The organism is Collinsella aerofaciens, assembly GCF_001405375.1.
Classification (GTDB): Bacteria; Actinomycetota; Coriobacteriia; order Coriobacteriales; family Coriobacteriaceae; genus Collinsella; species Collinsella aerofaciens_F.
Genome location: NZ_CYYP01000003.1, coordinates 1 through 44,794, shown reverse-complemented (window position 1 = coordinate 44,794; position 44,794 = coordinate 1). Strand labels below are relative to the sequence as shown.

Sequence of the window (44,794 nt, the reverse complement as noted above, 5' to 3'; positions counted from 1 at the left end):
TTCGTCCCACTTAAAGACGCCGGCGTTGTCGAGCACGTGGCCAAACACCACGCCGACCTCCTCGTGCAGGATATCGATGGCGTTGTCGGCCGTAAGCTCGTCGGCGCGGCGGGCAAAGACGTCCTCGGCCCACGCGGCATGGCTGCGACAAAGGTCATCGCTCTCGAGCGCACCGGCAAGATCGTAGCTGGCATCGACCTTGGCTGCCAGCAGATGCTCACGGACGGCGCCAAGCTCGGGAACCAGGCGCGGCGGCAGAATGGCCAGGCCCATGACCTCGATCAGGCCGATGTTCTCCTTCTTAATGTGGTGGTACTCGGCATGCGGGTGGAACACGCCCAGCGGATGCTCGTCAGTCGTGATATTGCAGCGAAGCGCCAGGTAGGCCTCGTAAATCTCGCCGCCGGCATTGCCGCGGGAGTCGACGCGGCGGATGACGGGCGTCACGGTGTTGTGGGCCACGCCATCGGCTGTGTACGCGATGACGCCCACAGACTCATCGGTCCACTCGCGCCAGGCGAGGATAATCTTCTCGGCAGCGTCGAGCAGCTGAGCGCGGTCATGCGAGCGCAGGCGCAGCACCGAGAGCGGCCACTGCAGCACGGTACCGCTGACCTGGTCAAAACCGGGCACGCTAAACTGCGAGACCTCGGCGGCATGCATCATGGGGAACTCGTGAGCGCCGCCCTGGAAGTGGTCGTGCGACAGAATCGAGCCGCCCACGATGGGCAGGTCGGCGTTGGAGCCAATAAAGTAGTGCGGGAACAGGTCGACAAAGTCGAGCAGGCAGGTCAGACCCTTGCGGTCCACGTGCATCGGGCGATGCTCGGAGCTCATGGCAATGCAGTGCTCGTTAAAATACGCATACGGGCTGTACTGGAAGCCCCAGCGCTCGCCATCAAGCTGAATGGGAATAACGCGTAGGTTCTGACGGGCGGGATGAGCGCCGCCGTCGGCTGCGGCGGAGCGTCCGGGATACCCCTCGTTTTCGATGCAGAGCTGGCAGGCGGGATACTTCTCGCCCGTGTTCTTGGCTGCACCGGCCGCGGCAATATTGCGCGGGTCCTTCTCGGGCTTGGACAGGTTGATGGTGATCTCCAGGTCACCCCAGTTGGTGGAAGTGCTCCATTTAATGTTGCGCGCGATGGCGGCACGGCGCACGTAACCGGCGTCACAGCACAGGCCGTAGAACCAGTCGGTCGCAGCGCGGGGCTCGTTGACGCCCATGCGGCCGTTGAATTCCTCGTTTACAACCGAAGGCCTCGGCATCAGCACGCCCATGATGCGCATGGCGATGCGGTCGCGGCCCGATGCCGTGTCCTCGGCGGCACCGTTGACAACGGCGGCCTCGGAAAGCGCGGCAAGCGTGCCTTCAAGATCAAAGTCGGGGAGTGTATCGGGGTGCAAGAGCGATAGTTTCTCAACCTGGAGCGCCCAGGCCATGTCGAGCGCCGGGCCCGTAGCACCGATGCACTCGAGAATGGTGTTATACGCCCAGATGCGATCGTCCTGGCCGATCATCGATCGGTGGATAGCGTACTCGATCAGGTTCTGCGCGGCCTCGCGCACGTCAGTCATTACAGCCATGCCGCGTAAGCCCCCTTGTCAGAAATTGCGTAGTGGCGGGCAGAGCCCTCGCCCAGCCAGCCGTTCATCTTGGTGATAAAGGTGTCGACCAGGTCGAGCGGCACGAAGGCCTGGATGGTGCCACCAAAGCCGCCACCGTGGATACGGACGGCGCCACGGCCGTCGAGCACGTGCTCGGCCAGTGCCAGGGCATACATGGAAGGCTGCTCGGAGCCCAGCTTGGCAACAACATTCTGCAGGTACATGGCGGAGCTGGCGCCGGACTCGCGCGTCAGGACCAGGAACCGGTCGATGTCGCCGGCGTTCAGGGCAGCCCAGCGCTTGTCGACCAGGCCGTTTTCGTACCAGTAGTGAACGGCGCGCAGGCAGGCGCGGTCGCCCAGCTTGGCGCGCAGCTCGGGGAGCTTGGCGTCAAAGTCCGCCACGTTTACCTCGCACAGGCGTGCCTTGCCAAACTCGGCAGCGACGTCCTGCATCTCGCGCGGAACGGCGGCGTAGTCGTCGGTGGCGGCCACGTGGTCGGCACCGACCTTAACGAGCACGAGCGCATAGCCGTGATCCTCAAAGTTGAGCTCGAGCTTCTGGGTTTTAGGCTGAGCCTGGTCCTCAAAGTCCATGTAGGCGAGGCCGCCCAGGCACACAGCGGCCTGGTCCATCAGACCGCAGGGCTTGCCGTAATAGTTGTTCTCGGTGCGCTGGCTCATCTGGGCGAGCGCGACGGGCTCGATGGCGGGTGCTCCCCAGAGCGTCTCCACGGCGCGACCGTATGCCGCTTCGACAGCAGCGGAGCTGGAAAGGCCGCCGCCCGAGGGGACGGAGCAGGTGAAGGCGAAGTCGAAGCCCTGGGGCTCAACGCCCAGAGCAGCGATTTCGTGGGCCATGCCGCGGACGAGGCTCGCGGACGTGCCCTTCTCGGACTCCTGAACGTCTAGCGTGTCGAGCGCGATTTCAAACGTGGGATAGCCCTCGTCGGCTACGCGAACCTTGTTGGTGTCGGTCGCCACGGCAATGCCGTCGACGGCGACATCGAGCGAGCCGGCGATAACGTGGCCGCCCTCGTGGTCGGTGTGGTTGCCACTGATTTCGGAACGGCCGGGCGCGTGCACGTAGAGCACCTGGCGGTCGCCGATGGGGCCAAACTCCTCCTCAAACAGCTTGGTGAGCATGGCGAGTGTCTTTTCGTCGGGGGTGGTCATGGGAGTCCTTTCCTTGGCGCGCACGGATGAGTTTTGCGTCGTTATGAGTACGTTAACAACTTGAAGCGGCATGAACCAAGTGTTCTCGACACCGCACGTTACGGGCTATGTTAACGTACTCATAACACATCGCTTGTCACTTTTTGAGAATCTGGTAATCGGTCGATATTCGGCCGTGAACGGTAGTGCCGTATGGACTTATAAAGCAGAAGAGATGCAGATAGAAAAAGTAGAGTACGTTAACATGCGTCCGACGATAGCGGGCCTCGGCGCGGGACGTGTTTCTGCCCGGGCCGACATTCACGCTATTCAGATCTCGCAAGAGCGAAGGTGATTTTGTGGCAAGGCGCCCGTCCAACGATACAGGCACGCGTCCGGTCTCCATGGCCGACGTCGCCCGCGCTGCTGGCGTTTCGCAGCAGACGGTTTCGCGCGTCGCCAACGGCTTGCCCAACGTGAACGAGCAGACGCGCCAGCGCGTGCAGGCCGCCATGCAAGAGCTCGGCTTTCGTCCGAGTTATGCCGGTCGCTCGCTGCGCGACGGTCGTTACCATTCGGTCGGCCTGTGCGTCAACGATGTCACCAAGTTTGGCAACCTCTCAATGATCGACGGCATCGCCAGCGCTGCTCGCGAGCATAATTGCGCCATCACGCTGGTCGAGATGTCCAAGACCGAGGAGTTTTCGCTTGCCGAGGCAACGCGTCGCATGGCCGCACTGCCCGTGGACGGCATCATTATCGGCATGAGTCGCATGGCGCCTGATTTTGAGACGTTTGATCCACTGCCGGGCATTGGTACGGTCATCGTTACCATGTACGCGCATCCGCGGGTGACCACGGTCGATTCCGACCATTACGGCTGCTCGCTATTGCTTATGGATCACCTGTTTGAGCTGGGGCACGAGCAAATTCGCTATATTGGCGGCCCGTCGTTCTCGGTTGACGAACAATTTCGTCGCGCCGGTTGGCAGGATGCACTCGAGCGTAAACACATCGAGCCGGCAGAGCCGCTCGAGGGAGACTGGTCTGCCAACAGCGGTTACGAGGCCGGTAGGTATCTGGCCGAACACGACCGCACCATGACGGCGATTTACGCGGCAAACGATCAGATGGCAAATGGCGCAATTGCAGCGCTGCGCGATAGCGGCTTGCGCGTGCCCGAGGACGTAAGCGTGGTGGGCGTCGATGACTCGCTCGACGACTTTGTCGCGCATAACGAGCTCACGACTGTGCGATTCGATCTGCATCAGCGCGGACGCGAGGTATTCGAGCATGCGGTTCCCGAGGCAGGTACGGCGGGCAAAACCGTTGCTATTCGTATTCCCGGCCAGCTCATCGTTCGACATACCACGGCAGCTCATCGCGTATAGTTTTTGCAGGTCAACGGCGGTATATTCCGCCTAAATAACAATCGGTAAGGTTGCCGGCAGATAGCTGTGGCTCTAAAGACGAGTGCTATGATAGACGGGTTCTTTTGTCTATCTAGGAGGCTTTGCCTGATGGAGATCACCAAGGATATCCGCTACATCGGTGTCGACGATCACGACATTGACCTGTTCGAGGGCCAGTACGACGTGTCCGAGAACGGCATGGCATACAACAGCTATGTTATCTTGGGCGAAAAGATCGCCGTCGCCGATTCGGTCGACGGCGGTTTTGTTGACGAGTGGCTCGGCAACCTCGAGGCCGTGCTTGATGGCCGTACGCCCGACTACCTGATCGTCCATCACATGGAGCCCGATCACTCCGCCGGCATCGCCGCCTTTATGGAGCGCTATCCCCAGGCACAGATTGTGGCCAGCATGGGCGCCTTCCGCATGATGGTCAACTACTTTGGCACCGACTACCCCGAGCGCAAGATGGTCGTCAAAGAGGGCGACGTGCTCGACCTGGGTGGCCACAGCCTGACCTTTGTCGGCGCCCCCAACGTTCACTGGCCCGAGGTGATCTTCTCCTACGAGTCCACCGACAAGGTGCTCTTTAGTGCCGACGGCTTTGGCAAGTTTGGCGCCAACGACATCGAGGACCCGGAAGGCTGGGCTTGCGAAGCGCGCCGCTACTACTTTGGCATCGTCGGTAAGTTCGGCAAATTCGTGCAGACCGTGCTCAAGAAGGCCGCCGATCTGGATATCCAGATCATCTGTCCGCTCCATGGTCCTGTTCTTACCGAGAATCTGGGCTATTACCTCGACACCTACAATACCTGGTCGAGCTATCAGCCCGAGGACGAGGGCATCACGATTGCCTATGCGAGTGTGTACGGCCATCTGAAGGCCGCCGTTGAGGAGCTTGCATCTGCGCTCGAGGCCCGCGGCCAGAAGGTTTCCGTCTTTGACTTGGCTCGCGACGACATGGCCGAGGCCGTTGAGGATGCGTTCCGCTATGACCGTCTGGTGCTCGCTTCCATCACCTATCAGGGCGAGATCTTCCCGTGCATGAGCACCTTCATCCATACGCTCGCCGAGCACGCCTACCAGAACCGTACCGTGGCGCTCGTCGAGGCCGGTTCCTGGGCGCCCGCTGCCGCCAAGGTTATGACCAAGGAGCTCGAGGGCATGAAGGACATCACCCTGGCGCAGAACAAGGTGACAGTGCTGGGCTCGCTCAACGACGCCTCGCGCGCTCAGATCGAGGCCCTTGCTGACGAGCTGTCCAAGTAGCGACACGTTCACTTTTGACGCTCAACCATCACAACCACCACAAAGGGGACAGGCACCTTTGTGGTGGTTTTTGTTTAAGCGCCGGCGATGACGAGGGCTGGACGTGAGCTGTCAGTGGCCTCGTCGATCGAGGTGGCGACGGCATGGTCGGGGTCACGGTCCATCACGATGGAGTCGACATCGGCAAGCTCGGCAAAGCGGTACATGCCGCGTCCGTTAACCTTGCTGGCGTCCATGAGGGCGACGCTTTGATGGGCCGCGGTGATCATAGCCGTTTTGGTCTCGGCCATCTGGGGAAAGTCGGTCGTAAAGCCGCAGCTGGGGACAAAGGCGCCGGGGCACATGACGGCCAGATCGGCATGGACCATTTGGAGCGCCTGCATAGTGAGCGGTCCGTACAAATAACGATGGCCTTTGCGCAGCGCCCCGCCCAGCATGACGACATCGACTGAGGGCATGCTCTCGTCGATGTAATCGGCAATGGTAATGTCGGCCGTGATGACGGTGATACCGTCGCGCTGATCGAGGAGCCGGACGAACTCGAGCGCCGTGGTGCCCGAGTCGACGAGCAGCGTGTCGCCGTCATTGACGAGCTCGATGGCGCTTTGCGCGATGGCCTGCTTGGCGGCGACGTTGACATTGATGCGGCGATCCTGCGTGGAGACGGTCAGACGTTTGTGGAGTGATACGGCACCGCCGTGCGTGCGGCGCAGCTTGCCTGCTTCGGCGAGCGCGTCCAGGTCGGCGCGGGCGGTGACGGAGGACACGCCAAAGGTCTGGGCGATCTCTGCTACCTGCACCGAGGCATTATGATCGAGCATTTCCAAAATGGCGGTACGGCGTTCGTCGGCAAAGGCACGGTTGGTGGCTTGGGCCATGTTTGCTCCATTCTCGGCTAAATTTGCAGGAATTGTGTTGACTCTATTTTCGTTCATTTTCTTTTTGGGTAAGAAAACACCTTTCGATTACTTATCTTTTCTATAAAAGAAAGATGCTGAACGCCCAAAATTCAATATCGAACATGTCCACTCGGCTCAAATTCCTTCCGTTTACTTTTCAAAAACGACTGTATTGACCTGCATGGGCTCAATATCTCGCGCGTGTAAAGCCGCTGAATTTCATACAATGAGCGCAGCAAAACGCAAGGTAAAACGCCTTGTGAACAACTACGCCCGATGTCCAGATGCGGGCGAGGGAGAGGAGCAAACGCTCATGGCACTTGTTACCACCGAAAAGATGCTCAAGGACGCTCAGGCCGGTCATTACGCCGTTGGCGCGTTCAACGTCGAGAACCTCGAGTTCGTTATGGCCGTTCTGGCCGCTGCCGAGGAGACCAAGTCCCCCGTCATCATGCAGACCACCCCGGGCACCATCAAGACCGCTGGTCTGGACTACTTCTACGGCATGGTCAAGGCTGCCGCCGAGCGCGCTTCCGTGCCCGTCGCTCTGCACCTCGATCACGGCGATGGCTATGACCGCTGCATGCAGGCTTTCCGCACCGGCTATACCTCTGTCATGATCGACGGTTCGCACGAGTCCTTCGAGGACAACATCGCCCTGACCAAGTCCGTCGCCGATGCTGGCCGCGCCATGGGCGTGCCTGTCGAGGCTGAGCTTGGTAAGGTTGGCGGCAAGGAGGACGACGGTCCCGCAGTTGAGGGCGAGAGCCCCTACACCGATCCGGCCGAGGCCAAGGAGTTCGTCGAGCGCACCGGCTGCACCTCCCTCGCTATTGGCGTTGGCACCAGCCACGGTGTGTACACGAGCGATCCGCACATCGAGCAGTCCGTGGTCAAGGCCATCCGCGACGCCGTCGACGTGCCGCTGGTTCTGCACGGCACTTCCGGTGTGCCCGATGAGCAGGTTGCCGAGGCCGTGAAGAACGGCATCTGCAAGGTTAACTACGCCACCGAGCTGCGTCAGGCCTACACCAAGGGCTTCATGGCCTACATGGCCGAGAACCCCGCCTGCTTCGATCCCAAGAAGCCGGCCAAGGAGGGTATGCGCGAGATCACCGAGCTGGTTAAGATCCGCATGACCAACCTCAACTCTGTGGGCAAAGCAGAGTAACAGCAAGGGTACTCCGACTCGCTACATATCCCGGGGAGGGACGAGGGCTTAGTTCCCCAATCGTCCTCGGGCATGCAAAAAGCCTCGCTGCGCACTTCGTGCGGCGAGGCTTTTTGCCCCCTGCGGAAAGATTGGGGGACTAAGCCCTCGTCCCTCCCAAGTTGACCTACTCGAGGTCGTCGCCCTTGTGGCGTTAGGGCGGAAATGGGTGGGGCGTTAGGGCTTCTTTGCTGATGGGGGATTAGTATGCCCGGGCTTGGTTGGGGAATGCCTGGTCTAGTGAGGCTTGGAGTTTTTCGAAGGATGTCTGCAGGTTGAGGTGTTGGTCTGCAGAGCGTTTGGTTTTTGTGGTGGGGGAGTCGAGGAGGCCGTTTCTCTGTGTCGGGGGGAAGGAGAAAAGGTTTGCATGATTTAGGGATGGCTGCTGTGCTGCGTCGTTGGAAGAATGCATGCTTATGCGGCCTCCTCGATATCCACCAAAAGGTTGCGCACGGGGTGTGCTGCTAGGTCCCGTGCGTTGGCAGTATTATGCCGCGGCTTCTGCAAAGAAGCGCTAAAGAAAGGCTTAACCTGGTTTGGTGTTACGATGAAACTGCAGGTCAGAGGTATCGAATAACACTTTTGAAAGGTTTTGAGCTTAAGGGCTTTCTAAGGATTGTGGCGCGGACGTGCGGAGCGTGTGAATGTTTGCTGTTAGCGCTGCGGCTCTGCGGCGCGCACCTGCTCGATGACCTTTTCCATGGTGGCGTCGATGCGGTCTTTTTTGAGTTCGCATTCCCAGATGGTTATGGGTGTCCAGCCCATTTGAGTGAGCGCTGCCACCGCGGCGCGATCGCGCTCGACGTTGCGACGGAATTTTGCTTCCCAAAACTCAACATTGCGTTTGGGCTGACTGGGGTTGCACTTGGGGCAGCGGTGCCAAAAGCAACCGTTGACGAAGATGGCGATTTTGCGCCCGGGGAAGGCGATATCGGGTTTGCCGGGAACCTTCCATTCCAAACGATAGCCCGTAAGGCCCGCGGCCCGTAGGCGCTGGCGAACGAGCAGCTCGGGCTTGGTGTTCGCACGCTTGTTGCCCTTCATGGACTTTTTGATGGCGGCGCGACGGCGCACCAGTTCGCGCTCGTCAGCGGAAAGGTCCGAGGTATCGATGCCGTCGAGCAGACCTGGTTTGGGACGCTTTTTGCTGCGGCGCTTAGGTGCGCGCTTGGGCCTGGAAGCGGGCTCGTCGTTCGTGGTGGCCTCGGCGTCGTTGGCAGTGCCGTTGGCCTCAAGCCGATCTTCCTTCAACTCAATCAGAGCATCGATAAGCCCTTTGTCGGCGGGCATCCACTCAACCGTGGCAAGCGAGGTGCGCGGAATCCAGCGGATATCGAGCTGGCGGTCGTGCTTCTGGGGTTCATCGGATTCATCGGCGAGCGAGCAGTAGTAACACTCCATCGAGAGATGGAAATCGGGGTAGTCATACTCAACGGTGTAAAAATCGCGCAGGTTGGTGACTTTTACCTGCAGCTCTTCCATAAGCTCGCGTCGCACGGCGTCTTCGGGTGTCTCGCCGCGCATGAGCTTGCCACCGGGGAACTCCCAAAGTCCCTGCATGTCGCCATAGCCGCGCTGCACGGCAAGCAGCTCGTCAGATCCTTCCTTGCGAATGATCCCAGCGGCAACATGAACAGTCTTCAACAGGAGTCCTCTCTCAACAACGACACATGACAGGGTGGCTGTCCGTACCTTACACAACGGTAAGGCAAGCGTAAGCCATATCGATGGTAGCCGACTCGTCTTCTTGCGACTATAGATGCCGTAGACTAATCGCAAGAAAGGACTCGGTATGCAAACCACGCACATGGCGACCCCGGTACTGGAGGTCGCGCATCTCGAAAAGGTATATGGAGCGCTGGGCAACGTGACCCGTGCACTCAACGACGTCAGCTTTACCGTCAACCGCGGCGAATTCGTTGGCATCATGGGCGCCTCGGGCTCGGGCAAGTCGACGTTGCTCAACTGCGTCTCGACCATCGATAGCGCCACAAGTGGCACGATCCGCATCAACGGGCAGGACGTAACACGCATGAAGCAGGCCAAGCTCTCGCAGTTCCGCCGCGAGGAGCTCGGCTTTATCTTCCAGGACTCCAACCTGCTCGATACGCTCACGGCACGCGAGAACATCGCCCTGCCGCTCACCATCGCCCGCACAAACTCGGCAGAGATCTCGACCCGCGTGCAGGATGTGGCAGCGCGCCTGTCCATCAGTCACGTGCTCGACAAGTATCCCTACCAGATGTCCGGCGGTCAGCAGCAGCGCGTTGCCGCGGCTCGTGCGCTCGTCACCGACCCCACCATGATCATGGCCGACGAGCCCACCGGCGCCCTCGATTCCAAGAGCGCTCGCCTGCTGCTCGAGAGCCTGGAGGCCCTTAACCGCCGCCTACGCGCCACCGTGCTCATGGTCACGCACGACAGCTTTGCTGCCAGCTACACGAGCCGTGTGCTGTTTATCCGCGACGGCAAGATCTTCACCGAGCTGCGCCGCGGCGACATTGACCGCCGAGAGTTCTTCGACCGCATTATGGAGGTCGTTGCCATGATGGGCGGTGAGGGCTCCGATGCTCTGTAAACTCGCTTGGGGCAACGTCCGCCGCGCCGGCCGCGATTACCTCGTCTACCTTTTGACGCTCACCCTGGGCGTCACGGTCTTCTATGCCTTTAACACCATCTCGATGCAGGTCGACATCGCCGGAATCGATGAAAAGGGCTTGGCGCAGGTTATGGGCAGCATGCTCGGCAACCTGACGTACTTTTTGGCCGGTGTCATGGCCTTTTTGATGGTGTACGCCAATAACTTCATCATGAAACGCCGCAAGAAGGAGTTTGGCCTGTACCAGGTGCTCGGCATGGGGCGCGGGCGCGTCGCCACGATCATGGCGCTCGAGACGGTGATTGTCTCGGTCGTGGCCTTTGTCGCCGGCATTGTGCTGGGTGTGGGACTCTCCCAGCTCATGACGTTCTTTACGGCCTCGCTTTTTAAGACACAGATTGCCAATTTCCACTTCTTTTTCTCGGTGCATGCGTTCAACCTGACCCTTGCCTGCATGCTCGTAATGTTTGTGCTCACGCTGCTGCTGAACCTTCGCGCCGTGCGTCGTACCAAACTCATCGAGCTTATGGGTGCCGAGCGTCGCAACGAGAGCATCAAGACACGCAACCCCTGGATCGCGATTGCCATCTTTGCCGTGGGCGTGGTGCTTGTGGGCGTGGCCTATTACCGTCTGCTACGTGATGGGTTCCCGCTAACCGCGACGGACAGCAAGCTGCAAGAGGCCATGAGCCAGTTTGGCATTACAACCGCTATGGTTACCGTGGGTACCTTTGCGCTGTTCTGGGGACTCTCGGGCATGCTTATCAAGCTGCTGCAGAGCCTGCGCAGCGTGTATTGGCGCGGCCTCAATATGTTTACCGTGCGCCAGCTTGCGGCCAAGGTTAATACGGTGTGCTTTTCGATGGGCGTCATCGCGATGCTCCTGTTTTTGGCCATCACCTCGGTGACGTGCGGTATGTCGATTGCCAATGTGATGAACGAGAATCTGGAGCGCTATAATCCGGCCGACATGTCGCAGACGTATGTCTATTACACGCCCGATACGCTCGACTTCTACAAAGAGTCTTTCAATCCGTCTGAGGCCGATCGAATGGTGCTGGCCGATAGTACGGTCGATTTGTACTCCGCATGGCACGGCGATCGTATCGATCACGATAACGTTGCAGACGGTATTAAGGGCAAGTCGGCGGACAACAACGACGAGACCGGCAAGAAGGTCAATATCGCCGATGTTGCCGGTGAGCATGTGCAGATCGATTCGTATCTGAGTTACCCGCTTGGCGGTTCGGATCCTTCGGTGACTCCAAGTGAAATGTGCAAGGCCATGGGCGAAAAGCTTCCCAAGGCGTTCGGGGGTAGCAATGCCGATACGATGGGTCTGTTTGTGACGCCGGCGAGCCAGTACAACAAACTGCGCCAGATGATGGGCAAGAAGCCGGTGCACATCGGTCATGACCAGTATCTGCTTACGTGTGATATGGGTGGCGAGCTGGTCGACCTGTACACCAAGTATATGGCTGACGGTCATGCCCTTACCTTGGGCGGGCATACGCTCAAGCCCGCAACCGATAAGTCGGACGAGGACACGGCGGCCATCGCCAACTCGGCGATGGGCAGTAATGGGGGTACCGTCGTCGTTGCCGACGAGCTGCTGTCCCAACTTAATCTGCAGCCGTATTCCAGTAGCCTGCTCGTTAACTACAAACAGGGGATGGATTCGACCGAGGCAGACGAGAGTATTAAATACACTGTGCTCGACAATCTGCTCGTTGACGGCAAGGAACCGGGGTCGTGGGGAACCTTCATCACACGCTCCGAGATGTACACGCAAGCAGCGCAAATGAACGGTCTTATTAGCTACCTAGCCATCTACATCGGCTTTGTATTGGTTGTTGCGTGCGCGGCGATTCTATCGATCCAGCAACTCTCCAACGTGGCCGACGGCAGCCGCAGCTATCGTGTGCTGGCACAGATCGGCTGCGACGACCGCCAGATTCGCCATTCGGTGATGGCGCAACAAGCGGTGTTCTTCCTGTTCCCGCTGGCAGTGGGCCTGGCGCACTCCTTTGTGGCACTTAAGGTGATCATCGAGCTGGTGAGCATTTTCGGAAATATGAGCATCGGCGGCACCGTGGGCCTCACCTGTGCAATCTTCCTGGCAGCATACGGTGGCTACTTCCTGGTGACCTACCTCATGAGCGCCGGCATGGTACAAGCCGCCATCGCCACCCGCTACAGCGAGTAACAAGCGGGCAAAATCGTCGCAAAATCAGAGGCGTATGACCGCCGCGAAGGGACCAGGGGCCCTTTCGCGGCGGTTTTTCCAACCTGGTGTGTCTGGGATGCAAGTGAGTAGACTTTTTTGAACCTGTCGAGCACATCGCGACAAATGATCGATAAAACCGCAGGTCAGAACTGTGGCGTTTTGGGGCGTGCTCGGCCTTCTGCAAAAAACCTACTCACTTGGTTTTTCTGCTAGAAGACCGCCACGAGGGAAGGCAACTCTCCCGGGTAGTCGTTGGGGACGTCCCCAACGGCTACCCAAGGAGTGTCCCAAACCGCCGGCAGAAAAGGAGCGTCCCTAACTGCCACATCCGGAGCAAGATAACGCCGCAGGTAGAGGACGGACAGCGAGCGGGTCGCATTTGAGACAAGGTGACGTGAAACGAAAGGGCGCTGACCTTCTGGTCGCGCCCTTGAAGTTGAACGTCAGATTGTCTCAAATGCGACCCGCGCAGCGTCGAGCCGTTACGGCGTCTGGTAAAACGCCGTAACCTACACCCGTTCCGCGATCTCGCGGATGAGGTAGTCGGTCTTTTCCCAGCCCAGGCACGGGTCGGTGATCGACTTGCCAAAGACGCCGCCGTCGACCGGCTGGTTGCCGTCTTCTAGGTAGGACTCGATCATAAAGCCCTTGACCAGCTTGGAGATGGACTCGTTGCGGCGGCAGCTGTCGAGCACCTCCTTGCAAATGCGATACTGCTCCAGCGGACGCTTGCCCGAGTTGTCGTGGTTGCAGTCGATGACCGCTGCCGGATTGGCATAGCCGGCATGCTCGGTATAGCGTTCGGCCAGGCGTTCCAGGTGTTCGTAGTGGTAGTTGGGGTAGGTGCGCCCATCGAGACCGATGTAGCCACGCATAACGGCGTGTGCGAGCGGGTTGCCGTCGCACTCGACCTCCCAGTTGCGGAAGATGAAGCTCTGGTGCGCCTGGGCGGCGTAAATTGAGTTGAGCATAACGGTGGTAGAGCCGGCAGTGGGATTCTTCATGCCGACGGGTACCGAAATGCCGCTCGACACCAGGCGATGCTCCTGGTTCTCGACCGAGCGTGCGCCCACGGCAACATAGCTCAGCAGGTCGACGAGGTATTGGTAGTTGGACGGGTAGAGCATCTCATCGGCGGTAAAGAAGCCCGTTTCCTCAATAACGCGCAGGTGCATGTGGCGGATGGCCTTGACGCCCTCGAGCAGGTCGTCGGGAGCCTCGGGGTTGGGGTTGTGCAGCAGGCCCTTGTAGCCGGTGCCCTTGGTGCGCGGCTTGTTGGTGTAGACGCGCGGAATGATGATGAGCTTGTCCTTGACCTCTTCGGCGGTCTTGGCCAGTCGGTTCATATACTCGAGCACCGAATCCTCGCGGTCGGCAGAGCACGGGCCGATGATGAGCACCTTACGTGCGTCCTCGCCGGTAAAGACTTTGGCGACCTCGGCGTCAAATGCCTGCTTTTTGGCGGTAAGCTCGGCAGAAAGTGGCATTTCCTTGCGGATCTCCATGGGGATCGGCAGCCTGCGTTTGAATTCCATGGCCATAGGGGTCTCCTCAATCTATAGAAAGAGCAATAAGCGTATTGTCGAATGCTCGGCATTATCCGCTGTCGCACGCTAAAGTGCAAGCCCTTGTCACCCCGAAACCTACCAAAAAGAGACAGGTTTATTTTGGCAGGTTTTATCTGGGCAAATGTCGGCGAATGCCGGGAGGGAGCGGCGCCGCGCGGGACCCTAAGGCTGTTGTCAGTTCCCCAGGAAATACCCTGTGGGCAAAAAATGCCAAATATGAGTACGGTTGCTATCTTAGTATCATATTGCCTTCGCAAAATAATAGACATAACAGCAAAATATGTTTATTAACGCAAACACATATAAGTCCGCTATAGGGCTGTTTGATCAATTTAGGGACGCGTGTAAGCCGTGAAAACGGCATTTGGGGCTGTTTTGGCTGTTACTAAAAAGGTAACAGTACTCATATTTGCCCTTTTTTGCCCACGGGGCCTCGAAGGGGCTGCCAATCAGGTCCCAGGGGAGACGGTTTGAGGGCCGCAGAGCAAAAACGGGGGCGCAGGTTGTCCTGCGCCCCCGTTTTCTGGGCATTGCGGTTGTTTGCCGCCGGTTGTTACGCCGCCTCGTCGAACTGCGAGTTATACAGGTCGGCGTAGAAGCCACCCTGGGCGAGTAGCTCGTCGTGTGTGCCCTTCTCGACGATGTCGCCGTCGCGAATTACCAAGATTACGTCGGCGTTGCGGATCGTGGACAGGCGGTGCGCGATGACAAAGCTCGTGCGGCCCTGCATCAGCGCATCCATGGCGCGCTGAATAAGCTCCTCGGTGCGGGTGTCGACGTTGGAAGTCGCCTCGTCCAAAATCAGCGCCGGACGGTCGGCCAAAATGGCACGGGCGATGGTCACGAGCTGGCGTTGACCCTGCGACAGGTTAGTGCCCTCTTCGTTGATCATAAAGTCGTAGCCGCCGGCGAGCGTATGGATAAAGTGGTCGCAGCGTGCGGCGCGTGCGGCGGCCTCGACCTCGGCGTCGGTCGCATCGGGGCGTCCGTAGCGGATGTTTTCGCGGATGGTGCCGTTAAACAGCCAGGTGTCCTGCAACACCATGGCAAACTCGCCGCGCAGCGCCGCGCGGTCCCAGTCGCGCACGTCGACGCCCTCGACGCGCAGCGAACCGCCGTCCACGTCGTAAAAGCGCTGCAGCAGCTTAATGAGCGTGGTCTTGCCGGCGCCGGTGGGGCCGACGATGGCAATGGTTTGGCCGGGCTGCGCCTCGCAGCTAAAGTCGTGGATGATGGTCTTGTCGGGCGTATAGCCAAACTTGACGTGATCAAACTCCACATGGCCGGGGCGCTTTTCGGGAATCTGCGCGTCGGCTTTCTGCTCCTCCTCGGGCGCGGCCAGGAACTCAAAGACGCGCTCGGTGGCGGCTGCCATCGACTGCATCGTGTTGCTCACGTTGCCCAGTTGCTGCACGGGCTGCGTAAAGTTGCGAACGTACTGGATAAAGCTCTGGATGTCGCCGGGCGTGGCATTGCCGGTCAGCGCGAGCTGCGCGCCCACCACGACGACGCCCACGTAGCCCATGTTGCCCACCAAGCTCATAAGCGGCATCATCAGGCCCGACAGGAACTGCGAGCGCCAGCCACTAATAAAGAGGCGGTCGTTTTGACGGTCGAACTCCTCGATTGAGGCCTCGGCGCGGTCGAACACTTGAATGACGTTCTGGCCGGCAAAGTCCTCCTCGATGATGCCGTTGACGGTGCCCAGGACCTGCTGCTGCTCGCGGAAGTACGGCTGCGAGAAGTGAATCATCACCATCAAGATAATTGCGGCTGCCGGTAGCGTGAGCACGGTGACGCCGGTGAGCGGCAGGCTGATCGAGAGCATCATGATGAGCACGCCGATAATCTGCGTGACCGACGTGATAAGCTGCGTCACGCTCTGGTTGAGCGACTGACCCAGCGTATCGACGTCGTTGGTGATGCGGCTGAGCACATCGCCCTTGCTGTGGCCGTTGAAGTAACTCATCGGAACGACAGCGATCTTGGCGGCGATCTCCTTGCGCATGCGATAGCAGATCTTTTGCGTGACGCCGGTCATGAGCCAGCCTTGGATCAGGCTGCAGACAGAGCTCGCCAGATACAGGCAGAGCAAAAAGCCGAGCGTCTTGGCGATCCAGTCAAAGTCAACGTCGCCGGTGCCGTTGACCTTGGCGACCAGGCCTTCGAACAGCTTGGTCGTAACCTGGCCGAGCACCTTGGGTCCCACAATGTTAAAGATGACCGAGCACACGGCAAAGGCGACGGCGGCAAACACGGCAATCTTGTGCTGGCCGATATAGCCGAGCAGCTGCCTCATGGTGCCCTTAAAGTCCTTGGCCTTTTCGCCACGACGCATGCCACCCATGCGGCCCATGGGACCACGCTGGCGGGTGGGCTTGGGAATCTGAGTCTTGGTCTCGTCTGCCATTAGCGCTCGCCTCCTTCCATGACGGCTGCAATTTCTTCTTGGGTAAGCCCCAGCTCCTCGGCGGAAAGCTGCGACTGTGCGATCTCCAGGTACGCCGAGCAGCTGCGCAGCAGCTCCTCGTGCGTGCCGGTGCCCACTACGTGGCCGTCGTCGAGCACGATGATCTGGTCGGCGTGCATGATGGTCGCGATGCGCTGGGCCACGACCACGAGTGCGGCGTCGGTAACGTTTTTGGCCAGCTCCTCGCGCAGGCGCGCGTCGGTCTTGTAGTCGAGGGCACTAAACGAGTCATCGAACACCACGATCTCGGGCTTTTTGGCCAATGCGCGGGCGATGGCCAGACGCTGGCGCTGGCCGCCCGAAACATTGGAGCCGCCCTGGCTGATGGGGGAGTCGTAACCGCCCTCACGCTCGGCGATAAAGTCCTCGGCCTGTGCGATGCGCGCGGCCTGGCGCATGTCATCATCGCTCACCATGTCGCCGGCAAACTTGAGGTTGCTCTCGACGGTGCCCGAGAACAGACGCCCCTGCTGCGGGATGTAACCAATGCGGCGGCGCAGCTCGGAAAGGGTCATGTCGCGCACGTCGATGCCGTCGAGCGAAATGCTGCCGCCCGTGACGTCGTACAGGCGCGGGATGAGCTGCACAAGCGTGGACTTGCCCGAGCCCGTGGAGCCAATGATGCCGAGCATCTGACCGGCATGCGTGGTGAAGTTCACACCGCTAATGACGTCGGCGCGGGCATCGGGGTACTGGAAGCTCACGTCGCGGAAGGTGAGCTCACCGCGCGGCGAGCTGGCCGCGGGCAGTTTGGGCGAGGCAGGGTCGTTGATGCTCGTGGGGCAGGTGATGACCTCATCTACGCGCTCGGCTGCGACCTCGGCACGGGGCAGGATGACCGAAACCATGGTGAGGATCATAAACGCCATGACGATCTGCATGGTGTAGGAGATAAACGCCATCATGTTGCCGACCTGCATCACGCCGTCGGACACGCCCTGCGCGCCAAACCAGACGATAAGCACGGTGATGCAGTTCATGACGAGCATCATGAGCGGCATCATAAAGCTCATGGCTCGGTTGGTGTAGAGCTGCGTGGTCATCAGGTCGAGCGACGCCTTGTCAAAACGTTCGAGCTCATGTTCCTCGCGGTTGAACGAGCGGATGGGCATAAGGCCGTCGAGCAGCTCGCGGGCGGTAAGGTTCACGCGGTCAACAAAGCTTTGCATCTTTTTGAACTTGGGCATGGTGAGGCCCATAAGCACGCCGACGACGGCCGAGACCGCGATGATGGCAACGGCGATGGTCCACTCCAGGCCGGTATGGTTGGCCAGGACGCGCATGACGGCGACGATGCCCATGACGGGGGCCATCAGACACATGCGGATAAACAGAGTTGCGGCCATCTGGATCTGCTGAATGTCGTTGGTGCAGCGGGTGATGAGCGAGGCCTGGCTAAACTTGCCCACCTCGGCCGGCGAGAAGTGCATAACCTTGTTGAAGGTCTCGCGGCGCAGGTCGCGGGCGATGGAGCAGGCGGTGCGCGAAGCCACGGCACCGGTCAGGATGGTGGCGACGAGCGACACGAGGCACAGTCCAAACATCGTGGTCGCCATGCGGCTCAGGTAGGCGTTCTGCACGTCGGCGGGGTCGATGCCCTGTGCCTTGTACTCGTCCTGTACATAGCTCACGGCGCGCTGGGTGACGATGGAGCCTGACATGGAGCCCATTTTGTCTGCCATTTGGTTGGCGCCCTCGACGAGCTTGCTTTGGTCTACCAGACCGCCCTCGACACCCAGGCGCAGGCTCTTCATGGTGATCTTGCCGCCGTCGGCGTCGATCTGCTTTTGCATGCTCTGCGCGGCTGCGGCCTTCTGCTGCATCTCGGCGAGCTGTTCGGGTGTCATGGCAGCCATCTGCTCGGGGGTGGGCATGGCCTGGGCAGCGTTGTCGTCTTTCTCGCTGGACGAGCCCATCATGTCGCCCATGGAGTTGGCGTCGATGCCCTGGTCGAGCGAAAGGACGACGGTCTCGGGCAGACTCATGATATCGGCGAGCTTGCTGCCATCGGCACGCTCTTCCTCGGTGCCCATGTACGTTCGAATGCCGTTTTTGTCAGCCTTGCTAAACACGGCCTCCACAGCCTTGGCGTCCTTGGCGCTCATGAAGAGTTCGAGGTCGTCGAGCGATTCGGCGCGAATGGTGTCGGGCACGGGCGAGGCGATGCCGCCTTGCTGCACGCCCACGTCGACGATGTCGCTCATATAGGTAGGCAGCGCCAGATCGGCGTTGCAGCTGATTACGATAAGTACGATAGCTGTGAACAGTGCCAGGACGTGCTTTTTAAAGAGCTTGAGAATCCTCACTCGGCATCTCTCCTTTCTTGATTGCGGTCGATAATTTCGTTGGCACGTCTTAGAAGGCGCACCATCTCTTGGGTATCTGTTTCGCCGAGCTGCTCGAGGAAGGCCGCGGTGCGCTCCTCGAATTCCCGTCGTTTGATTTCGAGATCCTGGAATCCCTTGTCGGTCACCGTGACGTGTACGCGACGACGGTCGGTCTTTGAGTGCTCGCGCTCGACCCAGCCCTTGGCTTCGAGAGCGCGTAGGATATTGGCGATGCGGGCGCTCGAGACCCAGGCGCGATCGGCGAGTTCGCTCGGCGTGAGCGAACCGCCAGCGAGCATGAGGGCGCGCATGACGGCCATCTCGCCGCCGAGGGCTTTGTCCGCAAAGCGCGAAATGCGCTGATGCATGCTGCCGAACTCGGTAAGGAGCTGACGCCCAAGTTCACGGAAATCGGTATCTTCCACCGAAAACCCCTAACACTAGAAACTATTTTCGGTGAAAGATGATACCCCTGCACGCACGCCCTATGCGGTAGATTTCTAAGCATGTCCCAAAAATCTACTTGGCCGCTAGGCAATATTAAGAGTGCATTAAGACTTAAAATCATTCAATTGCTGAAGCGTTTCAAAGAACTACTATGCACGCGGTTAGGCGAGGGGTTGTCACCACCATGACGACTGGGACTCATATAATCGCCACGTGCGATGCTCCAACTTCCCGCAAGGAGACACCTTACATAAAGGGGGATGGAGTCATGGCATTTGACTTCACGGGCAAGACCGCGATTGTCACGGGCGGCACTCAGGGCATTGGCCTCGAGATCGCCAAGGGCATCGTCGCGGGCGGCGGACATGTCGCGCTCATCGCAAGGAACGCTGCTAAGGGCGAGGCCGCTGTGGCCGAGCTTGGCGAGGGCAACAAGTTCTATCAGCTCGATGTCGCCGATGCGCCCAAGGCGCGCGAGACCGTCGAGCAGATTTTTACGGACCTGCCGCAAACCAACATCCTGATCAACTGCGCTGGCGTCATCAGCACCAAGAAGTTTGACGAGATCGATGACACCGAGTGGCGTCGCACCATCGACATCAACCTCAACGGTACCTTCACTATGATGAACGCCGTGTACCCGCACTTTAAGGCGGCCCATGCCGGCACTATCGTCAACGTGAGCTCTGTTGCGGGCAAGATCGGCGGCGGCCTGCTCGGCACCGCTGCCTACGCTAGCTCCAAGGCCGGTGTTAACGGTCTAACCAAGGCAGTCGCCAAGGAAGGCGGCAAGTTCGGCGTTCGCTGCAACGCCGTGTGCCCGTCGCTCACGTTGACCGATATGACCTCGATTCTCTCTGACGAGAACTCTCAGCGCATCATCAACGGTATCCCTCTGGGCCGCGCCGCCCAGGCCAGCGAGCCTGCGCAGATGGTGCTGTTCTTCGCTTCCGACCTCGCCAGCTTCGTGAACGGCGAGATCGGTGACTGCGACGGCGGCATCGTCCTGGACGGGTAATACCCCGCGATGATTATTCGGCGACGGCTCCTGCGACTCGGGACCGTCGCCTTCTTTCTGATATAGGCGCATGCGGCTACGATTCGCATGCATCCAAAGGAGATATATATGAGTGAATCGGCTGCGGTGGAGGCGCCGGCGGCAAAGGAGCCGTTCTTTAAGATGTCCTCCATCCCGGGCGCCAATATCTTGGTGCCGCTTCTGTTGGGCTGTCTGCTCAACACGCTATTCCCCGACCTGTTCAAAACGCTCGGCAGCTTTACGCTTGGCATGACCCAGCAGGGCGCTGGCCCGCTCGTGGGCGCTTTTTTGCTCATCGTCGGTACGACGATTTCGTTTAAGAGCGCTCCTGCCGCCGCTGCCCGCGGCGCCATCATCATCGCCGTCAAGCAGATCGTGGTCGTTGCCATGTCGCTGCTCATCCTTTATGTGTTCAACGACAACTTGTTTGGCATCTCTGCCATGGTGATGCTGGCGGCTTGCACCGGCGCCAACAACGCTATGTACGCTGGGCTGATGGGTACCATGGGCAACGAGGCTGAGCGTGGCGCTGTCGCCATCACCACGCTGGTTGTCGGCCCTCCGGTCACGATGATCGTGCTCGGCGCTGCCGGCCAGGCCCCGATCGGCTGGTCGCTCGTGGGTGCCATTCTGCCGATCGTCGTCGGCATTATTCTGGGTAACCTGTTCCCCAGCTTTAAGAAGATGATGGCACCGGCACTTTCCGCCATCATCGTGCTCGTCTTCTTTGCCATGGGCTCGACCATGACCTTTGGCCAGCTCATTAATGGCGGTCTCCCCGGTATTCTGCTCGGCGTGATCTGCTCGGTGGTCTTTGCAATTCCCGTTATCGCGGTCGATAAGCTCACGGGCGGTACGGGTGTCGCAGGTGCGGCCATTTCGAGCTGCGCCGGAGCCAATGTGGCCACGCCTGCTGCCATGGCAAGCGTCAACGAGGCCTTGTACGGTGGCGCCGTGCTCGCGACGGCTACGGCACAGGTTGCCGCCTGCGCAATCGTGACGGCTATTTTGACCCCGCTGGTCACCAGCTGGTGCTACAAGCATTTTGAGGGCCAGCAGAGCAACGGCAAGGCAACGACCGACAAGGCCGCCTCAGCCGCCTAATGCCAAACGGCAATCAAAGCTAAAAACTAGCTACGCCACAGGGCGGCCACGGGGGATCCCGTGGCCGCCCTGCAGTTTCTGTAGGGTCTCTGGGACACTTTACCCTGCTAAAGCTGGCATAACAGCTAGAGTGAACGTCGTACAAAGGCAAGGAAAAATAACATACAAATCGGTGAACGGTAGCTGTCCGCGCTCGCATTTCCTGCGGGTTTGTAAAAAACGCCCTTATGATATAAAAAAAGAAACATATAACAGCCCAGATGGAGAGGGTCGCTATGTTATCCTTCTCAAACGGGTGAAATCTTGGGTTTTGGGTTGTAGTTCCAAGGTGGACAAACGTTTTTCTCTGCACCAACGTGTGGTGAAGAACGGAAGAAGCCGGTAGTGCAAGCCGAACATTCAAGAATTCAATAAGCAGCGGTGTGAGAGAGCGCCGCATAACACGTAACTAGGAGCGTGGTTACACAATGCAGGAGGCATGGGAAGGCTTCAAGGAAGGCATTTGGACGGGAGAGGTTGACGTCCGAGACTTCATCCAGAAGAACTACACCCCCTACGAGGGCGACGAGTCGTTCCTCGTCGGCCCGACCGAGCGTACCAAGGAGCTGTGGGGCGAGGTTCTCGACCTGCTGCTTAAGGAGCGCGAGCAGGGCGGTGTCCTCGATATGGACACCAAGACCGTTACGGGTATCGTGAGCCACCCCGCTGGCTACATCGATAACGCCCACCGCGAGAAGGAGACCATCGTCGGTCTCCAGACCGACAAGCCGCTCAAGCGCGCGCTGCACGTCAACGGCGGTATCCGCATCGCTTGCCAGGCTGCCAGCCAGCACGGCTATAAGGTCGACGAGAACGTTGTCGAGCGCTACACCTTCGAGCGTAAGACCCACAACGCTGGCGTCTTCGATGTTTACACCCCCGAGATGCGTGCTTGCCGCTCGGCTCACATCATCACCGGTCTGCCCGATGGCTATGGCCGCGGCCGTATCATCGGCGACTACCGTCGTGTTGCCCTGTACGGCGTCGACTACCTGATCAAGGACAAGGAGGCCCAGAAGGCTTCCACCCCGACGGTCATGACCGCCGACAACATCCGCGACCGCGAGGAGCTGCAGGAGCAGATCCGCGCCCTCGGCGAGCTCAAGATGATGGCCGAGACCTATGGTTTCGATATTTCCAACCCTGCCACCAACACGCAGGAGGCCATCCAGTGGATGTACTTCGCCTACCTTGCTGCCGTTAAGGAGCAGAACGGCGCCGCTATGTCCATCGGCCGTACCTCTACGTTCATCGACATCTACGCTGAGCGCGACCTTGCCAACGGTACCTTCACCGAGGAGCAGATCCAGGAGTTCGTGGATCACTTCATCATGAAGCTCCGCATGGTCAAGTTTGCCCGTACCCCCGAGTACCAGGCCCTGTTCACCGGCGATCCGCAGTGGGTCACCGAGTCCATCGGCGGCATGGGTGTTGACGGCCGTACGCTCGTTACCAAGATGAGCTACCGCTACCTGCACACGCTCGAGAACATGGGCACCAGCCCCGAGCCCAACATGACCGTTCTGTGGTCGACCCGTCTGCCCGAGAACTTCAAGAAGTTCTGCGCCAAGACTTCTGTCGCCAGCTCCTCGATTCAGTACGAGAACGACGACCTCATGCGTGTCTATCATGGCGACGACTACGGTATTGCCTGCTGCGTGTCCTCCATGCGCATCGGCAAGGAGATGCAGTTCTTCGGCGCCCGCGCCAACCTGGCCAAGTGCCTGCTGTACGCACTCAACGGCGGTGTTGACGAGGTCTCCAAGAAGCAGGTCGGTCCCAAGTATCGCGCCGTCGAGGGCGATACGCTCGATTACGACGACGTTGTGGCCAAGTACAACGACATGATGAAGTGGCTCGCTGGCGTGTACGTCAACTCGCTGAACATCATTCACTACATGCACGACAAGTACTGCTACGAGCGCATCCAGATGGCTCTGCACGACAAGCACGTGCACCGCTGGTTCGCTACGGGCATCGCTGGCCTTTCCGTCGTGGCTGACTCCCTGTCCGCCATCAAGTACGCCAAGGTCCACCCCGTCCGTGATGAGAACGGCATCATCGTCGACTTCGAGACCGAGGGCGAGTTCCCCAAGTACGGTAACGACGACGACCGCGTCGACCAGATCGCTCACGACGTTGTGCACCAGTTCATGGAGTACATCCGCATGAACGACACCTATCGCAACTCCGTGCCCACGACCTCGGTTCTGACCATTACCTCCAATGTCGTGTACGGTAAGAAGACCGGCTCCACGCCCGACGGCCGCAAGGCTGGCCAGCCGTTCGCCCCGGGTGCTAACCCCATGCACAAGCGCGATAGCCACGGCGCCATCGCTTCGCTGTCTTCGGTTTCCAAGCTCCCGTTCCGCGATGCTCAGGACGGCATCTCCAACACCTTCTCCATCATCCCGAGTGCGCTCGGCAAGGAGGATCAGGTGTTCTTTGGCGATATCGACCTTGATCAGCTGGGCGAGTAACTATTGTTAGTGCTATACTAACAATAACGATTACTGATTAGTGCGCCGGTTTCGGCCGGCGCCTATCGATCGAAGGAGACACATTATGAAGGTTTCTGAAGTTTCCGAGACTCAGGCCGATAACCTGGTCCACATGCTCGACGCTTACGCCGAGAAGGGTGGCCACCACCTGAACATCAACGTCTTCAACCGTGAGACGCTGCTCGACGCTCAGGCTCACCCCGAGAAGTATCCGCAGCTGACCATTCGCGTTTCCGGCTACGCCGTGAACTTCCACACGCTCACCAAGGAGCAGCAGGACGAGGTCATTGCGCGTACCTTCCACGACAAGTTCTAAAAGGACTCAACTCCCACCGGAGACCCGGTAAGGCCTACGCACTTTGCCTCTCAAACGTCCTCGCCGCTTCGCGGCTGCGGAATGTTTGCGAGACAAAGTGCTCCCGGCCTTGCCGGGTCTCCTGCGTTGTCGTCCTTTAGGGAACCACGCTAAATTAAATTGGTGTCCTCGGACATGCAAAGAGGCTCGCTGCGCACTTCGTGCGGCGAGCCTCTTTGCGTCCTGCGGAATTTTTTGGGAGATAGCCCAAACAGCCCCGGCGGGGGTCCTGTGTAGTCACCCTTTAGGCGGAACTCTCCTAATTATTTGGATGAGTCGTTTACTTACTTGTACTGTTACCGTCTTCCCGCTCTTGTTGGGGTATGCTTTGTTCGTATGTAAACGTATGACATGTTGATGGGGGAGGGTGCTATGGCTCGCGAGGGCGCTCGTTCTAAGGATTCGGCTAAGCCTGGCATCAAGGAAGTTGCAGCGGTGGCGGGGGTTTCGCCTACTACGGTATCTCGCGTGCTTAATAATCGCGGCTATATTAGCCAAGAGACCCGCGATAAGGTCCATGCCGCGATGAAGCGCATCAACTATACGCCCAACGATATCGCCCGTGCCATGCTCAACGGTCGCCTGAATCTTATCGGTATGATCGTCCCCTATGTCAGCAGTCCGTTTCATGCCCAAGTGGTTCAAGTCATTGAGCATACCCTGGCCGAAAACGGTTTTAAGATGCTGCTGTGCAATAGCGCCAATCGACCCGAGCTTGAGCGCTCTTATATCGACATGCTTCGACGCAATATGGTTGATGGCGTCATCGTCAACTCGCTTAATATCGGTGCCGAGGCGTATGCCGAGATGGGCTTGAGTCTGGTTGGTATCGACTGCGACCTTGGCGAGGCCTCTGTTCAGATTGCGAGCGACAGCTATAGCATCGGCGAACTTGCCACGCGTCGCCTGATCGATGACGGATGTTCACGCATCCTGTGCCTGCGCAGCAATAGCCGCATGCGCATGCCTGCCAATAAGCGTACCGATGCCTACCTCGATGTTGTTGAGCAGGCCGGTTTGCCCGCGCTTGTCCGTGAGGTCGAGTTCGTTAAGCCCGACGACGAAAAGAGCGCGGTCGTTGCGAAGATCCTCGATGAGAACCCCGATATTGACGGCATCTTTGCGGGAGACGACACGATGGCGGCTATCTGTCTTAACGTGATGAAGCAGCGCGGCTTGAGCGCTCCGGGCGATATTAAGGTCGTGGGCGCGGATGGTGCCCGCCGCACTATGACGTTTATGCCTGACTTAACAACCGTACGCCAAGATATCGATCGCATCGGAGAGCTCGCGGCGCAATCCATCATTGCTCTTGTTAACGGCGAAAAGCCCGAATCGAATATCAAGCTCCCCGTTGAACTCATTGAGGGTAAAACCGCGTAGTTCATCCCGTGCCAAAAGAATTCCTCAAACACCTCTGATGACCGTTCGCCGGCATATGTCAACCGTTTGCCGACGACTGGAACTGCAAAAAGACGTATTGGTATGAAAACGTTTGACATATGAAAACGATTGACATATCTTGCAGTTGTACCGAGTTAGTATCACGTGGGAAAGGAAGTCTCGGATGCACAAGGTGTATTACCAGCCTGAGGGAATTTGGGTAGGCGACATCATGCCGTACGGCGAGGACGGCACGTTCTATCTCTATCATCAGCGTGACACGCGAAACCCCGGACCTTTCGGAGAGCCGTTTGGCTGGGCACTCGCGACAACCAAGGACTTCGTCAATTACAAAGACTTTGGCGAGAGCCTTGAGCGTGGCGGCGACGAGGAAGTCGACCAGTATGTTTATGCCGGCACGGTGTTTAAGGTGGGCGACAAGTACCATGCGCTCTACACTGGTTGCAATCGCGATAAGGTCAAGGCGCGCTTGATGAAGCAGGTTCTTCTTCACGCAACGAGTGACGACGCCGTCAAGTGGGAGAAGAACATCGCTGAGACGCTGCTTCCGCCCCGGGAGGGTTACGATGACCGCAACTGGCGCGATCCCTTTGTGCTTTGGGATGAGGAGAACGAAGAGTACATGCTCATCCTCGGCACGCGTGTGGGCGAGGACAAGCGTTTGATGACCGGTCGTCTGGTCAAGTTCACCTCCAAGGACCTGGATACCTGGGAGTTCCAGGGCGACTGGTGGAATCCGGGCCTGTACACCATGTTCGAGATGCCTGATCTCTTTAAGATGGGCGACTGGTGGTATCTGGTGTTCTCCGAGTACAGTGATGGCAACAAGACCCGTTACCGCATGTCTCGCTCTATCAACGGTCCTTGGATCACTCCTGCGGACGATTCCTTCGATGGCCGCGCGTACTATGCCGCGCGTACCGCATTTGACGGCGAGCGCCGCGTTCTCTTTGGTTGGGTTCCTACGCGTGACGAGGGCGGCGACCCCAGCTCTTACCTATGGGGTGGCACCTTTATGCCCCTCGAGATCGTTCAGCGTGCCGACGGAACGCTCGGCACCAAGCTCCCCGACAGCATGCTTGGCGCCTTTGGCGAGGCTAAGGCAGTCGAGACCTTTGAGCTTTCCTGCGAGTCGGGCAAGGTCGAGCAGGTGCTCGCCGCGGATGCCGGCTCCACCTACTTGCTCGATGCCGACATTGAGCTCGGCGGTAACGCTGCCGGCTTCTCGGTCAAGTTCGCCGAGGACGCCGAGACCGGTCTTGCCTATGAGTTCCGCGCCAACCTGCGCGAGGGCAAGCTCGAGTTCACGCCGGCTCCCCAGTACCCGTGGTTCCAGGTCAACAACATGGGCCTCGAGCGTCCGTTGTTCTTTAAGGGCGAGGGCACTCACCATGTGCGTCTGGTCGTCGACGACGACATCGCGACCATCTTTGTCGATGATGTTGCGCTCAACGCTCGCTTCTGCAACAAGCAGGGCCAGGGTGTGGCGCTTACCGTCACCGACGGTGCGCTCAAGTGCGCAAACGCAACGATCGCGTCTCTGTAGCGGCAACGAACCGTTTTATGATTTAGAAAAGGAATGGAGAGGAACATGGACTACAAGGCAGTGTCCCAGCAAGTCGTCGACAACGTCGGCGGACTGGAGAACATCGAGGGCGCCACGCATTGCGTGACCCGTCTGCGTCTGGTGCTCAAGGATACGAGCAAATACAACAAGGCCGAGCTCGAGAACATCGATGGCGTCAAGGGCGTGCTGTACAACAGCGGCCAGCTCATGATCATCTTTGGTACCGGTACCGTCAACAAGGTTTACGATGAGTTTATGGCTCTGACGGGCGTCAAGGAGATTAGCGCTTCCGAGGTCAAGGGTGCCGAGGCGGACAAGAAAGGCAAGTTCTTCTCGGTCCTCAAGGTGTTCTCGGACATCTTTATCCCCATCATTCCTGCCTTCGTCGGTGCCGCTATCATCATCGGCCTTAAGTCGTTGATCGTTGCCAACGGCCTCTTTGGCATGGAGGGCAGTCTCGCCGATCACAGCGAGTTCCTCAAGAACCTCGCAAGCTTCTTTGCCATTATCGCCACCACGTTCGACTACCTGCCTGTCCTGGTTATGTACAGCGCGGTCAAGCGTTTTGGCGGTAACCCGATCCTGGGCATCCTCGTCGGTATCGTCATGGTTCACCCGAGTCTTATGAACCGTAACACGTTCGTTATGGACCCGACGGGTGCTGAGTACTGGAACTTCGGTCCGCTATCCATTCCCATGGTTGCTTTCCAGGGCGGTGTGTTCCCTGCAATCCTGACTGCCTGGTTTATGGCCAAGGTCGAAAAGATTGCCCAGAAGTACATCCCCGAGGTCGTCTCGTTTGTCTTTGTCCCGACCGTTACCCTGATTCTTGCTAACGTTGCCCTGTTCACCGTGTTCGGCCCGCTCGGCAACCTGATCGGCGACGTCCTCGCTGGCGTAATCGATGTCCTGTACAACAGAATGGGCGTCTTTGGTGCCTTTGTCTTCGCCGCGTTCCTGCAGCCGCTCGTCGTTACCGGTACGCATCAGTTCATCCAGGGTATCGAGGCCAACCTCGTTGCCACGACTGGCTTCAACTACATCCAGGCCATCTGGTCGGTTTCCATCATCGCCCAGGGCGGCGGCGCCATCGGCATGTACCTCATTCACAAGAAGCACTCCAAAGAGCGCAACATCTGCATGTCGTCCTTTATTCCGACGCTGGTCGGTATCTCCGAGCCCGCTATCTTCGCTGCAAACATGCGCTATTCGATCATTCCGTTCATCTGCGCATGCATCGGTGCAGGCTGCGGCGGTGCCTTCGTGAAGTTCTTTGAAGTGCGCGCTATCGGTCAGGGTCTGACCGGTGTGCTTGGCCTGCTCATCGTTACGCCCGAGACTCTCGTGTGGTATGTGGCTGGTAATCTTATCGCCTTTATCGTGCCGATCTTCTTGATCTTTGCCTACAACAAGGCAAAGGGCGTTCCGACCACCGATGAAGAGGGCGCTGGTGCTGGCTTCGATGTCAGCTTCTAGTTGAGCCGTTCAGCGTAATGTGCGGATAAGTCCATTTGAGGAAGGGCGCTCGGCTCGTGCGAGTCGAGCGTCCTTCCCTATAGACGAGAAAGTCAATGGCGATGTTTAATCAAAAAAATAAGGTGACACGCGCGGACTATGATCAGTGGCGTGCCGGACAGGATGAGACGGCTGGTCGCATCGCGTCCGACCCCGATAGGCTCCTGTTCCATGTGGAGCCTGAGCTTGGCTGGCTCAACGACCCCAACGGTTTGGTTCAGATTGGTGATACGTATCACATCTATCATCAATACGATCCGTTCGATGCTGCGCATGGCGGTCCAGTGCTTTGGAACCATCTGACGACAAAGGATTTTGTGACGTACGAGAATCACGGCCCTGTGCTGTTCCCCGATTCCGATTTGGATTCGAACGGAGCGTATTCTGGTTCTGCCTTTGTACGCGATGGCAAGATTCACTACTTCTATACCGGCAACGTCAAGCATTTTGACCGCGATGATTACGACTACGTGTTGACGGGCCGTGAGCAAAACCAGATTCATATGGTTGCCGAGAATCCCGACGAATTGGGCGAGAAGTGCATAGCTGTTGGACCGGTCGATTACCCCGACGATATCGGTACGCACGTGCGCGACCCCAAGATCCTTGAGCACGATGGTATCTACTACATGGTTCTGGGCGCTCGTACGAAAGACGACCGTGGCTGCGTGCTTGTCTATACCTCGCGCAATCTTGAGGACTGGAGCTATGCGACGCGCATTGAGTTGGGCGAGAAGTTTGGCTTTATGTGGGAGTGCCCCGATCTGTTTGAGCTCGATGGCGAGCTTATTCTCGTTTGCTGTCCGCAGGGTGTGCCTGCCGATGGTTGGCGTTACCGCAATCCGCATCAGTGCGTGTGGTTCCCCATCGAGGCCGATTGGGAGGCGCCGAGCTTTAAAATCGTCGGGCAGGGCATGCCCCCGATGGTCGATGCCGGTTTTGATTTCTATGCTCCGCAGTCCTTTGAGGATGCTGCAGGCCGGCGTTTGATGATCGGATGGTCGGGTTGCCCCGATGCGACGGCAGAAAACCCGACGGTGGCGCGCGGGTGGCAGTGCGCGTTGACGGTGCCGCGAGAGCTGAGCATGCGCGATGGTAAGCTCTGCCAGCAGCCGGCGCACGAGATTGAGAGGATGCGCGGCGACTGCGTTCGCGCGACAGGCGGTGAAACCGTTGAGGAGCCGGGACGCCTGTTTGATCTTGTGGTTTCCTGTGAGGGCGCCAAGATGGTCGAGCTCGAAATCCGCAAGGGTGTCTTTGTACGTTATGCGGACGGGATGCTTACCCTCGACATGGGTGACGAAGGCTATGGGCGCGACCAAAGGTCGATCGAGCTCAGCGAGCTTCGCGACCTGCGCGTGCTTTCGGACACTACGATGGTCGAGATTTTTGCCAACAGCGGCGAGGCGGCACTTACGAGCCGTACCTATTCGCCGGCGGTTTCGGCGATGGGGTTGCATGCCGAGGGTGCGGCGTCGATGGATTTCTACCGCCTCGCGCATTAACCGTGCGTGGAGCACGATTGGACTTGCCGGGCGGAATGTGTCGCAGTTGCCGCAGCGAACTACCGTTTATCGCGTATAGCGACCGTTTGCGGGATAAGTAACACTCCTTAATAAACCGTGTAGAATCTCAGATAAGCACGGAGTTTTCCAGGGAGACGCTGTCCTTTGTTATGTGCAAAGGGCGGCGTCTCTTTGGCGCTTGGGGGTCGTTCTGTAGCAGGACGGCGGGCGTGTGTCACATATTAAAAAGCCAACGTCGAGATGGGTCGTGATAATAATGGGCAAGTACATAATCGTGGTTGAATCTGGTTCGGATGTGACGCCAGAGCTCTGCGAGCGCTACGGCATCGTGCGCGTGCCTATGCATGTCACGATTGGTGACGAGACCGTCGAGGACGGCTCGATCGATCCGCTCGAGATTTACTCGCGCTGCAACGAGTTTGGCGTAATGCCCAAGACCAGTGGCTGCGCGCCTGCGGATTTTGCGCACGTATATGACCGCATCCATGCCGAGCAGCCCGATGCGACCATTCTGCATCTTGCGTACTCCGAGGTCACGACCTGCTCGCATCAATCATCGAAGATCGCCGCCAAGGGTCGCGATTACGTCTACTCCATGGACACGCGCTTTGTTTCGGTAGGCCAGTCGCTCGTTGTCGTCGAGACCGCCAAATACATCGAGGCTCACCCCGATGCCACCGTCGACGAGATCTTTGCATTTACGAACTCCGTCATGGACCGCGTGCTGTTGGGCTTTGTTCCTACCGACCTTGCCTTCCTTAAGGCGGGTGGTCGCTTGTCCAACGTCGCGTTCCTAGGCGCTCATCTGCTCAAGATTAAGCCCTGCATTGAGGTGGCGGGTGGTAAGTTCGTGGCGACCAAGAAGTTCCGCGGTTCTATGCTTAAGTGCGCCCGTGCCTTTATTGATCATATGGTAGAGAAGGGCGAGATCGACTACTCGCATATTGGCCTGGCGTATTCGGTGGGTCTTTCCGAGGAGTTGCGCGACGACATGGAAGTCTATGCACACGATCTTGGCTTTAAGGACGTTACCTGGACTCAGGTCGGCGGCGTCATCTCGAGCCACTGCGGCCCGACTGCTTTCGGCGCGGTGCTCACGCTTAGGGCATAAGGTCTGGCGTCTATCGATATCTATTGCCTCGGCGGCGGGCGGGTTGTGACAACCTTCCCGCCGCTTTTGCGTGGAGTCAAATAGGACAACCCAATTGACCGCTAAACCGTTTTGTCATCATGCGTATGGGATAGAATGTCTCTGGCATTTATGTAGCTAAAACCAAAGAGAGGCAAGGTAGCGGGAATGGCTGAGATGACGCTCGAGGGTGTGGACGCTCGTCCCGAGGACTCTGCGTTTGCCCTGGGCCGCGTACATTCGATTGAGACGATGGGAACGGTCGACGGACCCGGCATCCGCTTTGTGGTGTTTGTTCAGGGCTGCCCCATGCGCTGCGCGTATTGCCACAATCCCGATACCTGGTCGGTCAACGGCGGCACGATGGTGACCGTCGAGCACCTCATGGATGAGTTCCAGAGTAACCACGAGTTCTATCGCAGCGGCGGAATTACGGTGTCCGGCGGCGAGCCGCTCCTACAGCCTGAGTTTTTGGCCGACCTGTTCCGTGCAATGCACAACAACCCCGATGGCCGCGTGCATACCTGCTTGGACAGCTGCGGCTATGCGTTCGATCCCAACCACCCCGAGAAGTTCGATGCCGTTCTCAACGAGACCGACATGGTGCTGCTCGACATCAAGCATGCCGATCCGGCTGAGCATAAAAAGCTGACCGGCTGCGATCCTGCACGTATCCTGGCGTTTGGCGATGAGCTGGCGCGACGCAGGATCAAGGTCGTTATCCGTCACGTGGTGGTGCCGGGCATTACCGACACGGTGGAGGAGTGCGAGGCGCTCGGTCGCCTGATTGCCCCATGGCATAACGTGGTCGGTCTGGAGATGCTGCCGTATCACACCATGGGTGTCGTCAAATATGAGCAGTTGGGGATTCCCTATAAGCTTGAGGGCGTGCCCCAGATGGATACCGCTCGCATGCCCGAGCTGCGCAATGCCGTTATGACCGGCATGAAAGAGCGCCGTGCGGAGCTGAAAAACGCCATCGGCTAGCGTACCATTTTCGTTCCCCAAGGACACTCATTGGGGACAGACTTAAATGAGTGCCCCTGGGCACCTAGTTGATTGCTAAAGAGCCCCGTTCTAAAAAGACTGCTCTCTGGGTTGCGGTGAGATGCGCAACAGAATCGTGCCATTTGGATAAATGCGCTTGTGGTTTCTTTAAAGACACCTTAAACGCCGCTGAATATCTTTGGAAAGAAATGCATGCTCGGTATCATGCTGCTCGTATATAAACGGTGGCAGTCAGGAGACCACGTGCGAAACATCGCATCGCGGGACGAGTATGTGCCGCAGCATGGCAGCAGATATAAGACGAAGGGCACGTCTTCGCGTGGCCTTGCCGGCGCTCGCATCCGCGTGAGGAAGATTGCCGCCATTGGGATGCTAACGGCGGCGGTTATTATCCTCGGAATTACCGTTAAAACCTACGCCTCGGAGCGAACGGTGCGCTCAGATGCGTTAACGGTACAGCTGCAAAACGAAAAGGTTTCAAAGTCCAAAGCGTCGGCAGATCAAGCTCTGTCGACGGCAGGTCTCAAGACGAGACTTTCGAAGGCGGACTTCAACGATATCCCTTCGGGTGATACCGTTCAGACCTTCTCGTTGGTGGATAACAAGACTCCTACCTTGGAGGATGAGAGCCTTGCCTTGCTCCAGGATGCCCTGAGTCAGGCGCAGGAGCTGGGCGACGTGGGCGTAGTGTTCTGCGACCTATCGAGCGGTAGGGGCGTGACGTATAACGCCGATGTTGAGGTGTATGGAGCGAGCAGTTATAAGGCGCTGTATGCACTCTATATTTGCGAGATGTTGGTCGAATCGGGGCAGGTGTCGCTCGATGGGCCTTTAGCCACGTATGGTGATTACAGCATGGGCTGGCAGACGGTGCGCAACCTTATCGAGAATGCCGTCGTCAACTCAGACAACGATTCGTTTATCGCGTTACGCGCGGCGTTTGACCATGATGGCTATGAGGATTGGATTGCCAATCTGGGTGTTGATGACGAAACGGCACTGAATCCGATGAGTGATTTTCCGACCTACTGCCCGCGCACCTCGGCAAAGTTGTGGCGAGAGATGAGTGAGTATTTGAGCTGTGACACCGAGGCGTCGCAATGGCTGTCGGGCCTTCTGGCATCAACATCGCGCTCGTTTATTCGCGATGGCATTGCGGACGAGCAGGTTTTGGTGCGCAACAAGGCAGGCTGGATTAGCGAGGATGGTTACTACTCGACATGCGATGCGGGCCTTATCGACATCGATGGCTGTACCTATGTCATGGGTATCATGACATCGATGCCGTGGAGCGACCGCTCGAGTGAGGTTACGGCCGCGATTGCAAAGGCTCTGTTTGATACGCGAGCTGCACTGGCTTAGCGTGTTCGTTTGACGAGGTCAAACAAAATGCTGGTACCATACCGTGGTTGAGAATTTCGAATAGGTTTGGGGAATGGCATGGCTACCATTGCGATTATCGGTGCGCTCGAAAAAGAGATCATGCAGATTAAGGAAGAGCTGAGCGACGTTTGCGAGGCACGGGAGGCAGGCTTGACCGTTGTGAGCGGTGAGCTCGACGGCCTGACAGTTGTCGCCACAACGGCGGGCATGGGCACGGTGAACGCCGCCGCTGCAACACAGCACCTCATTAGCAAGTATGCTCCGCAGGCTGTTGTGTTTTCGGGCATTGCGGGCGGTTTGAACCCCAAGCTCCATATCGACGACGTGGTCATTGGCAAACGCCTACGCTATCTGGATACCGATACCGCGCTTATCGCCGAGTCCGCACCGGGGCTCGAGGAGTTTGGCTCGACGCCCGCGCTGGTCGATATTGCCGCCGACGTGCTTGCTGAGCGTGGGTTTGTTGACGCTTCGACAAATGCAGTCGCTTCGAATGAGGGCACCAAGCAGTTCCTGGTCGGCACGATTGCCACGGGTAACCGCTTTGTGACGGGCGCCACCATGCGCAACGACGCTATCGAGGCGACGCATGCCGATTGTGTCGGCATGGAGGGCGCGGCAATTGCCCATGTCGCAACCAAAAATGGTGTCGATTGCCTGGTGTTGCGCGCTATCAGCGATAATTGTGACGAGGCGTACGATGCAATTTGCGAGCGCGAGTTCGATCTGTTCGAGTACGCGCGTGTCGCAAGTGACATCACGCTCGATATCGTCCGCCGCATTGCCGCTGCGCAATAGCGCGTCTATTTGTAAGAACCTACGACCAAGGAGTGTCCATGGCCGATTCCATTAACTATCAGCTTGCCAAGTTCGTTGCCAGCTACGGCAAGGTTTCGCAGATTCCCGAGTCCACCTGCCCTGAGGTGAGCTTCGTCGGCCGCTCCAACGTGGGCAAGTCCTCCATCATGAACAAGCTCTTTGGCCGCAAGAACCTGGTCAAGGTTTCCAGTACGCCGGGCAAGACGAGCAATATCAATTTCTTCGAGGCCGACGATGTGCACTTTGTGGACCTGCCGGGCTACGGTTTCGCGCGTCGCTCCAAGGCCGAGCGCGACCGTTGGGCCGAGCTTATCGGCGACTTTTTTGACTCCGAGCGCAGCTTTAACCTGGTTGTGTCGCTGGTGGACATTCGCCACGACCCCAGTAAACTCGACCATGACATGATCGACTACCTGCAGGGCAACGAGTTCAACTTTATCGTCTGCCTCACCAAGGCCGACAAGCTCAGCCGCACCCAGCAGGCCCGCCAGGCAGCAGCCATCAAAAAGCAGCTCAACGTCCCGGCCGAAAACGTAATCATCACAAGCTCCCAGACCGGCACCGGCATCGATGAACTCAAGTGCCGCATCGCCGAGGCCTGCCTCTAGTAAGGGCTCCAGTCTAGCAAGAGCCCCTATCAATAAAAGGCCATAATTTCAGCCCGGCGCCCCTTTAAAGCGTGGGTCCCTGTAGACATCGCCAGTGACGTTACCATAGGGCCACCCAGGGGCATCCCCTTAAAAACATTCCGCACTGATATCTTCTGTATTGAAGACGTCGATGGTGCACCCGTATACCATTGACGTCGACACCATCAGATGCGGACCGCGCGGTGACCCCACATTCCGCTGGCGCCCACAGGGCTGCCCTCGTTTCCTGACATGTCCCGCGCGGGCCGCGGCGAGCCGAGACCGCCGCATGACCTAATAGGAGCATGGAGCGATACCGCGGACCCGAACAACCGCATTCTATCGCGCCCCGTCAGTGTGCCGTCTGCCCGGTCCAGGCGAGCACGGAAAGAACGGAGCGAGACATGCAAAACGAATCGACACCCGGCGCCCGCGGGCCGGTCTTCTGCGGGGTCGACACCCACGCCGACTCGCACTGGCTGTGCGTCCTGGACTGGAGGGGCCGCAAGGTCCTGTCCCGCCAGTTCCCCGCCGACGCGGCGGGCTACGAGGCGCTCGCCGGGGCGATCGCGGCGGCCGGGGAGCCGGCCTGCGTCGCGATGGAGGGGACGTCGTCCTACGGGGCGGGCCTCACCAGGCACCTCGCGTCGCTTGGGATGCCCGTGCGCGAGGCGCTCTCCCCGGCGAGGATGCAGAGGAGGCGCCCGGGGCAGGGAAAGTGCGACGAGTCGGACGCGGAGAGGGCGGCCCGCGCGGCGATGTCCGGCTCAAGGCTCGGGACCCCCAAGAGCCAGGACGGGTGGGTCGACGGGGTGCGCTGCATGCTCGCGGCGCGCTCCGGGGTGTTAGCGCTACTGTAAAAACAACCAATTTCGCCATCGCACTTTAGCCGATTCCGCCAACGCAATTTCCCCGATCACGCCAACGCATTTTCACCATTTCCACCAACGCCGGGGCTTACGCTTCGACCGACAAGCGAACGATGCTTTCGGGAGGAGCGGCCGTGGCGGAGAAGAACCTGATCGGAGAGTTGGACATGTACAGGGAAGCGGGCATAAAGCCCAACTTCAGCGACATAGCGAAGCGCTACGGCAAGGACAGGCACACCGTGGCGGCGTACTGGAGGGCCGAGGGCGGCCGGCCCCGCGACGGGCGCGCCGACAGGGCGGGCTCCTTCGACGCGCACATCGAGGAGGTGGCCGCCAAGGCGCAGCTGCCGGGGGTCACCAAGAAGGGCATCCACGAGTGGCTGCTGCACAGGTATCCCGGCGAGAACCTGGCCGGCTACAACGCCTTCACCCAGTTCATGCGCAAGAACGGTATCGCCGTCGGGGCCTCCGTCGGCCCGGAACCGCACCCGCGCTTCGAGACGCCGCCCGGGCTGCAGCTGCAGTTCGACTGGAAGGAGTCGGTCAGGATGGCGAACCGCGACGGCGAGCTGTTCGAGTTCAACGTGTTCGCGGCGACGCTGGGCCATTCCCGCAGGCACATATTCATCCGGTCGGGGACCAGGACGACCGACGACCTGGTCAGGTGCATGTACGCCACGATCGCGAGGCTCGGCGGCGTGCCCCGCGAGTGGGTCACGGACAACATGTCCGCCCTGGTGACGGTCAAGGGCGGCAGGCGCCTCAAGGTCCAGCGCGCATACGAGTTCGCCAAGGCCGCCGGCTTCGAGCTGAAGCTGTGCCGCCCGCGCAGCCCCCAGACCAAGGGCAAGGTCGAGTCGTCGAACCGCTTCCTGTCGCGGCTCGCGGCCTACCAGGGCGACTTCGACGGCTGGGACGACATCGACGAGATCATCGCGCGGATCGAGGACGCCAGCAACTCCGAGCCCAACGAGACCACGGGGCTGCCGCCCTCCGCGCTGTTCATGGAGGAGAAGGACGCGCTGCTGCCCGTCGGCAACCTCCGCGCCCTCGAGGAGGCGATGGGCGACGTGGTGCGCGTGGCCAGGGTGCCGGCCACGATGCTGGTCAGCGCGCACGGCGAGCCCATGTCGGTGCCCAGGCGCTGCATCGGCAGGCCCGCCCGCATCGTCTGCATGCCCGGCGGCGCGATGGACTGCTACGTCGGCGGCGAGCTGGTGGCGACGCACGTGGCGGGCGGGCCGGCCTACGACCCGGCGCACTACGCCGAGGCCATGGCCGGGAAGCGCTGGTTCGGCGACGCCGCCGGCGACATCGAGGCGGCCGCCGCCGCCAACCTCGGGCTGCTCGACTCGATAGGGGGCTCGCTGTGAGCGCCGCGGTGCAGGCCAGCCCGCTCAACCGCCTGGCGGCCAATCTCGAGGAGCTGGGGCTCGAGGGCATGGCGTCGTCGGTGCCCGAGTACGTCAGGCTCGTCGCCGACGGGAGGAAGAGCCTGGTCGACGCCATGCTCGAGCTCACCGACGCCCAGATAGCCCTCAAGCGGCGCGCCGACGACGAGCGCCGCACGAGGATGGCCAACTTCCCCTACATAAAGACGCTGGCCGACTTCGACTGGGGTTTCCAGCCGAGCGTGCCCCGCGGGCTGGTCGAGCAGCTGGCCACGCTCGAGTTCGTCGACCGCGGCGACAACGTCGTGCTCGTCGGCAGCCCGGGCGTCGGCAAGACCCACCTGTCGATAGCCATAGGCCACGAGGCGGTGATGGCCCGCAAGCAGGTGTACTTCGCCGACTGCTCGAGGCTGGTCGAGGACCTCAAGCACGCCTCGGCGAAGGAGGCGCTGGCGCGCAGGATGCGGTTCTACGAGCACTGCAGCCTGCTGATAATAGACGAGCTGGGCTACCTCGATATCGGGAAGGAGGGCGCCGACCTGCTGTTCCAGCTGGTGAACAGGCGCTACGCGCTCAAGCGGTCGACGATCGTCACGACCAACGTGCCGGTCGGCAGGTGGGGCGACGTGTTCGGCAGCAACGTCACGGCCTCGGCGGTCGCCGACAGGCTGTGCCACCACTGCGCGATGATCAAGATAACGGGCCGGTCGTACCGCCTGAAGGACGTGTCCATCGGCGGTGAGGACGGGAAGGAGGAGGGCGCCTAGGCGCCGAAAGCGGCACATCCGCGTTGGCGAATCCGGCGTATCCGCGTTGGCGCGATTGGCGAAAATGCGTTGGTGGAAATGGTGAAAATTATATTGACGCTAACACCAGGACGGGTGGGTCGACGGGGTGCGCTGCATGCTCGCGGCGCGCTCCGGGGCGGTGAAGGCGCGGACCTCGGCGATCAACACCGCGAGGTCGCTGCTCACCACCGCCCCGGAGGGGCTCAGGTCGAGGTTCCGCGGGATGGCGGGGCCGAGGCTGATGGAGGAGCTCCCCTCCGTGCGCGCCGAGGGCGCGCTGGGCGCCGCGCTCGGCGCGCTGGCGGACCTGTGGGCGGCGGCGCGCGACGCGGCGCTCGACATGGAGCGCGCGATCGAGGCGTCCCTGGAGGAGAACTGCCCCGCGCTGCTGGCGATGTACGGGTGCGGGCCCGTGAGCGCGGCCAAGCTCGCGGTCGCGGCCGGGGACAACCCGGGCAGGCTGCGCTCCGAGGCGTCGTTCGCGGCGATATGCGGGGCCTGCCCAATCCCCGCCTCGAGCGGCAAGACCGTGAGGCACAGGCTCAACAGGGGCGGCGACCGGCAGGCGAACAGCGCTCTGCACGAGATCGCGAGGCAGAGGGTCATGCGCGACCCCGAGACCGCCGAGTACGCCGAGAGGGCCAGGGCGCGGGGGAAGAGCGACAGGGAGGTCATGAGGTGCCTCAAGCGCTACGTGGCCAGGGAGGCGTACCGGGCGCTGATGCGCCCGCACGAGGTCAGGAGGCCCGAGGACGCCTCGGGGCTCGTGGCGGCCAGGCGCGCGGCGAGGGTCAGCCAGGTGAGGGCGGCGTCCATATTGGGAACCAGCGAGAAGTACATCTCGATGCTGGAGAGGGGCCAAAGGGAGCTCAAGCCCATAAGGAGGGCCTACGAGGCATGGGTCGAGGCCGGACTTCCGCTCGATTGGGACAGGCAAGCCTTCGAGGCCGAGCGCAAAATGGATTCTAAAAAACACCTTGCCAAATAGGAGCGTCAGACCAGGAAACCCCCTTATCCGCAGCTCCGAAGGAGCAGGATAAGGGGGCCTCAAGTGCGAGGACGTTTTTAAGGGGATGCCCCTGGGCGGCCCGGACAGACCGATCGGCGATGTCTACAGGTACTCGATTTGAGCGCCCTCGGTGTCGCACGTGAGGATATGCGTGTCACACTTGGGGAACTGCTCACGCAGCTTGACCTGCAGGAACTTTGCCACGATGGTGTCGTCGGTCACAGCCATGAGGGTCGAGCCCGAGCCGCTAATCCAGATGGTTTTAGCGCCGCCGTTAAGGCAGGTGTCGCGCACGGCGTTGTAGTCGGGGATGAGGCGGCGGCGATAGGGCTCCTGGATGCGGTCGTCGTTGGCGGCGGCAATCAGGTCGAGGTCACCAGTCTCCAGGCCGCGCGTCATGCCGGCGATGCGGCCCATTTGCCATACGGCGGTGGAGAGTGGAATCTCCTGTGGCACAACCTTGCGGGCCTCGCTCGTATGCACCTCGTAGGGCGGAATCACGGTAATAAAACGCAAGCGATCGCTCACCTCGTAGCGCAGGCACTGGGGGAGCGAATCAGTCGGCGTAAAGGAGCAGACGGCGCCGCCCAGGATGGCGGGGGCGACGTTATCGGGATGGCCCTCGACCTCGGTGGCGATGCGGACGAGTTCGGCGCGGTCGACGGTGTGGCCTGTCAGCGCGGCGGCAGCCATGATGCCGGCGACGACGCAGGTGGAGCTGGAACCCAGGCCGCGGGCGACGGGGACGTCGGTCTGAATGTCGATAGCGACGGGGAAGGCCGGCTCGCCCCATGCGGCCAGCGCATCGACAAAGCTCACATAGACCAGGTTATTCTCGTTTTGGAACTCCTTGGGGCAGCCCGTGATGGTGAGCTTGTCGGCGCGCTCGAAGGTGAAGTGCGAGTAGAGGCCGACGGCCATGCCGAGGGTGTCGTAGCCGATGCCTAGGTTGGCGCTTGTTGCTGGGACGGTGATTTTGATCATGTGGGTCCTCCTGGCGTGCCTGGCTGTTTAGTTCGCTGCTCGGACAGTCCTGCGCAAGACGGAAAGCACATTAAGTGCTTTCCTTTGCGTGCGGAACTCACGACGAACTAAACAGCCAGGCACGCTGTGCGCGTTCGTCATCATCCCGAGGGTTATCTGATGAAAGAAGGTGCGCCGGCTTTCGCCGGCGCTTAATAAGGGATCTAGTTGGTGCTCATTCGTTTTGCTGCGGACTCGACGTAGCTGGCCATTTCGTCGACGTCACAGACGTCTTCGAAGCGGACAGGTTTGGACTCGAGCTCGGCGAGCTGGGTCGGGGCGACCGTGTTGGTGGCCTGCTCGAGCACGCGCATAGCCTCAAAATCGTCCTCGGGAACGTTGAGGCCCAGGGCATCGCAGCAGGCGCGCGGGAACTTGTAGGGGCTGGCGGTCGAAAGCAGCACGCGGGCCTTGGCGCCCTCGGTGGGGGCGACCTGCTCAAAGACGTGATAGCCGCAAGCGGTGTGCGGGTCGATCACGTAGCCGTTGGCATCCCAGCAGCTCTTGATGGCGGCGCGAACCTCGTCCTCGCTGGCCCAGCCGCAGCCAAATACGCTCTGGATCTTGGCCAGCAGCTCGGCAGGCACCTCGTAGCGACCAGTCTGTGCCAGCTGCTCCATAAGGCCGGCAACGAGTTCGCAGTCGCCATCGGACAGGAAGTAGAGCATGCGCTCCAGGTTGGAGCTGATGAGGATGTCCATCGATGGCGAGATGGTCGTGAAGAACGGGCGGTTGCGGTCGTAGACGCCGGTGGTCAGGAAGTCAGCAAGAACGTTGTTCTTGTCGCTCGCGACGATGAGCTTGGCGACGGGTAGGCCCATGCGCTTGGCGTAGTAGCCGGCCAGGATGTCGCCAAAGTTGCCGGTCGGCACACAGAACTCTACGGCGTCGCCGGCCTCGATGGCGCCGGCGCGCAGCAGCTGCGCATAGGCGGCAAAGTAGTAGACGACCTGCGGTACCAGACGGCCGACATTGATGGAGTTGGCGCTAGAAAGTACTGTGCCGGCGGCCTCAAGACGCTCGGCAAGCTCCTTATCGGCAAAGATGCGCTTGACGGCACTCTGGGCGTCGTCGAAGTTGCCGCGGATGCCACAGACAGCGACGTTGTCGCCTTCCTGCGTGGACATCTGCAGGTTCTGCACGCGGCTGACCTTGCCCTCGGGATAAAAGACGGTAATGCCCGTGCCCGGAGCATCGGCAAAACCAGCGAGTGCGGCCTTGCCCGTGTCGCCAGACGTGGCGGTGACGATCATGATGCGCTCGGCGCCGCCGTCCTTGGCAGAGGTGCGGGCCATCAGACGGGGGAGCATCTGCAGGGCGACGTCCTTGAAGGCGCTCGTGGGGCCGCCAAAGAGCTCCATCACATAGGTCTGAGGGGCGTCGGCGCCCGGTGCGGCGTCGAGTTTGACGAGCGGCGTAACCTCTTCACTCGCGAACGTGCCGCGGTATGCCTCGTCGACACACGCCGAAATTTCTTCGGCCGCGTAATCATTCAGTAACATTCCCAACACATCTTGAGCGATTTCAAAGTACGATTTATCTGCAAGCGAGCTGATATCGACCTGCTGGGTGCCAAGCTCGTCCGAGACAAACAAACCCCCGTCGGGAGCGATGCCGGTGCGGATTGCCACCTTACTTGAGCACGATAAAGTGCGTCCTCGTGTACTATGATAAGTTCCCATATAACACTGCTCCTCGGATGCCTTGGTCCCAATCGGTGAAACCATGGTATCAGAGCGCGCAAAATAGGTTCGCAGAGGCTTTTTAGAAAGGTAACCTCCAGCCCATGATTAAGATTGCCAAGTTTGGCGGCTCGTCGGTCGCCGACGCCGAACACTTCAAGAAGATCAAGGCCATTGTCGACGCCGACCCTGCCCGCCGTTTTGTGGTGGTTTCTGCCTGCGGTCGCCGCTTTAAGGGCGACACCAAGGTGACCGATCTGCTCTACTTGGTCAACGCGCACGTCAAGTACCACGTGTCGTGCGAGGAGCTGCTCGAGGACATCGGCCAGCGCTACTTTGATATCGCTGACGAGCTAGGGCTCACCTATCCCATCCGCGAAGAGTTCGCGGCCTTTGCCGAGCGCGCCCGCTCCGGTGGCTACTCCACCGAGGAACTCGTGAGCCGCGGCGAGTACTTTACCGCCCGTCTGATGGCCGAGTACCTGGGTCTGCCGTTCCTGGACGCTGCGACGGTTGTGGCGTTCCATCATGACGGTACGCTCAGCATGAATCGCACCTCCGAGCTGGTGCAGGAGTACGGTCAGCAGGGCGGCTTTGTTATGCCCGGTTTCTACGGCGCGACGCGCGAGGGCCAGATTAAGCTGCTCGATCGTGGCGGCGGCGATATTTCCGGCTCGATCCTGGCCAAGTGCCTGGGCGCCGATCTGTACGAGAACTGGACCGACGTCTCGGGCTTCTATTCTGCCGATCCGCGTATTGTTCCCGAGGCTCAGCCCATTGCGCGCGTTACCTACGAGGAGCTGCGCGAGCTTTCGTACATGGGCGCAAGTGTCCTGCACGAGGAGGCCGTGTTCCCCGTGCGCGAGGCAGGCATTCCGCTGGTCATCAAGAACACCAATGCGCCACAGGACCCCGGCACCATCATTAGCGAGACGGCTGATGAGGGCGAGGCAGAGCCCATCATTACCGGCGTGACCGGCAAGCGCGGTTTTGTCGCCATCAACGTGGCCCGCGACCGCACCAAGCCCCGCGTTGGCTTTATGCGCCGTGCGCTTTCGGTCTTCGAGCGCTATGACGTTTCCGTCGAGCACATGCCCACCGGCGTCGACCGCTTTGGCGCCGTGGTGCAGGAGCAGGACGTGCACGATTCGCTGTACTCGCTCGTGGGAGACATTCAGCAGGAGGTCGAGCCGCTCGAGATCGAGGTTGTCGAGGGCCTGGCGCTTATCGCTACCGTTGGCCGCAACCTGCGCGGCCGCGCCGGCATCTCCGGCCACCTGTTTGGCATGCTCGGCCAGGCTGGCGTGAGCGTGCGTATGATTTCGCAGAGCTGCGACGAGATCAACATCATCATCGGTGTCGAGGAGAAAGACTTCGATCTGGCGATTCAGACCATCTACCGTGCTTTCTCCGACGAGAACGGTATCGTGAAGGTCTCCGACCTGGAGCCCGCCGAGCCGCTCGAGCCCGCCCTGGCCGCACTCCACAAGTAGTTTCCATCCCGGTAGATTTTTGGGATGTCCCAAAAATCTACCGTTGGGCGTTTCGTTTCGGTTTCGTTTCGACGGGGCGGGTTTTGTATCCGCCCCGTTCTTGTATAAACTGGGCAAGAATATCCGGCCTGCTTGGCGTGCGGGCGATAGCCACAACCTTTAAAGGGGGAAGCATGAAACAGTACACGGTTGCTATTTTGGGCGCGACGGGAGCCGTGGGCACCCAGATGCTCGAGTGCCTAAACGAGCAGGAGTTCCCGGTTGGCAAGCTCAAGCTGCTGGCGAGCGCGCGTTCTGCGGGCAAGACCGTCGAGTTCCGCGGCGAGCAGATCGTGATTGAAGAGGCTTGTCCCGAGGCCTTTGAGGGCTGTGACATCGTACTTGGCGCCGCCGGCGACGATATCGCGAAGGAGCTACTGCCCGAGGCCGTCAAGCGCGGCGCCGTCGTAGTCGACAACAGCCATGCCTTCCGCATGGATCCCGAGGTGCCGCTGGTCGTGCCCGAGATCAATGCCGATGACATTAAGTGGCACCACGGCCTGATCGCGAACCCCAACTGTGCGACCATCATCGGCTTGGTTCCCACGTGGCCGCTGCATCAGCTCGCCGGTGTGAAGCGCATGATCGTTTCGACGTACCAGGCGGCTTCGGGCGCTGGCGCTCCCGGTATGGCCGAGCTCGAAGCACAGCTTGCCGCCCTGGGCCGTGGCGAGGAGATTCCCGAGCCGCGCGCTTTTGCCGCCCAGCTGGCGAGCAACCTGATTCCGCAGATTGGCGGCGTCAAGGAGGAGGGCTTTACTTCCGAGGAGATGAAGCTGCAAAACGAGGGCCGCAAGATCATGCACCTGCCCGAGCTGCGCGTGAACTGCACCTGCGTGCGCGTGCCGGTGCTGCGCTCGCACTCCGAGAGCATTACGCTCGAGTTTGAGCGCGACATCACGGTAGAAGAGGCCCGTGCTGCGCTGGCTGCCGCTCCGGGCGTGAAGCTGGTTGACGACATGGACGCCGAGGATGCACACGATCGCTTCCCCATGCCGATGGATACGTCCGACCAGGACCTGATCTGGGTCGGTCGCGTGCGTCGCGACATCTCGAACCCCGAGGCCGCGCGCGGTATCACCTTCTGGTGCTGCGGCGACCAAATCCGTAAGGGCGCGGCAACCAACGCCGTCCAGATCGCTAAGCTGCTCTGCGAGTAGTGTGGCCTGTCCGGCGGGGGCCGGGCTTAGTTTTCAGAACGTCCTCGACCATGTGTGGCGCCTTGTCCTGCTCCTTCGGAGCCGCGGACAAGGCGCCACACTGGTCTGCGGAGTGTTCTGAAAGCTAAGTCC

Annotated in this window: 34 protein-coding genes; 24 read left to right on the top strand and 10 right to left on the bottom strand. The window is 59.8% G+C overall.

Annotated features, from left to right (window positions below; translation table 11 throughout):
• Both ARB25_RS02240 and ARB25_RS02235 read right to left on the bottom strand, forming a co-directional pair.
• Nucleotides 1–1,587, bottom strand: a 1,587-nt coding sequence (locus tag ARB25_RS02240; RefSeq protein WP_055285631.1) for a UDP-glucose--hexose-1-phosphate uridylyltransferase, incomplete at its 3' end; no start/stop codon positions are given.
• A complete protein-coding gene (locus tag ARB25_RS02235) occupies nt 1,578–2,783 on the bottom strand; it encodes a galactokinase (protein ID WP_055285431.1) in 1,206 nt (401 codons plus the stop codon). The genes ARB25_RS02235 and ARB25_RS02240, both read right to left, overlap by 10 nt.
• A 383-nt stretch (nt 2,784–3,166) precedes the next feature.
• On the opposite strand from ARB25_RS02235, the gene ARB25_RS02230 reads away from it, so the two are divergent.
• Together ARB25_RS02230 and ARB25_RS02225 are read left to right on the top strand one after the other, a co-directional pair.
• Nucleotides 3,167–4,153 (top strand): LacI family DNA-binding transcriptional regulator, encoded by a 987-nt coding sequence (locus tag ARB25_RS02230; RefSeq protein ID WP_055285429.1) that lies wholly within the window; start codon nt 3,167–3,169, stop codon nt 4,151–4,153.
• A gap of 129 nt (nt 4,154–4,282) precedes the next feature.
• Nucleotides 4,283–5,443: an FprA family A-type flavoprotein gene (locus tag ARB25_RS02225; protein ID WP_055285427.1), complete on the top strand. Its 1,161-nt coding sequence runs from the start codon at nt 4,283–4,285 to the stop codon at nt 5,441–5,443.
• 74 nt (nt 5,444–5,517) lie between these two features.
• On the opposite strand, the gene ARB25_RS02220 is transcribed toward ARB25_RS02225, so the two are convergent.
• Complete coding sequence (locus tag ARB25_RS02220) at nt 5,518–6,321, bottom strand: DeoR/GlpR family DNA-binding transcription regulator (RefSeq protein ID WP_055285425.1); 804 nt, start codon at nt 6,319–6,321, stop codon at nt 5,518–5,520.
• Between the two features lie 334 nt (nt 6,322–6,655).
• Between ARB25_RS02220 and ARB25_RS02215 the strand changes: the two genes are divergently transcribed.
• Nucleotides 6,656–7,513 carry a class II fructose-bisphosphate aldolase gene (locus ARB25_RS02215; RefSeq protein WP_022095149.1) on the top strand — a complete coding sequence of 286 codons (858 nt, stop codon included), beginning with the start codon at nt 6,656–6,658 and terminating at the stop codon, nt 7,511–7,513.
• A gap of 693 nt (nt 7,514–8,206) precedes the next feature.
• Here ARB25_RS02215 and vsr read toward each other — a convergent pair.
• Complete coding sequence (gene vsr, locus ARB25_RS09730) at nt 8,207–9,196, bottom strand: DNA mismatch endonuclease Vsr (protein WP_156327654.1); 990 nt, start codon at nt 9,194–9,196, stop codon at nt 8,207–8,209.
• A gap of 148 nt (nt 9,197–9,344) precedes the next feature.
• Here vsr and ARB25_RS02205 point away from each other — a divergent pair, with 148 nt between their 5' ends.
• Nucleotides 9,345–10,130 carry an ABC transporter ATP-binding protein gene (locus ARB25_RS02205; RefSeq protein WP_055285423.1) on the top strand — a complete coding sequence of 262 codons (786 nt, stop codon included), beginning with the start codon at nt 9,345–9,347 and terminating at the stop codon, nt 10,128–10,130.
• On the top strand, nt 10,120–12,357 hold the full coding sequence (locus ARB25_RS02200; protein WP_055285421.1) for an ABC transporter permease: 2,238 nt from the start codon (nt 10,120–10,122) through the stop codon (nt 12,355–12,357). Before ARB25_RS02205 ends, ARB25_RS02200 begins: the two co-directional genes overlap by 11 nt.
• 530 nt (nt 12,358–12,887) lie before the next feature.
• Here the strand turns inward: ARB25_RS02200 and ARB25_RS02195 are convergent.
• The 4 genes from ARB25_RS02195 to ARB25_RS02180 all read right to left on the bottom strand — a co-directional run bounded on the left by ARB25_RS02195 (nt 12,888) and on the right by ARB25_RS02180 (nt 19,168).
• The gene (locus tag ARB25_RS02195; protein WP_055285419.1) at nt 12,888–13,919 is read right to left on the bottom strand and encodes a 3-deoxy-7-phosphoheptulonate synthase; all 1,032 of its coding nucleotides are present in this window, start codon (nt 13,917–13,919) and stop codon (nt 12,888–12,890) included.
• Nucleotides 13,920–14,499: 580 nt separating this feature from the next.
• Nucleotides 14,500–16,356: an ABC transporter ATP-binding protein gene (locus tag ARB25_RS02190; protein WP_082421821.1), complete on the bottom strand. Its 1,857-nt coding sequence runs from the start codon at nt 16,354–16,356 to the stop codon at nt 14,500–14,502.
• Nucleotides 16,356–18,722 carry an ABC transporter ATP-binding protein gene (locus tag ARB25_RS02185; protein WP_055285418.1) on the bottom strand — a complete coding sequence of 789 codons (2,367 nt, stop codon included), beginning with the start codon at nt 18,720–18,722 and terminating at the stop codon, nt 16,356–16,358. Before ARB25_RS02185 ends, ARB25_RS02190 begins: the two co-directional genes overlap by 1 nt.
• Entirely contained in the window at nt 18,719–19,168 is a 450-nt protein-coding gene (locus ARB25_RS02180; RefSeq protein WP_052044097.1) for a MarR family winged helix-turn-helix transcriptional regulator, read from the bottom strand. Before ARB25_RS02180 ends, ARB25_RS02185 begins: the two co-directional genes overlap by 4 nt.
• A gap of 290 nt (nt 19,169–19,458) precedes the next feature.
• Here ARB25_RS02180 and ARB25_RS02175 point away from each other — a divergent pair, with 290 nt between their 5' ends.
• From ARB25_RS02175 to ARB25_RS02095, 17 genes are all read left to right on the top strand, one after another.
• Nucleotides 19,459–20,208: an SDR family NAD(P)-dependent oxidoreductase gene (locus tag ARB25_RS02175; protein WP_006234857.1), complete on the top strand. Its 750-nt coding sequence runs from the start codon at nt 19,459–19,461 to the stop codon at nt 20,206–20,208.
• 108 nt (nt 20,209–20,316) lie between these two features.
• Nucleotides 20,317–21,333, top strand: a complete 1,017-nt coding sequence (locus tag ARB25_RS02170) for a 2-keto-3-deoxygluconate permease (protein ID WP_229065319.1) — start codon at nt 20,317–20,319, stop codon at nt 21,331–21,333.
• A gap of 467 nt (nt 21,334–21,800) precedes the next feature.
• Nucleotides 21,801–23,852 carry a formate C-acetyltransferase gene (gene pflB, locus ARB25_RS02165; protein WP_035137643.1) on the top strand — a complete coding sequence of 684 codons (2,052 nt, stop codon included), beginning with the start codon at nt 21,801–21,803 and terminating at the stop codon, nt 23,850–23,852.
• Nucleotides 23,853–23,937: 85 nt separating this feature from the next.
• The gene (grcA3, locus tag ARB25_RS02160) at nt 23,938–24,189 is read left to right on the top strand and encodes an autonomous glycyl radical cofactor GrcA3 (protein ID WP_006234861.1); all 252 of its coding nucleotides are present in this window, start codon (nt 23,938–23,940) and stop codon (nt 24,187–24,189) included.
• Between the two features lie 411 nt (nt 24,190–24,600).
• Nucleotides 24,601–25,611 carry a LacI family DNA-binding transcriptional regulator gene (locus ARB25_RS02155; RefSeq protein WP_055285417.1) on the top strand — a complete coding sequence of 337 codons (1,011 nt, stop codon included), beginning with the start codon at nt 24,601–24,603 and terminating at the stop codon, nt 25,609–25,611.
• A gap of 184 nt (nt 25,612–25,795) precedes the next feature.
• Nucleotides 25,796–27,178 (top strand): family 43 glycosylhydrolase, encoded by a 1,383-nt coding sequence (locus ARB25_RS02150; protein ID WP_055285416.1) that lies wholly within the window; start codon nt 25,796–25,798, stop codon nt 27,176–27,178.
• Between the two features lie 45 nt (nt 27,179–27,223).
• Nucleotides 27,224–28,675 (top strand): PTS transporter subunit EIIC, encoded by a 1,452-nt coding sequence (locus tag ARB25_RS02145; protein ID WP_055285415.1) that lies wholly within the window; start codon nt 27,224–27,226, stop codon nt 28,673–28,675.
• Between the two features lie 95 nt (nt 28,676–28,770).
• On the top strand, nt 28,771–30,219 hold the full coding sequence (locus ARB25_RS02140; RefSeq protein WP_055285414.1) for a glycoside hydrolase family 32 protein: 1,449 nt from the start codon (nt 28,771–28,773) through the stop codon (nt 30,217–30,219).
• Between the two features lie 277 nt (nt 30,220–30,496).
• The gene (locus ARB25_RS02135; RefSeq protein WP_055285413.1) at nt 30,497–31,351 is read left to right on the top strand and encodes a DegV family protein; all 855 of its coding nucleotides are present in this window, start codon (nt 30,497–30,499) and stop codon (nt 31,349–31,351) included.
• 186 nt (nt 31,352–31,537) lie between these two features.
• Nucleotides 31,538–32,356: a pyruvate formate-lyase-activating protein gene (pflA, locus tag ARB25_RS02130; protein WP_055285412.1), complete on the top strand. Its 819-nt coding sequence runs from the start codon at nt 31,538–31,540 to the stop codon at nt 32,354–32,356.
• A gap of 264 nt (nt 32,357–32,620) precedes the next feature.
• The gene (locus ARB25_RS02125; RefSeq protein WP_172676306.1) at nt 32,621–33,739 is read left to right on the top strand and encodes a serine hydrolase; all 1,119 of its coding nucleotides are present in this window, start codon (nt 32,621–32,623) and stop codon (nt 33,737–33,739) included.
• Between the two features lie 78 nt (nt 33,740–33,817).
• On the top strand, nt 33,818–34,558 hold the full coding sequence (mtnN, locus tag ARB25_RS02120; protein WP_055285410.1) for a 5'-methylthioadenosine/S-adenosylhomocysteine nucleosidase: 741 nt from the start codon (nt 33,818–33,820) through the stop codon (nt 34,556–34,558).
• A gap of 38 nt (nt 34,559–34,596) precedes the next feature.
• Complete coding sequence (gene yihA / locus ARB25_RS02115) at nt 34,597–35,187, top strand: ribosome biogenesis GTP-binding protein YihA/YsxC (RefSeq protein ID WP_055285409.1); 591 nt, start codon at nt 34,597–34,599, stop codon at nt 35,185–35,187.
• A gap of 425 nt (nt 35,188–35,612) precedes the next feature.
• Nucleotides 35,613–36,068: an IS110 family transposase gene (locus tag ARB25_RS02110; protein ID WP_055285408.1), complete on the top strand. Its 456-nt coding sequence runs from the start codon at nt 35,613–35,615 to the stop codon at nt 36,066–36,068.
• A gap of 143 nt (nt 36,069–36,211) precedes the next feature.
• Nucleotides 36,212–37,450 carry an IS21 family transposase gene (istA, locus tag ARB25_RS02105; protein ID WP_082421817.1) on the top strand — a complete coding sequence of 413 codons (1,239 nt, stop codon included), beginning with the start codon at nt 36,212–36,214 and terminating at the stop codon, nt 37,448–37,450.
• On the top strand, nt 37,447–38,235 hold the full coding sequence (istB, locus tag ARB25_RS02100; RefSeq protein WP_055285406.1) for an IS21-like element helper ATPase IstB: 789 nt from the start codon (nt 37,447–37,449) through the stop codon (nt 38,233–38,235). Before istA ends, istB begins: the two co-directional genes overlap by 4 nt.
• A gap of 136 nt (nt 38,236–38,371) precedes the next feature.
• Nucleotides 38,372–39,244, top strand: coding sequence for an IS110 family transposase (locus tag ARB25_RS02095; RefSeq protein ID WP_055285405.1), 873 nt, complete (start codon nt 38,372–38,374; stop codon nt 39,242–39,244).
• Between the two features lie 123 nt (nt 39,245–39,367).
• On the opposite strand, the gene thrB is transcribed toward ARB25_RS02095, so the two are convergent.
• Together thrB and thrC are read right to left on the bottom strand one after the other, a co-directional pair.
• Nucleotides 39,368–40,249 (bottom strand): homoserine kinase, encoded by an 882-nt coding sequence (gene thrB, locus ARB25_RS02090; RefSeq protein WP_055285404.1) that lies wholly within the window; start codon nt 40,247–40,249, stop codon nt 39,368–39,370.
• A 203-nt stretch (nt 40,250–40,452) separates the two neighbouring features.
• Entirely contained in the window at nt 40,453–41,970 is a 1,518-nt protein-coding gene (gene thrC, locus ARB25_RS02085; RefSeq protein ID WP_055285403.1) for a threonine synthase, read from the bottom strand.
• 104 nt (nt 41,971–42,074) lie between these two features.
• On the opposite strand from thrC, the gene ARB25_RS02080 reads away from it, so the two are divergent.
• Nucleotides 42,075–43,463: an aspartate kinase gene (locus ARB25_RS02080; protein WP_055285402.1), complete on the top strand. Its 1,389-nt coding sequence runs from the start codon at nt 42,075–42,077 to the stop codon at nt 43,461–43,463.
• A gap of 173 nt (nt 43,464–43,636) precedes the next feature.
• Nucleotides 43,637–44,662 (top strand): aspartate-semialdehyde dehydrogenase, encoded by a 1,026-nt coding sequence (locus ARB25_RS02075; protein ID WP_055285401.1) that lies wholly within the window; start codon nt 43,637–43,639, stop codon nt 44,660–44,662.
• Nucleotides 44,663–44,794: the final 132 nt, after the last annotated feature.

Excerpts from the sequence above, each read along its gene's own strand:
- ARB25_RS02235 (WP_055285431.1), bottom strand. The coding sequence starts at position 2,783 with ATGACCACCCCCGACGAAAAGACACTCGCCATGCTCACCAAGCTGTTT.
- ARB25_RS02230 (WP_055285429.1), top strand. The coding sequence starts at position 3,167 with ATGGCCGACGTCGCCCGCGCTGCTGGCGTTTCGCAGCAGACGGTTTCG.
- ARB25_RS02225 (WP_055285427.1), top strand. The coding sequence starts at position 4,283 with ATGGAGATCACCAAGGATATCCGCTACATCGGTGTCGACGATCACGAC.
- ARB25_RS02220 (WP_055285425.1), bottom strand. The coding sequence starts at position 6,321 with ATGGCCCAAGCCACCAACCGTGCCTTTGCCGACGAACGCCGTACCGCC.
- ARB25_RS02215 (WP_022095149.1), top strand. The coding sequence starts at position 6,656 with ATGGCACTTGTTACCACCGAAAAGATGCTCAAGGACGCTCAGGCCGGT.
- ARB25_RS02205 (WP_055285423.1), top strand. The coding sequence starts at position 9,345 with ATGCAAACCACGCACATGGCGACCCCGGTACTGGAGGTCGCGCATCTC.
- ARB25_RS02200 (WP_055285421.1), top strand. The coding sequence starts at position 10,120 with ATGCTCTGTAAACTCGCTTGGGGCAACGTCCGCCGCGCCGGCCGCGAT.
- ARB25_RS02195 (WP_055285419.1), bottom strand. The coding sequence starts at position 13,919 with ATGGCCATGGAATTCAAACGCAGGCTGCCGATCCCCATGGAGATCCGC.
- ARB25_RS02190 (WP_082421821.1), bottom strand. The coding sequence starts at position 16,356 with ATGGCAGACGAGACCAAGACTCAGATTCCCAAGCCCACCCGCCAGCGT.
- ARB25_RS02175 (WP_006234857.1), top strand. The coding sequence starts at position 19,459 with ATGGCATTTGACTTCACGGGCAAGACCGCGATTGTCACGGGCGGCACT.
- ARB25_RS02170 (WP_229065319.1), top strand. The coding sequence starts at position 20,317 with ATGAGTGAATCGGCTGCGGTGGAGGCGCCGGCGGCAAAGGAGCCGTTC.
- pflB (WP_035137643.1), top strand. The coding sequence starts at position 21,801 with ATGCAGGAGGCATGGGAAGGCTTCAAGGAAGGCATTTGGACGGGAGAG.
- grcA3 (WP_006234861.1), top strand. The coding sequence starts at position 23,938 with ATGAAGGTTTCTGAAGTTTCCGAGACTCAGGCCGATAACCTGGTCCAC.
- ARB25_RS02155 (WP_055285417.1), top strand. The coding sequence starts at position 24,601 with ATGGCTCGCGAGGGCGCTCGTTCTAAGGATTCGGCTAAGCCTGGCATC.
- ARB25_RS02150 (WP_055285416.1), top strand. The coding sequence starts at position 25,796 with ATGCACAAGGTGTATTACCAGCCTGAGGGAATTTGGGTAGGCGACATC.
- ARB25_RS02145 (WP_055285415.1), top strand. The coding sequence starts at position 27,224 with ATGGACTACAAGGCAGTGTCCCAGCAAGTCGTCGACAACGTCGGCGGA.
- ARB25_RS02140 (WP_055285414.1), top strand. The coding sequence starts at position 28,771 with ATGGCGATGTTTAATCAAAAAAATAAGGTGACACGCGCGGACTATGAT.
- ARB25_RS02135 (WP_055285413.1), top strand. The coding sequence starts at position 30,497 with ATGGGCAAGTACATAATCGTGGTTGAATCTGGTTCGGATGTGACGCCA.
- pflA (WP_055285412.1), top strand. The coding sequence starts at position 31,538 with ATGGCTGAGATGACGCTCGAGGGTGTGGACGCTCGTCCCGAGGACTCT.
- mtnN (WP_055285410.1), top strand. The coding sequence starts at position 33,818 with ATGGCTACCATTGCGATTATCGGTGCGCTCGAAAAAGAGATCATGCAG.
- yihA (WP_055285409.1), top strand. The coding sequence starts at position 34,597 with ATGGCCGATTCCATTAACTATCAGCTTGCCAAGTTCGTTGCCAGCTAC.
- ARB25_RS02110 (WP_055285408.1), top strand. The coding sequence starts at position 35,613 with ATGCAAAACGAATCGACACCCGGCGCCCGCGGGCCGGTCTTCTGCGGG.
- ARB25_RS02095 (WP_055285405.1), top strand. The coding sequence starts at position 38,372 with ATGCTCGCGGCGCGCTCCGGGGCGGTGAAGGCGCGGACCTCGGCGATC.
- thrB (WP_055285404.1), bottom strand. The coding sequence starts at position 40,249 with ATGATCAAAATCACCGTCCCAGCAACAAGCGCCAACCTAGGCATCGGC.
- thrC (WP_055285403.1), bottom strand. The coding sequence starts at position 41,970 with ATGGGAACTTATCATAGTACACGAGGACGCACTTTATCGTGCTCAAGT.
- ARB25_RS02080 (WP_055285402.1), top strand. The coding sequence starts at position 42,075 with ATGATTAAGATTGCCAAGTTTGGCGGCTCGTCGGTCGCCGACGCCGAA.
- ARB25_RS02075 (WP_055285401.1), top strand. The coding sequence starts at position 43,637 with ATGAAACAGTACACGGTTGCTATTTTGGGCGCGACGGGAGCCGTGGGC.